Origin of the sequence: Actinomadura parmotrematis (assembly GCF_019458805.1) — a bacterium.
Taxonomy (GTDB): domain Bacteria; phylum Actinomycetota; class Actinomycetes; order Streptosporangiales; family Streptosporangiaceae; genus Spirillospora; species Spirillospora parmotrematis.
The window spans coordinates 114565-169739 of record NZ_JAIBOA010000016.1 but is presented as its reverse complement, the minus strand read 5'-3'; the positions used below and the strand labels follow the sequence as shown (position 1 = coordinate 169739).

Here is a 55175-nt window from a genome sequence, read left to right as displayed (position 1 = left end):
GAGGGCGGGCGCCCCTCGACGACGTCCTCGGCGGTGAGGACGAGCGGGAAGGCCGATCCGGCCGCGGCCCCGACCACGGCGCCGGCGGGTTTCAGCGGGGCCTGGTGGACCGTCAGCAGGCCCATCCGGGCCAGCTCGGCCACCGGCGGCTGCGGGACCTCGGGCGGCCCGTGCCCGCCGTCCACCTCGGGGAGCAGCCCGCGCAGGTCGGCGAGCAGCTCCAGCAGCTCGGCGCGGCGGGCGGCGACCTGCTCGGCGGCGGGCGCCGCGGGCGGCGGGGTGAGGTGGCGGGCGGGGGTGAGGTCGACCTGCTCGTCGAGCAGGTCGATGATGCGGACGGCGCGGGCGCGGCCCGGATCGTCCAGATCGCCCTCGGGATCGCCGGTGAACCGGTGCCACAGCTCCGCGGCCTCGGCGGCGAAGTCGCCCGCGACCTCGGCCATCAGGACCTGGCTCGGCGGCCTCTCGGCCGGATCGGGGCGGCGCAGCACCCACAGCGCGAGCGGCACCGCCATGTTGGGGACGGCCCCGAGCGGCAGCACGATCACGGCCCGCAGCGCCCCGCGGCGCAGGAGCTGCTGGCGGATGCGGCGGCCCGCCCGGCGGTCGGCGACGGCCGGCGGCATGAGCAGCACGGCGAGACCGCCCGGCCGGCAGTGCGCCAGGGCGTGCTGCACCCAGGCGAGCTCGGGTTCGGTGCGCGGCGGCAGGCCGTACTCCCAGCGCGGGTCGGCGGTCAGCTCGTCGTAGCCCCAGTTGCGGTCGTTGTAGGGGGGCGCGGTGACGACGAGATCGGCCTCCAGGTCGGGGAAGGCGTCGGCGCGCAGCGAGTCGCCCGCGCCGATCTCGGCGGCCCCGGTGCGCAGCGCCAGGCGCAGGGCCGTGAGGCTCGCCAGCGCGCCGTCGACCTCCTGGCCGCGCAGGCGGACGGCCGGGTCCTCGTCCAGGGCGGCGAGCAGGAAGGTGCCCGAACCGCAGGCGGGGTCCAGGACGGCGGCGGCGCCGGGCGCCAGCCGCACGGCGAGATGCGCGACGCCCCGCGGCGTCTCGTACATACGGCGCTTGTGCAGGTCCAGGTAGCGCTCGCGCAGGAACTCGAAGGTGGACTCGGGGCCGCGCCCGGCAGCCAGGTCGGCGAGGCCCCGCACGACCGGGACGTGCCGGGCCGCGAGGCGGCCGGGGAAGGCGGCGCCGCCGGGCAGGCCGCCCACCACCGCCAGGACCGCGCCGGGCAGCTCGGCGGCGACCTCGGCGTCGGTGCGGGCGGCGAGGGCGGGCCAGCCGCCGGGCTCGCGGTGCAGGTAGAGCAGGAACGCGCCCGCGAACGCCAGGATGTCGGCGAGCTCGGCCTCGTCGGCGAGCCGGCGCAGGTCCTGCCACAGGTGCTCGTCTGCGGTGTCGGCGCTCAGCTTGCCCTGCGCCCGCAGCCACTCCTGCACCTCGGCGAGGGAGAACGAGGGGCTGGCGGCGGTGCCGCCGACGGGACGCGGGAAGTCGTCGTGGCGCTTGCGCCAGTTGCTGACGGCCGCCCGGCCCACCGCGGCCAGCCGGGCGATGTCGGCGGCGGTGACCGTCGCGTCCTGTGCCACGGGGCCTCCTCGGATCGGGCGCCGCCGGCGGCGACGCTCTCCGTTCACGGTACCGCCTTGAGCGGCGACGACCTAGGAGAGGTGGGTTGACCGGATTCACGGGTGATCACGCAGCGTGAGTCGAGGGGGGCCGAACAGCGGAAACGGCTAGCCGGATCGCGACATGGCGTATCAACCTGCATAGATGGCACACCACATGATTTATCGGTCGATTGCATTCACATCAGTTGTCTGCTTTGATTGTTCACAGACCGAACCGCCGCCCTGCCGTGAACCAGGCGGTTTGTGAACACACCCCCCCCCCGAATCAGGAGCACCCTTGTGAACACCGGCCCGAACCACGGACCGCACGACGGACCGGCCCCCACCCCGCCCCCGTACGCACCCGGGCCGCCCCTGCCGCCCGGCCCGCCGTACCCGATGCCGAACCCGCCGCCCGCCAAGGGGAACGCCCTGCTCAAGGGCTGCCTCATCGCCGTCGCCGGCGTGGTCGGGCTGATGGTCCTGCTCGTGGCCTGCGGCGCGCTGATCGGCTCGTCAGGCGAGGACACGGCGGCGAAGAAGCCGGCCGCGCAGCAGCCCGGCGCCACCCACCGGCAGAGCCACGAGGCCGCCCCGAAGACGCCGGCGTCCCGCTCCACGGCGCCCCGCACGCCCGCCAACGGCATCGGCCGCGAGTACCGCGACGGCAAGTTCGCCTTCACCGTCACCAAGGTGAAGAAGGGCGTGCGCCGCGTCGGCGATCAGTACTTCGGCCGGACCGCGCAAGGCCAGTACGTCCTGCTCTACGTGCGGGTGGAGAACATCGGCGACGACGCCCGCTCCTTCTCCGACGGCAACCAGGACCTCTTCGACACCAAGGACCGCAAGTTCAGCGCCGGCACCGAGGCGCAGATCGCCCTCGGCGACCAGGCCAAGGCGTTCCTGGAGGACGTCAACCCAGGCAACACGGTGAACGGCGTCCTCATCTACGACGTGCCGAAGGGCGTGAAGCTGCACGCCGTCGAGCTGCACGACTCGATGTTCTCCGGCGGCGTCACCGTCCCTCTCGGCGACCGCTGACCGCCGGTAAACCGGCGGTCGCCCACCGGCGTCGAATGATCAACGCCCTCTCTCCGGCCGCGCCCGGAGGACGTCGAAGGGAGCAGCCAGGTGCCCGACCGGGCCGCCATCATCGCCGCCGAGCAGCGCGCGGTCGACCACGCCTACGAGTGCTACGAGCGCCCGCTGCGCGAGAACCGCGCGCAGCGGGCCCGCCGCGACGAGCGCACCGACGCCCACGCCGGAACCGCCTTCATCCCCACCCTCCCGCCCGAGCTGCGCACCGAGGACGCCCTCGCGGGCGCCTCCCTCGTCATGCATCGCATCGACGCGCTGGACGAGGGCCGCGTCCGCACCTGCTACATCGGGCGCGCCTCGGTGTTCGACGACGAGCACGACCTGGTGGTGGCCAACTGGCAGACCCGCCAGGCCACCCGGTGGCTGCTCGCCCGCCCCGAGGACCCCGGTGAGGTCATGCTGCGCCGCGACCTGACCTGCAAGGGCCCCAAAGTGCGGGGATACCGGGACGTCCTGGTGCGGCCGCTGCGGAACGGCGTGCCGGCCGCGACGGCGCCGCCGCCGACCCGCGACACCGTGCGGGAGCTGCGCGACCTGCTGCTGGACGAGCTCGGGCGGGCGCGCGACGGCCGCATGCGCGACATCGTCGAGACGATCCAGCGCGAGCAGCTCGCACTCGTCGCCGACGAGCGCGCGGGCCTGCTGGTGGTGCAGGGCGGACCCGGCACCGGCAAGACCGCCGTCGGCCTGCACCGGGTGTCCTGGCTGCTGTTCAACAAGCTGTTCAAGCCGGGCGAGGTCCTCGTCGTCGGGCCGCACCGCGGCTTCCTGGAGCACGTGCGCGGCGTCCTCCCGCAGCTCGGCACCCACGACGTGCGCATGGTCGCGCTGGACCTGCTCTGGGAGCGGCCCGGCGCCGGCACGGCGGCCGACGCGGCCCGGACCGGGCGGCGCACCGCGGTGGACGGCGCCAAGGGCACCGACGCGCCCGCCGCCCGCGCCGTGAAGGCCGACCTGCGCATGGCGGCGGTGCTGCGCAACGCCCTCGACGCGCAGAGCGGGCGCGGCGTGCTCGCCCGCCGCGCGGCGCACGGCGGCTTCGTCGCCGCCTTCGAGGGCACCCACCTGTCGGCCTCCCTCGACGAGCTCAAGGCGCTGGCCGACGCCCACCGGGACGCGCCCACCTACGAGGCGCGGCGGGCGCGGTTCGCCGACGCGCTCGTGGAACTGCTCGTGGAGCGGTACGGGCTCCAGCACCAGGGACGGCAGGACAGGACGCTGCCCGAGCGGATCGCTCGGCACGCCCACGTAACGCGGCTCGTCGGCCGGCTATGGCCGAAGCTCACCGCCGAGCGGGTGCTGCGCGACCTGCTCACCGATCCCGTCCTGCTGCACAAGGCCGCGCAGGGCATCCTGGACGGCGCCGAGCAGGCCGCGATCCTGCGGGGGCGGGCCGCCCGCCTGGAGCAGGAGCCCTGGACACTCGCCGACCTCGTCTGCCTGGAGGAGCTGCGCGTCCTCATCTCCGGCGAGGGCCCTCGCCGCTACCCGCACCTGGTGGTCGACGAGGCGCAGGACCTCACCCCCATGCAGGCCCGCTCCCTCGCCCGGCGCTGCCCGACCGGCTCGATGACTGTGCTCGGCGACCTCGCCCAGGCGACCGGCCCGCACCGCTACGCCGGCTGGGACGAGCTCGCCGCGCTGCTCGGCCCCGGCGCCGAGCGCCACCTCGCCGAACTCGACGTCGGTTACCGCGTGCCGCAGCAGGTGATGGAGTTCGCCGAACCGCTGGCCCGGCGCCTCGCCCCCGGCACCGCCTTCCCCCGTTCGGTCCGGCCGGTCGACGGCGCCCTGTCGCTGGTGCCCGTCGACGGCGCCGAGGTGGACGCCGCCGCGCTGGACGCCGCCCGAGCGGTGCGCGCCGCGGCCGACGGCGCGGACCGCTCCGTCGCGCTGATCGTTCCCGACCGGCGGCGGTCCGCGCTGCGGACGGGCGCGCCGGCGGGCGTCCACGTGCTCACCGCCGCACAGGCCAAGGGACTGGAGTTCGACCACGTCGTGCTCGCCGAGCCCGCCGAGATCGCCGCGCAGGAGCCCGCCGGGGCCGGCGGGCTGTACGTCGCGCTGACGCGCTGCACCCAGTCCCTGACCGTCGTGCACGGCGCCCCGATCCCCGTCGGGCCGGACGAGGACGGCGAGCGGACCGAACGATCGCAGGAAGAGGACATGACCGACACCAGCACGGACCGGCCCGGTACGGGCGGGGCCGCCGGCGCGCCGGCGGAGGGCTTCGACCGCTTCGTCGCGGCGCTGGAGGGCAGCGTCCGCGACGAGCGGCGGTGCAACATCCACGAGCACCTGCGGCACCGCCTGCTCAGCGACCTGTTCAGCGCCGGGCTCGCCCCCACCTCCACCCCCGTCGTCGACGCCGTCTGCGACGGCCCCGCCGGCACGGTGCTGTACGAGGTGCTCGGCGAGGACCGGCGCGCCTACCTCGACCTGCGCGAGGCGGTGCTGCGCCTCATGGAGGCCGCGCACGCCGAGGGCGAGACCGCCGACCACCGCTTCGTCGTGCTGCCCGGCGAACCGGTCGAGGACTGGGCGGCCGAGACGCTGGACGAGGCGTTCGGCGTCAACGTCCTCTGGCTGGAGGACGGGCACTGGCGCGGCAACCGCGTCCCCCTCGCTCTCGGCCGCGCCGCGCCCGGCGACCGCCGCTGAGCGGGCGGCGGAGAGCCGGCGCCGACCGCTCAGCGGCGGGCGGCGGGGCGGGTGCGGGTCTTGCGGAGGGAGGTGAGGGCGGCGGTGGCGAGGCCCTTGGCTGAGGCGGCGAGGAAGGTGGGCCAGTCGAAGTAGTCCCGCCAGAGGGTGATCTTGCCGTCGCGCAGCTCGAAGGTGCCGCAGACCCAGAACTCGGCGCGCCAGGCGCCCTTTTCCAGGACGTCGGTGCGCTCGGTGAGGACGGTGCCGGAGGCGGTGGCGGCGATGTTGTGGAGGCGGGCCTCGAAGCCGGTGCCATAGCGGGCCATGCCGCGCATCTGGCGCTCGAACGCCTTGATGCCGCGGGCGGGCGGCAGCGGGACGTTCTGGTAGACGATGTCCGGGGAGCAGAGCGCCAGGGCGCGGTCGACGTCGAGGTCCTCCAGGGCGGACAGGAACGCGGTGACGGTCTCGATCTCGGTCATGCGGGCCTCCGGGGCGCGTGAGCGGTGATCCGCTCCTACCCTGGCAGGCCCGCCCGCTCCCGTCACCGCCGCCCGGGGCCGTAGCGGGGCGGGAACCAGACGCGGGCGGTGGCGCGGGCCTCCTTAAGGACGACCGGCAGCGGGCTGTAGGCGGCGCGGTTGACCAGGCCGCTGCGGACGGTCTCGGTGTAGAACTCGTCGGACACCGCGACGCCGAGGTCCGCCGGGGACGCGGCGATCGCCTCCTTGAAGGCCGGGGCCTCCAGGAGGCGGAAGAGGTCGACCAGGGCGCGGCCGGCCAGGCCGTGCTGGTCGCGCTGCACGAGGCCGGCGTGGACGGCCACGCGGAGGCGCAGGCGCGCGGCGTCGCCGGCGAGGGCGTTGAGGGCGCGCAGGCTCGCGGTCAGGTGGTGGGCGAGCGGGTCGAGCAGCAGGGCCGCCGGCCAGGCGGCGGGCGCGACGACGAGCGCGCCGTCGCCCCGGTCCTCGTGGTGGCAGTCGGCCAGGATCAGGCCCGTCATGGCCAGGGCTTCGGCCAGCGCCGTGTACATGGCGCGGCGCAGGTGCAGGGCGATCCGGTCGTCGCGGTGGCGGGCGCCGAAGCCGACGATGTCGGTGGCGAGGAGGGTGTGGCGCGCCCAGGGGCCGTAGGGGCCGGGGTCCAGGCGCGCGGGGGCGGGGCCGGCGGGCGGGCGGGGGCGGGGGTCGTCGCCGTCGGTGCCGCCGGGGGCGGCGCGGTCGTCGATCATCGGGGGTTCCTCGGTGGTCGGATGCGGGCGGTGCCGCGGGGCGGTCAGGTGGAGGCCGGTCCCGCCAGGACCGGGTCGGCCCAGAAGTCCAGCAGCTCGTCCTCGGTCATGGCCGAGGAGCTCTTGGCGGGCAGCGGCCTGCCGGTGTGCAGCGCCCAGTGCGCCATGAGCAGGTGCACCAGGTGCTCGTCGCCGTCGCGGGGCGCCTGCCGCGCTCGCTGCGACGAAAGTCGACGGATCGTGTCAAATGTGGCAATCGACATGGAAGAGTGACTCCCGTGGACCGATGATGCGGACGGGACCAGTAAGGCAGCCCCCGGCCGGCGGCGTCCGGCATAACGGGCCATCGGAACGGATCGGAACATCCCGGAACGCCGTGCCCGGCCGGAGCCCGCACGCGCGGGCGGCGGGCGGCATTTCCGGCGGTCGAATTGGAACCCCATTCCAGCCGTTCCCCCCTGCGTCCCGTGACGCTGCCGCACGGCTCCGGGCAGAGCGCTGACCTGGGGCGGAACAAAACAGAACACCGCGAATTCCACATTTCGCCCCCCGGGTGGATCTCCCGGGTGAGAGCGTTCCTCCGTGAACGGACAACCGTTCGCCCGCCGCGGCGGAGAATGGAGACAGGCGACGCTATGACCATCGAGCCTTCGGACGGCACGCCGCTGGGCGCGATCATGGACGAGCTGGGGGACCTGCGCGTGCGGTGCGGCCGGCCCGGCCTCCGAGATATGGTCCGGGCCTCCGAACGGGTGCTGAAACAGCCGGTCGCGCGGCAGGTGCAGTTGCAACCCCTCTCGCTCACCGGGCTCAGCGACCGGCTGGCCGGCCGGCGCGCCTCCTGGCCCTCCCTGCCCTGGGTGCTCAGCTTCGTCGCCGCCTGCCACGAGCACCGCGCCCGCCAGGGCCTCGGCCCGCCGCCCGACCACGCGGTCCTGACCGAGTGGGCGGACCGCTACACCGCCCACCTCGCCGCCGACGCGTCCCGGGGCAGGGGTGCGCCGGGACGCGTCGGCGGCGGCGCGGCCGAGGACGCGGCCGCCGACGAGGAGCCCGCCCCCGGCGGCGACCGCGCCGCGCACCGCGGCCCGCCGCTGGTGGGGTCCGCGCCGGCGGCCGCCTACGCGGTGGCGACGACGGGGCCGCAGGCGCTGCCCGGCGGCGCGGCGGGCGCGCCACCGCCCGCGTCCGAGTCCGGCGGGGACGCCGACGGCGGCGAAGGCGGCGACGGCCTCGGCGCGCTGCACGCGGGCGTCCTCTGGGAGGACGACAAGATCGCCGGCTGGCTGGAGCCGCTGACGGCGCAGCGCTACCGCACCATGTTCGGTTCGCACGGGGTGGACCTGCTGGGCGCCGCCGAGCAGGGCGACCACGACGCGGCGGGCCGCCTCGGGCTGCTCCTGCTGTGCCACGACCGGCCCAGCGAGGCCGGGGCGTGGCTGGAGAAGGCCGCCGCCGGCCGGGACCTGGTCGCCCAGATGCTGCTGGACGCCCCGCCCGGCCAGCGCCGCGAGCTCGCCGCGACGATCGGCTACAAGCTGGCGCTCCCCGGGTACTCGCGCATCGCCCACCGGTACCGGTCCGGGCGGTACGGCGTCATCGGCGCCGAGAGCTACTACCGGGCCGCCGCCCGCGTCGGGCACGCCCCGGCCATGTACGGGCTCGCGCTCATGCTGCTGGCCCGCGGCCGCGTCGGCGAGGCCCGCATGCACCTGGTGGAGGCGGCCGTGCTCGGCCACCCCGAGGCCCGCGTCCTGTTCGTCGTGGTCGACCGCTCCTACGACCCGCTGGACCCCGACGGCGAACGCTGAGCCGTCCGGTCGGAACGTGCGGGAGAATCCGGGCATGCGCGTCGGGATTCTGGGGCCGGTCGAGGTCTGGGGCGGGGACGGGGCCATCAGCGTGGGCGGGCCCCGGGTGCGGGCGCTGCTGGCGCTGCTGGCGCTGGACGCCGGGCGGCTGGTGACCAACGAGCGGCTGATCGACGGGCTGTACGGGGAGGAGCCGCCCGCGGGCGCCGCCAACGCGTTGCAGTCGCAGGTGTCGCGGCTGCGGCGGGGGCTCGGGGACGCGTCGCTGGTGGAGGGGCAGGCGGCCGGGTACCGGCTGGTCCTGGACCGCGACGCGGTGGACGCGCACCGGTTCGAGCGGCTGGCGCAGGAGGGGCGGCGCGCCCTGGATGCCGGGCAGGCGCGGCGGGCCGGGGAGCTGTTCGAGGAAGCGCTCGGGTTGTGGCGGGGGGCGGCGCTGGCCGACGTCCCGTTCGCCGAGGGGCAGGCGCGGCGGTTGGAGGAGTTGCGGGTCGCGGTCGTGGAGGACTGGGCCGAGGCGTCCCTGGACCGGCCGGGCGAGGTCGTGGCGCGGTTGCAGGGGCTGGTCGCCGAGCATCCGCTGCGCGAGCGGGCGCGGGGGCTGCTGATGCGGGCGCTGTGCGCGGCCGGACGGCAGGCCGAGGCGCTGGAGGTGTTCGAGGACGCGCGGCGGGTGCTGGCCGACGAGCTCGGCGCCGACCCGTCGGCCGAGCTCGCCGAGGTGCACCTGGCGATCCTGCGGGGCGACGTCGGCGCGCCGAAGGCGGCCGCCGAGAACCGGCTGCCGGCGCCGCTGACCAGCTTCGTCGGGCGCGAGGACGAGCTGCGGCGGCTCGGCGCGATGCTCGGCGAGAGCCGGCTGGTGACGCTGCTCGGGCCCGGCGGGACCGGCAAGACGCGCCTGGCGGTCGAGGCCGCGGCGCGCGAGGCCGGCGAGGTCCGCATGGCCGAGCTCGCCGCCGTCCGGGACGCGGCGGACGTGGCGCGGGCCGTCGCGGACGCGGTCGGGCTGCGCGACACGTCGGTGCGGCACGGGCCGGGCGACGCCGGGCCCGGCGTCGAGGAACGGCTCGTCACGGCCCTGGAGGGCCGGGCGCTGCTGCTGGTGGTGGACAACTGCGAGCACGTGATCGAGGCCGTCGCGCGGCTGGTGCGGCGGCTGCTGACCGGCTGCCCCCGGCTGCGGATCCTCGCCACCAGCCGCGAGGCGCTCGGCATCACCGGCGAGGCGCTGCGGCCGCTGCCGCCGCTCGCGCTGCCCCCCGAGGGGGCGGTGGAGCCTGGCGAGCTGCTCGCCTCCCCCGCCGTCCGCCTGTTCGCCGACCGGGCGGCGGCGGTCCGTCCCGGGTTCGCCGTGGACGCCGCCGTCGCCGCCGACGTGCGGCGCATCTGCGCGGCGCTGGACGGGCTGCCGCTGGCGATCGAGCTGGCCGCCGCGCGCCTGCGGTCGCTGCCGGTCGGGCAGGTCGCGGCGCGGCTGGACGACCGGTTCCGGCTGCTGTCGCGCGGCGACCGCACCGCCCTGCCGCGCCACCGGACGCTCCGCGCCGTCGTCGAGTGGAGCTGGGACCTGCTGGACGAGGACGAGCGCGCCCTCGCCCGGCGCCTCACCGTCTTCGCCGGCGGGTTCACGCTGGAGGCGGCCGAGCGGGTGTGCGGCGCCGACGACCTCGTCCTGGAGCTCGCCGACAAGTCGCTGCTGCACACCGACGGCGTCCGCTTCCGGATGCTGGAGACGATCCGCGCGTTCTGCGCCGAGCGGCTGGAGGAGTCCGGGGAGCTCGCCGCCCTAGAGCGGCGGCACGCGGAGCACTTCCTGGAGGTCGCCGCGGACGCCGACCCGCGGCTGCGCGCCGGGGACCAGCTCGACGCGCTGGCGCTCCTCGCCGCCGACCACGCCGACCTGCACACCGCGCTGCGCCGCGCGATCGGGTTCGACGCCGCGCTCGCGCTGCGCCTCGTCGCCGTCCTGTCCTGGTACTGGTGGCTGCGCGGGCGCACCGAGGGCGCCGAGCTGTCGGTCCGGCTGATGGAGGCCGTCGACCTCGACCCGCCGGAGGGGCTGGAGGAGGAGTACGTCATGTGCGTCGCCAACGCGCTGTCGGGCCGGTCCCCCGGCGCCCGCGCGGCCGCCTGGCTCGACCGCGCCACCGAGCTCGGCAACAACCTCGGGCGGCGGCTGCGCCACCCGTCGGCGATGGTGCTGTGGGCGCTCGCCGCCGGTCCCGAGCGCACCGACCCCGAGGCGTTCATGGAGCAGATCGGGCAGGACCCCTGGTCGCAGGCGGTGATGGAGATGAGCTACGGGTTCCTCGCCCAGTTCCGCGGCGACCTGGACGCCGCCGCGGCCGCGTGCGAGACCGCCCTCACCGGGTTCCGCGCGCTCGGCGACCGCTGGGGCATCGCCAACTCCCTGGACCCGCTCGCGCAGGTCGCCGACTGGCGCGGCGAGCACGAGCGCGCCCTCCGCCTGCTCGACGAGGCGCTCGCGCTCGCCACCGAGCTCGGCGCGCAGGAGGACCAGGCCGACCTGCGCAGCCGCCGCGCCGAGGTCCTCGTCCGGGCGGGCGAGCTCGAGGCCGCCCGCGCCGAGTACGCGACGGCCATCGCGCACGCCCGCCGCGCCGGCGCCCCCGACAAGATCTCCGGCGGGCACGTCGGGCTCGCCACCATCGCCCGGCTGGAGGGCGACCTCGCGACGGCGCGGCGGCTCTACGCGACCGCGCTCGCCGACGCCGACACCGAGCGGTTCCTCGCCGAGTCGATGCGGGCGGCCGCGCTCACCGGCCTCGGCTGGGTCGCCGCCGCCGAGGGCGACCGGGCCGAGGCCCGGCGCCGCTACCGCGAGGCCCTCGCGACGTCCCGCGACCACCCGGTGTTCGAGCACCGTTCGGCCGCCGCGATCGGCCTAGCCGCCGACGCGCTGCTGGACGGCGCCGCCGAGCGCGCCGCGCTGCTGCTCGGCGGCGCCGTCCAGCTCCGCGGCACCCCGATGGGCCGCGACCCCGACACCGCCCGGGTGACCGCCGAGGTGCGCGCGGCGCTCGGGGACGCGGCGTTCGAGGAGGCGCGGGCGCGCGGCGCGGCCCTGCCGGTCGGCGCGGTGCTGGCGCTGCTGCACGAGGACTGACGGCCGCGGGTGCGGCGCCGTCAGCGAACGGTGCGGGGACGGTCAGCGGGCCCGGCGAACCTTCCGGCATGAGCTACTCACCGGCCCGCAAATGGGGCACCTTCGCCGTCTGCGGCCTCGCCGCGATCGTCCCCAACATCGACCTCACCGCGCTGAACCAGGCGATCCCGCACCTGGCCGCCGACCTGCACCCGACGTCCACCCAGATCCTGTGGACGTCCGACGCCTACGGCTTCGCGCTCGCCGCGCTGCTCATCACCATGGGCGGCCTCGGCGACCGGATCGGGCACCGGCGGCTGCTGCTGACCGGCGCCGCGCTGTTCGCCGCCGCGTCCGCCGCCACCGCCTACGCCGGCACCGCCGAGCTGCTCATCGCCGCCCGCGCCGTCCTCGGCGTCGCGGGCGCGACGCTGATGCCGTCGGCGCTGTCGCTCATCCGGCGGGTGTTCACCACGCCGAAGGAGCGGACGGCGGCCGTCGGGCTGTTCATGGGCCTCGGCGGGCTCGCCGTCGGGCTCGGGCCGGTCCTCAGCGGCGCGCTGCTGGACCACTTCTGGTGGGGCTCGGTGTTCCTGATCAACGTGCCGATCATGGCGGTGGCCGTGGTCGCGGGCGCCCTGGTGCTGCCCGAGTCGCGCAGCCCCGCCCCCGGGCGGCTGGACCCGGTGAGCGTGCCGCTGTCGGCGGCGGGCGTCGTCGGCACCGTCTACGCGATCAAGGAGGCCGCCGCGCACGGCCTGGACGAGGCGCGGGTCTGGGCGGCGGCGGCCGCCGGCGTCGCCTGCCTCGCGCTGTTCGTGTGGCGGCAGCGCCGCGCCGCGTCCCCGCTGATCGACCTCGCGCTGTTCCGGTCGGCGGCCTTCACCGGCTCGATCGTCACCAACATGTTCGCGATGTTCGCCCTCGTCGCCCAGTCGCTGATCTTCTCGCTGTTCTTCCAGCTCGCCCTCGGCTGGTCGCCGCTCATCGCGGGTCTCGCCGGGCTGCCCGGCGCCCTCGGCGCGATGGCGGGCGGCGCCGCGCTCGCCCCGCCGCTCATCGGCGCGCTCGGGCGGGCCCGCACCGTCGCGGTCGGGATGGTGCTGTCGGCGGCGGCGTTCGCGTCCTACGCGCTGATCGGGCTGGACACCGCCTACGGGCTGATGGTGCCGTCGATGGTGGTGTCGGGGATCGGCATGGGGCTGGCGATGACCGTCACCGGCGACACCGTCCTCGCCTCGGTGCCGAAGCAGCGCTCGGGCGCCGCGTCGGCGATCTCCGAGACCGCCACCGAGCTCGGCGGCGCCCTTGGCACCGCGATCCTCGGCAGCGTCCTCACCGCCGTCTACCGCACCACGATCGACCTGCCGGCCGGCCTGCCCGCCTCCGCCGCCGCGGCCGCCCGCGACTCCCTCGCCGCCGCCCTCCAGGCCGCCGCTGCCCTGCCCGCGCGGCTGTCGGCCGAGGTCGCGCACGCCGCCCGCCTCGCCTTCGTCGACGGCATGCACGCCGCCCTCTACTGCAGCGCCGCCTGCGCCCTCCTGGTCGCCGCCGTCGCCGCCGCCACCCTCCGCTCCGTCCCCAAACTCCTCCCCGACACCGACACCGACACCGACGACGTCCCCGCGACCGAGCCCGCCGCCCGCTGACACAACACGCGCGAAAGCCCGCCCCGGCGGGCTTTCCGGCGTGTCTATGCTCCCTGAATGGGACTCGCTGACATCACCAGAGACGCCGTTCTGCAGGCCATCGCCGAATGCGACCGGGAGGGACGGGACGCGTTCCGGAAGACCTACGGTTTTCACCACTCGCGCGACTACGTGCTGGTGCATGAGGGCGTCCTGTACGACACCAAGCCGATCGCCGGAGTCGCGCACAAGTACGCCGCGGGACGTCCGCTCAAGGCATCGGAGTTCTCCGGCGGCGCCAAGCACGCCGCCGGGCGGCTGGCCAAGCTCGGCTTCGAGGTGACGCTCGCCCCCGGCGACCCCGCCGCGCGGCTGGCCGAGCAGATCGAGCGGCTCCGCGTCCAGTCCACCGAGGACGGCCCGGCCCGCCACCAGCCGATCGTCCTGCTGTGGGCGTTCGGCCGGGCCAGGCGCCGCCTGCCCCGTCTGGTGCGCTGGTCGCACGCCAGGGCCGAGTTGCGCGAGCTGATGGAGAAGTACGGGCAGCCCTCGTCGCGGCCCCGTCCCGACTACCCGTTCCTGGCCCTGCACCGCACGCCGCTCTGGGAGGTGACGGGCCACGGCTTCGAGGAGGTGCCGGTGGCCCACGGGGACGCCGTCGGGCTCCGCTGGCTCGACGAGCACGACCCGCTCTGCGGCCTCACCGGCTGGGTCCACGAGGCCGTCGCCGGGTCCGCGCAGGTGCGGGACCGGGCGGTCACCGCCGTCCTCGCCCGCTTCTTCGCGGGGGCGGACACCGGCGCGCTGCTCCGCGACGTGGGCTTGGAGGAGGGGCCGGCGGGGGACGGCGGCTCCGACCGGTCCCGGGAGGAGTACCGGCGGCTCGTCGAGAAGGTTGAGGAGGGCGAGCGCGCGGGGCGCGACAGGCGGACGGTGAAGCGGTCCGCCGGGGAGCGGCCCGTCCGGTCGCCGGAGGCGCGGGCGGCGGTGCTGGAGCGGTGCGGGGGGCGGTGCGAGAACCCGCGGTGCGCCGGGCAGCCCGAGGACGTCAACGAGAAGGGCGAGCCGATCCTGGAGGTCGACCACGTGGACGACCGGGCGAAGTGGGGACGCGACCATCCCGCCGCGATGGTGGCGCTCTGCCCGAACTGCCACGCCGTCAAGACGCACGGCCGCACCAAGGAGGAGCTGCGGGAGGTCCTGCGGGCGGAGGCGCGGGAGCGGCACGGGGCGTGGCTGCCGCTGGAGCCGGGCCTCTGGCTGTCCACCGAGGCGGTCTGAGGGGGTGGGGTGGTAAAAGTGATATCACTTTGCTAGCTTGGGGGTGAGCCTGGGAGGGGTCATGGGGAATCCGGATGTGGAGAGGACGGCGCGGGTGGAGATGCCGCGGCCGTCGGTGAGCGAGCGGGCCGGGCGGGACGTCGGCGGGTGGGGGATGCTGGGGTTGGCGTTCGCGCTGGTCGTGGCGGCCGCCGCGATCGTCGCGGCGGGGATCGTGGCCGGTGGGGGCGCGGCCGTCGCGGGGTGGGTCGCCGGGGTGCTGGTCGGGGTCGCGGGGCTGGTCGTCGCGGCGGGGCTGACGGCGGTGGCGCCCGGGGAGGCGCGGGTGCTGCAGGTGCTCGGGCGCTACACCGGGACGGTCCGCAACGACGGGCTGCGGTGGGTGAACCCGATCAGCGACCGGCGGAAGGTGTCGACGCGGATCCGCAACCACGAGACCGGTGTCGCGAAGGTCAACGACCTGGACGGCAACCCCATCGAGATCTCCGCCGTCGTGGTCTGGCAGGTCGAGGACACCGCGCGGGCGACGTTCGAGGTGGACGACTTCGTGGAGTTCGTCGCCTTCCAGACCGAGGCGGCCGTCCGGCACATCGCGGGCGCGTTCCCCTACGACGCCAGCGACCGGACGTCGCTGCGCGACAACGCCGACGAGATCACCGGGCAGCTGTCGGCGGAGCTGGCGCTGCGGGTCGCGGCGGCCGGGGTGCGGATCGTCGAGTCGCGGATCACCCGGCTGGCGTACGCGCCGGAGATCGCGCAGGCCATGCTGCGCCGCCAGCAGGCCGGCGCTGTGGTGGCGGCGCGGCAGCGGATCGTCGACGGCGCCGTCGGGATGGTGCAGGCCGCGCTCGCCAAGCTCGACGAGGAGCACGTGGTGGAGCTGGACGAGGAGCGCCGGGCGTCCATGGTCAGCAACCTGCTCGTGGTGCTGTGCGCCGACCGGGACGCCCAGCCCGTCGTCAACACCGGCACGCTCTACCAGTGACCCGTGGCCGAGCGTAAGAAGATCCTGCTGCGGCTCGACCCCGCCGTGCACGACGCGCTGGCCCGCTGGGCGGCCGACGAGCTGCGCAGCACCAACGCCCAGATCGAGTACCTGCTGCGCAGGGCGCTCGCCGACGCCGGGCGGATGCCCGGGACGGCCGGGCGGATGAGGCGGCCGGGCCGGCCGCGCAAGGACGACGAGACCCCCGAGGAGGGGTGATGGTGAGCACGCCCGAGACGCTGCCGGCGCGGATGTACCTGCTGGCCTACGACCTGAAGCGGGGGCGGATCGTCCGCTCCAACCTCGGCCTGGTGCTGCGCGCCGCCGCGCTCACCGAGCTGTACCTGGACGGGCGGCTGGCCGAGGACGGGCGGCGTCCCATGCCCGGCACGCCCGGCGACGACCCCTACGGGGTGCTCGCGCAGATCGCGGCGAGCCGTCCGCGCGGGTGGCAGCACTGGATCCGCAAGGACCGGGGCGCCATCGTCGCCGCCGTCCGCGACGAGCTGGCGCGCGACGGGTACGTCCGCGTCGAGCGGGGCCGCCGGTTCGGGCTGCTGCCCTGCACGCGGGTGACGGTGAAGGACCCGCGCGTGGTGAAGGGCCTGTGGGGCGGCGCGCGGTCGGCGCTGCGCGGGCGGCCCGTCGCGCACGTCAACAGCTACGACGCGGCGGCGGTCGCGCTCGCGGCGGCGGGCGGCATGCGCACGGTGCTGACGCGCCGCGAGCGGCGGCAGCACAAGGCGCGGATCGAGGAGCTGACGGCGCGCAGCGGCCCGGCGGCGCCCGCGCTGCGCAAGGCGATCGCGGCGCAGGAGGCCGCCGCGGCGAGCTGATCCGGCGGCGCGGGCGCCCGTCCAGCGCGGCGGCCTACAAGATCGGCGCCCGGGTCTTTGTCCGCCGCGCGAGGGGCGCGCGGGCGGGCGGGCTCCTAGGTTCGCGTCATGGACGCCGAACGCCTGATCTACCCGCTGATGAAGCACGTGCTGCTCGGCCCGGCGATGCGCGCCGCGTTCCGCCCGGCGGTGAGCGGCCGGGACGGCGTCCCGGCGCGCGGCCCGGTCATCCTGGCCGCCAACCACCTGGCGTTCGTGGACTCGTTCGTGCTGCCGCTCGTCGTGCCGCGCCAGGTGTTCTTCCTCGGCAAGCACGAGTACTTCACCCAGCCCGGGACGGCCGGCCGGGCGAAGGCGGCGTTCTTCCGGGGCGTCGGCGCCATCGCCGTCGACCGGTCGGGGGGACGCGCCGCGCAGGCGGCCCTGGACGCCTCGGCGGCGGTGCTGGAGCGCGGCGGGGTGTTCGCCCTGCACCCCGAGGGGACGCGGTCGCCCGACGGGCGGCTCTACCGGGGCCACACCGGCGTCGCCCGGCTCGCGCTGCGCACCGGGGCGACCGTCGTGCCCGTCGGGATCGTCGGCACCGACCGCGTCCAGCCGCCCGGCCGGGCGGTGCCGCGCCCCGGCCGGATCGAGGTCCGGTTCGGGCGGCCGCTCGCGTTCACCGCCGCCAGCGGGCGCAGCGCGGGCACCGGCCGCGAGGCCCGCGAGATCACCGACGAGGTGATGGCCGCGATCCGCGCGCTCACCGGACAGGAGTACGTGGACGCCTACGCGCCCCGCCGCGACGTGTAACACCGGCTAAGTGGGTATGGCGGTTACCGACCCCCCGGTGAAAGGAACCGCCGTGCCCGCAGGACTGCTCATCGGCATCGCCTCGGCCCTCTGCTTCGGCCTGTCCGGCCCGCTCGCCCGGCTGCTCATCGACGACGGCCTGTCCCCCATGCAGGTGGTGTGGCTGCGGCTCGGCGGCGCCGCCGTCGTGCTGCTGGCCGTCGCCCGGCCGAGCCTGCGGGTGCCGCGCGGGCGGCGCGGGTACGTCGTCCTCTACACGCTGCTCGGGTTCGCGCTCGTCCAGGCGTGCTACTACGCCGCCGTGGCGCGGCTGCCGGTCGGGCTCGCGTCGCTGCTGGAGTACGCCGCGCCGGTGCTGGTCGCGGTGTGGGTGCGGCTCGTGCGCGGGGTGCGGCTCCCCCGCGCCGCGCTCGGCGGGATGGCGCTGACGATGGCGGGCCTGGTCTGCGTCACGCGGGTGTGGGACGGCCTCAGCTCCGACGCGCTCGGCCTGCTGTTCGGCCTCGGCACCGCCGCCGGCGCCGCCGCCTACTTCCTGCTCGCCCAGGACTCCGGCGACGGGATCGCGCCGCTCACCGCCCTGGCCTGGGGCCTCATCGGCTCGACGGCGGTGCTGACGCCGCTCGCGCGCCCCTGGGATCTGCCCTGGGACGCCCTCGACGGCCGCGACCTGCTCGCGCTCGGCCTGCTCGTCGGCGTGGCGACGCTGCTCGCCTACATCACGGGCATGGCGGCGGTGCGGCGGCTGACGTCGGCGGTCGGCGCGGCCGTCGCGTCGCTGGAGGCGGTCACCGCCGCGCTGCTGGCCTGGGCGGTCCTCGGCCAGGCCCTCACGCCCGTGCAGATCGGCGGCGGGCTCGTCGTCCTGCTCGGCGCGCTGCTGGTGCAGCAGGCCGTCGCCCGCGCCCAGCCGCGCCGGGCGGACGAGCCGCGCGAGGCCGCCGATCGGGACGTGACGCACGTCACGTACGGCGCGGGTCACGAATGAGCGGGACGGCGCACCGCGTGCTGGTGCTGGGCGCGGGGTACGCGGGCATGGCGGCGGCGGTCCAGCTCGCCGCCCGCACGCGGCGGAACGAGGGCGTGCGGGTCACCCTCGTCAACGCCGAGGAGCGCTTCACCGAGCGGATGCGGCTGCACATGGCCGCGACCGGGCAGGAGCTCGCGGGCTTCGACATCGCCGGGATGCTGGAGGGGACGGGCGCGGGAAAACCGGTCGTGACGGGGCGTCCCGGGCCGCTAGCGTGCCGGCCGTGGGACAGCTGATCAACGTGGTCGACGTCGAGGCGACCTGCTGGGACGGCGCGGCGCCGCCCGGCCAGGCCAGCGAGATCATCGAGATCGGGCTGTGCGTGGTGGACGCCGGGACGCGCGAGCGCGCCGAGCGGCACCGCATCCTGGTGCGGCCCCGCCGGTCGGCGGTGAGCGCGTTCTGCACCGAGCTGACCGGGCTCACCCAGGAGGAGGTCGACACCGGGGTCTCCTTCGAGCAGGCGTGCGGGCTGCTGGAGCGCGAGCACGCGGCGGGCGTCCGGCCGTGGGCGAGCTGGGGCGACTACGACCGCAGGCAGTTCGAGCGGCAGTGCCGCGGCGTCCGCTACCCGTTCGGGCGGGTCCACGTGAACGTCAAGGCGGCCTACTCGGCGGCGCACGGCATGAAGCGGCGGCTCGGCATGGCGGGCGCGCTGGAGCACGCCGGCCTGCCCCTGGAAGGGCGCCACCACAGCGGCGCCGACGACGCCTGGAACATCGGCGCGCTCGCCCTCCTCCTCATGGACCGGGGCGCGTGGCCCGCCTGACCGGGGTTTGGCCGCCGTCTCCAGGGGATCTGTAGGACGACGGAGCACCTGAGAACGGAGGACCGGTGGAGCTGAACCTGGATCTGCGGCTGCCGCGCGACGAGACGAGCGTGCCCGCGGTGCGCCGGCTGCTGGACGCGGCGCTCCGCACGCTCGGTGTGGAGGCGGAGATCCGCGACGACATCCAGCTCATGCTGACCGAGGCGTGCTCCAACGTCATCCGGCACGCGCAGGCGGGCGACGACTACACCGTGCGCGCCACCATCGTGGACGAGCGCTGCCTGATCAAGGTGATCGACTCCGGCGAGGGGTTCGAGCCCGCGGGCGGCGCGGCGGGCGGGGACGAGGTGGACCTGGCCGCCGAGTCCGGCCGCGGCGTCATGATCATGAAGGCGCTGGCCGACGACGTGCGCTTCGCCACCTTCCCCGAGCAGGGCGCGCTCGTCGCGCTGGTCAAGCACCTGCGCTACGGCGCGGACACCCTCGGCGCGCAGCTGTCCGAGCACAGCGGGGACGGGGCGGACGAGGACGCCGCCGGCCGCGCGCGGCCCCTCGGCGGCGCGCAGCCCGAGCTGGAGGAGTTCACCGGCCGGCTGTTCGACCTGGCCCGCGACGGGCAGGACGAGCGGCTCGCGATGTACGTGGACTCCGGGGTGCCCGCCAACCTGACCAACGAGATGGGCGACACGCTGCTCATGCTCGCCGCCTACCACGGCCACCCGGCGACCGTCCGGCTGCTCGCCGAGCGGGGCGCCGACCTCGAACGCGAGAACGACCGGGGCCAGCGCCCCCTCGCGGGCGCGGTGTTCAAGAAGGAGCCGGAGGTGGTGCGGGCGCTGCTCGACCTCGGCGCCGACCCCTTCGCCGGGCACCCCTCGGCGCACGAGACGGCCCGCTCGATCGGCCACGACGAGTTCCTCGCCTGGTTCGGCGACCCCCCGGTCACGGAGAGTTGAGATGCGGCGTGTTGCGCACTTTCGATCTTCGAAGTGCGCGACACGCCGCATCTCGACGAGGGGTGACCGGGGGGTCAGGGGCGGGGCCGGGGGCGCAGGGTGAGGAGGGCGAGGACGACGCCGGCGGCGGCGAACGCGGCGGCCGTCGCGTAGACGGCGGCGCCGGGCGCGGCGCCGTGCACGGTGACGAGGACCGCCGTCCCGACGGACGCGCCGGTCCACAGCATGGTCTGGGCGATGCCCGAGGCGGCGCCGGCGTCCTCGACCGGCGCCCGCCCGAGGATCGCGGCGTTCAGCGGCATGATGGTGAGCCCGCCGCCCACGCCGAGCAGCACGAACGGGACGAGCAGCGTCGCGGCGTAGCCGCCGTCCGGCGAGGTGGCGGCGAGGATCGCGAGCGCGGCGGTGATCGCGGCGAGCCCGGTCGCCACCAGCGTGCGGACGCCGAAGCGGGGCAGCAGGCGCGGCACGAGGCGCACCGTGACGAACTGCAGGCCGACCGTCGGGACGAACGCGAAGCCCGCGCGCAGCGGCCCGTAGCCGAGGTCGTGCTGGATGCGCTGGGTGAGGAAGAAGAACGACCCGAACATCGCCGCGACGGCGAGGAGCTGGGCGGCGTAGGCGCCGGCGCGCTCGCGGTCGGCGAGCAGCCGGAGCGGCATCAGCGGGCGCGGCGCGCGGGCCTCGACGGCGACGAACACCGCGAGCAGCACCGCGCCGCCCGCCAGGGACGCGAGGACGCGGGCGTCGCCCCATCCGTCGCCGGACGCGCGGATCAGCCCGTAGACCACGGCGGTCATGCCAGCGGTGGCGGCGAGCGCGCCCGCCGCGTCGAAGGGGCCGGGGTTGGGCGGCAGGTGCGGCAGGGCGCGCGGCAGGGCGAGGAGCAGGGCGGCGCCGATCGGCACGTTGACGAAGAACACCCAGTGCCAGGACGCGGCCTCGGTGAGCGCGCCGCCGACGACCATCCCGAGCGCTCCCCCGGCGCCGATGACGGCGGAGAAGACGCTGAGCGCGCGCACCCGGGCGGCGCCCTCGAAGGAGGCGGCGATGAGCGCCATCGCGCTCGGCGCGGCGACGGCGGCCGCGACGCCCTGGAGGCTGCGGGCGAGCAGCAGCGCCCAGCCCGCCGTGGCGAGGCCGCCGAGCAGGGACGCGGCGGTGAACAGCGCGACGCCCGCGCCGAACACCCGGCGGCGGCCGAGGACGTCGCCGGTCCGGCCGCCGAGCAGCAGCAGGCCGCCGAAGGCGAGCATGTAGGAGTTCTGCACCCAGGCCAGGCCGCCGGTGCCGAGGTGCAGGCCGGCGCGGATGTCGGGCAGGGCGATGGTGACGACCGAGGTGTCCAGGCCGATCATAAGCTGGGCGCCGACGATGACGGCGAGGGCGAGTGCGGGACGGGCGAGGGCCGGCGGCGCGGCGGGAGGGGCTTCCCGCCGGCTGGCCGGACCGCTCGGAGCTGTCGTCAAGACGAGCCTCCACGGGCATTGATTTAAGGAACGGCAAGGTTCACTATGGTGGCAAGGTATCACCGATCCGAGCGAGAAGGAACGGTATCGTTCACTATTTCCGGGACGGCCGGGGCGGCCCGGTGACCCCCGGGACGCGGCGCCGGGGCGCCGAGCTGGAGGCGGCCATCTACGACGCGGCGCTCCGGCTCGTCGCCGCGCACGGCTACCGGGAGCTGACGATGGAAGGTGTCGCCGCGGCCGCCCGCACCGGCAAGGCCGCGCTCTACCGGCGCTGGCCGTCCAAGGCCGAGCTGGTCGGGGACGCGCTGCTGCACGCGCTGCCCGACCCGCCGGCGCCGACCGCCGGCGGCGACCTGCGCGCCGGCCTGCTGGAGCTGCTCACCTGCTACCGCGACACCATGGCCGCGTGCCGGGGGGCGACGTTCCAGATCCTCAAGGACGAGGAGAGCGGACTAGTGCACGACATCGTTCACGACCGGCTGATCAAGCCGATCAAGGAGGGCATGTACCGGGTGCTGCGCGAGGGCGCCGAGCGCGGGACGGTGCGGCCGGGCGCCGACACCGGCCAGATGGGCGACATCGGCCCGGCGGCCGTCAACTACCGGATGCTGACCGCCGGGCACCTGATGTCGGACGAGGAGCTGCGCTACCTGGTGGACGAGGTGCTGCTGCCCGCCGTCAGCCCGCGACCGTCGGCCTGAGAGAGCGCGTCGCCCGCGGGCGCCGCGCCGCCGTCCTGGATGAGGCGGAGCGCCGGGAAGGGGATCTCGATCCCCTCGTCCTGGAAGCGGCGGTGCAGCCGCTTGACGAGCTCGTGCTTCAGGCGGAACTGGTCGCCGAACTCGCTGGTGCGCAGGATGATGGTGAACCCGATGCCCGAGTCGGCGAAGGTGTGGAACCGCACCAGCGTCTCGGCGTCCTTCACCCCGCCCTCGACCTCGGCCATGACCTCCTGGCCGACCTCGATCACGACCTCCTCGACGCGCTCCAGGTCGCTGCCGTAGCCGACGTGCGCCTGGATCAGCAGCGACATGTCCTGCGCGGGCCGGTGGTAGTTGGTGAGGATCGTGTCGGAGAACCGCTGGTTCGGGATGACCTCGATGTTGTCGGCCAGCGTCCGGATCGAGGTGTTGCGCCAGTTGATGTCGACGACGTAGCCCTCCTGGCCGGTGGACAGGCGGATGTAGTCGCCCGGCTCGATCGTCTTGGACGCGAGGACGTGCACGCCGGCGAACAGGTTGGCGAGGGTGTCCTGGAGCGCGAGGGCGACGGCGAGGCCGCCGACGCCGAGGGCGCCGAGCAGCGGCGTGATCGACACCCCGAGGCTCTGCAGCATGATCAGGACGCCGATGCCGAGCACCACCACGCGGGTGATGTTGGCGAAGATGGTGACGCTGCCCGCCATCCCCTGGCGCACCGAGGCGACCCCGGTGACGATCCCGGAGATGAGCCGGGCGAGGGCGAGCGAGACGACCAGCACGGTGATCGCGGTGAGCACCTTGCCGGTGTAGTCCAGCGTCTTCGGCGGCAGCTTGAGGATCTCGGCGCCGAGCCAGAGCCCGGCCAGCAGCGCGACCGGCAGCGCCAGGTCCTGGAGCAGGCGGGCGATGAGGTCGTCCCACGTCCAGCGGGTGTCACCGGCGCGGCGGGTGAGCCGGCCGCCGAGGAGCCGGAGCGCGATCGCCACCACGAGCGCGACCGCCACGACGACGGCCGCGGCGATCACCCGGCTCCACTCCAGCGTGTGCGGCATGGCGGGAATCTCCTCCTTGCAGGGACGGTGGTCCAACGCGCCGATGGTAGTGAAGTGCGGCACTTGCGGGGGCGCGACCGCAAGGTACCGGGACGCGCTGGCTACGATCGGGCGAATGGTGGGAACGCAACTGCTGCGCCGGCTGGGGGTCTCCGCGCTCGGGCTGAAGAACGGCCCCCATCGCGTGCGCGTGACCCGCGACCTGCGCGTCCCCGTCGAGGACGGCGTCGACCTGCTGGCCGACCACTACGCGCCCGAGGGCGTCGACCGGCCGCCGACGATCCTGGTCCGCTCGCCCTACGGGCGGCGCGGCCCGTTCGGGCTGATGTGCGGGCAGGCGTTCGCCTCGCACGGCTTCCAGGCCGTGGTCCAGAGCGTGCGCGGCGGCTTCGGGTCCGGCGGGGTGTTCATGCCGCTGGACGAGCGGGACGACGGTCTCGCCACAGTTGCCTGGCTGAAGAGTCAGCCTTGGTTCGGCGAGACGTTCGCGATGCACGGGCCGAGCTACCTCGGCTACGTGCAGTGGGCCGTCGCCGCCGAGGCCGGGCCGGAGCTCAAGGCCCTGTCGATGCAGGTGACGGCGTCGCAGTTCCGCGACGCCATCAACGTCGGCGGCACCTTCGCGCTGGAGGCGACCCTGACGTGGGTGGACCTCACCGCGCGGATGAAGCACCCGCTGTCGGGCCTCACCACCGGGTACATGTCGCCGCGCCGCGCCCGGCGGGCCGCGCTGTCGGGCCGCCCGCTCGGCGAGCTGGACCTGCTGGCGACCGGCGAGCAGCAGCGGTTCTTCCAGGACCTGCTGGTCAACGGCCCCGACACCCCGTTCTGGGACCGCCGCGACTTCAGCCCCGCCGTCGCGAAGGTGACCGCGCCGGTGAACATGACGGGCGGCTGGTACGACATCTTCCTGCCCTGGCAGCTCAAGGACTACGCCGCGCTGCGCGCCGCCGGGCACCGCCCCTACCTGACGATCGGGCCGTGGTTCCACGCCGACCAGCAGATGATGCGCCGCTCGGTCCGCGAGGCGATCGGCTGGTTCCGCGCGCACCTGCTGGACGACCCGTCGGACCTGCGCGAGCAGCCCGTCCGGGTGTTCGTGACGGGCGCCGGCGAGTGGCGCGAGTTCCCCGACTGGCCGGTGCCGGGCCTGCGCCCGCAGCAGTGGCGCCTCCAGCCGGACGGGGGCCTGTCGCCCGAGGAGCCGCCGGAGTCCGAGCCCACCGCCTACCGCTACGACCCGGCGCACCCGACGCCGTTCCTCGGCGGCCCGGCGCTGCTCGGCGACAACCGCCCGGTCGCCGACCAGCGCCGCCTGGAGGCGCGCCGCGACGTCCTGACGTTCACGTCCGCGCCGCTGGAGCGCGACGTCGAGGTGATCGGGCCGGTGGCTGCCGAGCTGTTCGCGCGCTCCACCCGCGAGCACACCGACTTCGTCGTGCGGCTCTGCGACGTGGACCCCGGCGGCGTCTCGCTGAACCTGTGCGAGGGCATGCGGCGGCTCGTCCCGGCGGACGGCGGCGAGGACGCGCCGGACGATGCGCCGGACCCTGACGGGGTGCGGCGCGTGGCGGTGGAGCTCTGGCCCGCCGGGCACCGGTTCGCCGCCGGGCACCGCATCCGCGTGCAGGTCGCCTCGGGCGCCTACCCGCGAGTGGCCCGCAACGCCGGCACCGGGGAGCCGATCGGGACGGCGGCCCGGCTCGTCGCGGCCGGCCAGGAGGTGTTCCACACCCCGGGCCGGGCCTCGTCGATCACTCTGCCGGTGCTGCCGGCCTCCCGGGGCTGAGCCGGCGGACGGCCTCCAGCGCCTTGTCGGCGTGCACGCTCATCCGCACCTCGCTCTTGACGACCTCGGCGATCCGGCGGTCGGTGCCGATCACGAAGGTCTGCCGCTTGGTCGGCACGAGCGTGAGGCCGCGCTTCACCCCGAACCGGGACCGCACGGTCCCCTCGGGGTCGCTGAGCAGCGGGTAGCCGAGGGTGTGCTTGCCGGCGAACTCCTGCTGCTTCTCGACGCTGTCGCCGCTGATGCCGACGGGCTGCCCGCCGGCGGCGGCGAACTCGGCGGCGGTGTCGCGGAAGTGGCACGCCTCGGCGGTGCAGCCGGGCGACAGGGCCGCAGGGTAGAAGAACAGCACCACGGGGCCGTTCTCCAGGAGGCTGGTCAGCGAACGGGTCGTGCCCGTCTCGTCGGGGAGCTCGAAGTCCTCGACGACATCACCGATCTTCATGGGGGCGAAACTACCCCAAGGAGGTCCGCTATCCGCCGGTGCGTCCAGTTCCGGCGCGCGCCGGGGCGGGCCGCCAGGTAGGCGGCGGCGCGGTCCGCGTCCCAGCCGTGCGCCTCTGCGAGGCCGCGGCCGAGCATCGTCAGGTAGGGCGCGGACGGCGCGTTCAACGGCGCCTCGGCCGCCGGGTGCGGGGCGGTGAAGGTGAGCATGGGACGGCCGTCCCGCTCCCCCACTTTCAGGAGCGTCTCGTAGCGGCCGGGGCCGAGGCGCTGCCGCCCGGTCGCGAGGACCTCGGACAGGTCGCGGTCCGTGCCGGGATCGTGCGCATCCACTCGCCTGCGCATCTCCTGCGCCATGACGTCGCAGAACTGCGCGGCGGTGAGCAGGTAGGCGCGGGCGGGCGCGCGCCCGGGCAGGCCGGGGTCGTAGAACGCCATGCCGCCGCCCCAGGTGAGGGAGGTGTGCGCGAAGTAGATGCCGCCGGGCAGCAGGACGGCCCGGTCGTCGCGCGCGGGCGCGGCGTCGCGGCAGCCGGGGTAGCGCCACGCGCCGCCGGGCGGCGTCCCGCCCGCCAGGTAGCAGGCGAACCGCTCCCGGTACAGGTTGCTGCCGTAGGCGACGTACCAGAGCAGGCCGGGGGTCACCGCTTCGTCGGGTCGGCGACGCGGGCGAGGAACAGCGGCTCGCCGGTCGTGCGGTCGCGGACGAGCAGCAGGTAGGGCCGGTCGAAGGCGACCCGGACCTTCCCGCGCGGCGGCGCGACCGCGCCGGCCACGTCGACGCCGACGGCGGTCGCGGCGGCGCCCTCGGTGCCGTCCTCGTCGACCTTCAGCGCGGCGGCGTGCCGGACGAACTGGAGGGCGCCCGCCTTCGGGGAGATGCCGGTGAAGTCGGCGCCGTCGCCGAACGCGACGCCCATCCCGAGCTCCTTCAGCAGCGACTCGGCGTCCAGGGTCGCCGACAGGTCGGCCTTGGGGAGGGCGAGCTCGACGGACGTCGGGCGCAGCCCGGCGGTGACGCGCGCGAGCGTCGCGGCGTCGGGGAGCGCGCACTCCTTCGCGCCGGCGGCGGGCAGCAGCGCGGTCATGCTCGCGCGGCCGCCCCGGTAGGGCAGGTCGACGGCCGTCCAGCCGCCCGCGCGGGCGTAGGCGAAGAGGCCGGTCGCGGCCATCGTGGTCGCCTGGACGGTCCCGGTCGCCGCGGCGAAGGGCTTCGGGAGGGTGGACTCCGCCTCGAACGGCGCCGCCCAGCGGGCCTTCAGATGGACGGCGTCGGTGAGGATCCAGCCGGTGGAGGAGGTGACGGAGTCCGGCGGCAGCAGGTCGCGGATGCGGCCCGCGGTGTCGTCCGCGATCCGGTCGTTGACGGTGCGGCGCGCGGCGTCGGGCGCTCCGCTGATGTCGAGCTTGCGCAGCCCGGCGTCGTAGCCGGTGGCCAGGTCGTTCAGGTAGCCGGCGTTGGTGGGCACGTGCTCGTCGGCCCAGATCCGGTCGGTGACGCGGAGCGCGACGTCCTTGCCGTTCAGGGCGCGCAGCGCGGCGGTGCGGGCGTGCAGGCCCGGCAGCAGGTCGCCGGACGGCAGGTGCAGGGTGCGGTCCATCGCCCGCGCGGTCGCGCCGCGGGCGCCGAGGCGCACCATGCCGAGGCCGGAGGCCAGGCTGCTCGGCGACAGCACCGCGTTGGCGTGCGAGCCCTTCGCGCACACCGCGCCGAGCATCGCGAGCCCGAAGGCGGTGTCGGCGCGCGCCAGCGGGCGCGGATCGGCGCGCGGGACGGGTTTCGCGGTGCCGCGCACCTCCTGCGCGGCGGCGGCCGGCGCACCGCACGAGGCGATGACCGGGAGCAGGACGGCGCAGGTCAGCGCCAGGACGGGGGCAGGGGCGCGCATGAGGTTACGACGCCGCCCCTGGCGACAGGGTTCCCTTCCCCGGGCGTCTTTTTTGCGATTTCCGGGAAGCGGGGGTTTGCTTTCGGGCGCCACCGGACATTACAGTGATCGAGCAAGGTGTCTAAGACGCAGATACCTCCAGGTTACCCCTGCCTTGAACCTCGGAGGATCGTCATGCGTCGCACCCTCTCCATCGCGCTCGTCTCCCTCGCCTCCCTCGACGACGACAGCGTCCACGCGATCCACGTCCGCGAGCTCGCCCGCTCCCTGGCCCGCCCGGCCGACGGCGAAGAGCACACCGTGCACGTCTACGGCCGCCGCCAGAACACCACCGCCCGCGGCCGCACCCGCATCGCCCCCGGCGCCACCCTGCACATGCTGGAGGCCGGCCCCGCCGACCGCCTCCGCGAGGAGGACCAGCTCGCCGTCCTCGGCGAGTTCACCGACGCCCTCCGCCGCCGCTGGAGCGGCGCGCACCGCCCCGACGTCGTCCACGCCCACGGCTGGATCGGCGGCCTCGCCGCCTGCGCCGTCGCCCGCGAGCTCGGCATCCCGTTCGTGCAGAGCTACCACGGCCTCGCCGCCGGCGAGCGCCGCCTCGGCCGCGAGGTGCACCCGGCCCGCATGCGGCTGGAGACCGCCGTCGGCCGCGGCGCCGACGCCGTCATCGCCGCGCACACCGGCGAGGCCAACGCCCTCGCCCGGATGGGCGTGCCGCGCAACACCATCGCCGTCCGCCCCTACGGCGTCGACGGCGAGCAGTTCACCCAGATCGGCCCGGCGATGCCGCGCAGCGACCGGCCCCGCCTGGTCACCGTCGCCCGCGACCTGGAGGACGGCGGCGTCGCCACCGCGATCCGCGCCCTGGTGCACGTCCCCGAGGCCGAGCTCGCCATCGCCGGCGGCCCGGCCCGCGAGGAGCTGGAGAACGACCCGGCGGTGCACCGCCTCACCCTGCTGGCCAAGGAGCTGCACGTCGCCGACCGGGTCATCTTCCTCGGCCGGGTGCAGCGCAAGGCGCTGCCGAAGCTGTACCGCACCGCGCGCCTCACGCTCTGCCTGGCCCCCGCCCAGCCCGCCCCGATGGTGGCGCTGGAGTCGATGGCCTGCGGCGTGCCGGTGATGTCCACCGCGGTCGGCCACAACGCCGACAGCGTCCTCGACGGCATCACCGGGATGCACGTCCCGGCCGGCCGCCCCGTCCAGATCGGCCGCGCCATCCGGCGGCTGCTCGCCGAGGAGACCACGCTGAGCAGCTGGGCGATCGCCGCCGCCGACCGCGCCCACTCCCGCTACTCCTGGACCCGCGTCGCCAACGAGACGCTGCGGTCCTACGACAAGATCCTCCCCGTCGTGGAGGAGGAGCCGGTCGCGCTGTCCCGCGAGGACGAGGAGGAGCTGCTGGAGGCCCTCGCCAGCTAGCAGTGCACTCGCTCGAGGCCCCGGTCCGCCCGCACGGACCGGGGCCTCTTCATGTCCGGACCGCGTCCGGCGTCAGCCGCGCGGCGGCAGCGGGAGGAAGCCGCTGGTGCGGGCGGCGTAGCCGGCGTAGCCGGGCCGGGTCCGCGCCATGCGGCGCTCCAGCAGCGGCTTGCCCGTGCCCTTGACCAGGAAGAACGACATCAGCAGCGGCGACAGGACGGTCGCGAGGCCGATCCACTGGTCGCAGGCGAGCAGGAACAGGCCCCACCAGACGGTGGCGTCGCCGAAGTAGTTCGGGTGGCGGGTGTAGCGCCAGAGGCCGCGGTCCATGACCTGCCCCTTGTTCGCGGGGTCGGCGGCGAAGCGGGACAGCTGGTGGTCGCCGACGGCCTCGAAGAACAGCCCGACCGCCCACAGCGCGATGCCCGCGTACCCGACCGGGCCGAGGCCGCCCGGCTCGTACATCGCGAGCTGGACGGGCAGCGACACGAACCACATCACCGCGGCCTGCACCAGGTACACCGAGCGCAGCGCGTGCAGGTCCGGGTTCCCCTTGGCCTTGCGCAGCAGCGCCTCGTAGCGCGGGTCCTCGCCCTTGCCGCGGCTGCGGCGCCCGATGTGCCAGGCGAGCCGGAGCCCCCAGGCGGCCGTCAGGACGAGCACGACGAGGCGCCGGGCGCCGTCGCCGTGGCCGGCCGACGCCAGGTGGGACACGGCGGCGATGACGGCGAACCCGGTGCCCCAGGCGACGTCCACGACGACGTGGCGGCGCTGCCGCAGCGCGACCGCGAACGTCACCGCGAACAGCGCGACGACGGCGAGCGCCGCGTACAGCAGGTTCGCCAGGAACGGCCCGGCCGGCACCCCGCTCACGAGGGCCCCTCCCCGGTCCCTTCCCCGGGGACCGGCTTCCCCTGGAGGAGCGCCTCGCGAGCGAGGGGCAGGCCGCTCGCGCCTGCCCCGTCGGGGCGGACCATGAGGATCTGGTCCACTCCCATCCTGCCCTGCTCGAAGGCCGATGCGCCGCCGACCAGGTAAAGCCTCCAGACGCGGGCCGCCTCCTCCCCCACCAGGGCCGCGATCTCGTCCCGGCGGGAGTCGAACGTGGCGCTCCAGTCGGCGACGGTCCGCACGTAGTGTTCGCGCAGCGCGTGCACGTCCACGACCTCCAAGCCTGCCTGCTCCAGCAGCGCGACGGTGTCGCCCACGGGACGCATGTGCATGTCGGGAGCGATATACCTTTCGATGAACGCGCCGCCGCCCGGGGCGTGGGCCCCGCGCGACATCTGCTGGACGAGCACGCGTCCGCGCGGGCGCACGAGGCGGTGCAGCGCGGACGCGAACACCGGGTAGTTGCCCTCGCCGACGTGCTCGCCCATCTCGATCGAGGAGACCGCATCGTAGGGGCCGTCGTCAACGGCGCGGTAGTCCTGGACGCGGATCTCCACGGGGAGCCCGGCGGCCCGCTCGCGAGCCAGCGCCGCCTGCTCGCGCGAGAGCGTCACGCCGGTGACGCGGGCGCCGTACTCGCGGGCGGCGTGGACGGCGAGCGCGCCCCAGCCGCAGCCGACGTCCAGGAACCGCATGCCGGGACGCAGCGCGAGCTTGCGGCAGACCAGGTCGAGCTTGGCGGCCTGGGCCTCCTCCAGGCCGGCGTCCGGGCGCGTGTAGTAGGCGCAGGAGTAGGCCATCCGGGAGTCCAGGAGGAGGGCGTAGAAGTCGTTGGAGAAGTCGTAGTGGTGGGCGATCGCGGCGCGGTCGCGGGCGGGGGTGTGCAGCCGTCCCTTGAGGCGGGCCTCGCTGCGGGGCGCGGGGAGGGGGCGGCCGACCGCGCGGACGGCGAGCAGGGCGCGCAGGGCGTGCGCGGCGGTCGCCGGGGACGGGCGGGCACCGCTCCCCATCAGCCGGATGCGCCGGAAGCCCTCGGCGAGGTCGCCTTCGACGTCGATCTCGCCGGTGACGTAGGCGCGGGCGAGGCCGAGCTCGCCGGGGTTCCACAGCAGGCGGCGCAGCGCGTCCCGGGTGCGCAGGACGAGGACGGGCCCGTCCAGAGGTCCGAGGGTGCTGCCGTCCCAGGCGCGGACGCCGATCGGCGGCGGGCCGCCGAACACGCCGCGCAGGACGGGGGCGAGCAGCCGGCAGACGCCGCCGGGGGCGGGGGCGGGGGCGGCGGGCCGTTCGACGGTCGCGGTCATGCGGGTCCCTCCACGGGAGTCATCAGGTACTGGCGGACGTCGAGGTAGCCGCAGCGGAAACCGGCCTCGGAGTAGGCGAGGTAGAGCTCCCACATGCGGCGGAAGGTCGCGTCGAAGCCGAGCGCCTCGACCTCGGGGGCGGCGGCGAGGAACCGCTCGCGCCAGCGGCGGAGCGTCTCGGCGTAGTGGACGCCGAAGTCGGCGCGGCCGGTGACGCGGAGGCCGGCGGCCGTGGCGTGCCCGGCGATCGCCTCGTGGGAGGGGATGAGGCCGCCGGGGAAGATGTACTTCTGCACCCAGGTGTGGGTGTCGCGGCTGGCGAGCATCCGGTCGTGCGGCATCGTGATGGCCTGGAGGCCCGCGCGCCCGCCGGGGGCGAGCAGGCGCCGCAGCGTCGCGAAGTACTCGGGCCAGTGCCGGGCGCCGACGGCCTCGATCATCTCGACGCTGAGGACGGCGTCGTGGACGCCGGTGGCCGCCCGGTAGTCCAGCAGGTCGACGCGGACGCGGTCGGCCAGCCCCGCCGAGGCCGCGCGCCGCAGCGCGAGGTCGCGCTGCTCGGCCGACAGCGTGAGCGTCCGCACGCGGGCGCCGCGCCGCCCGGCGCGCAGGGCGAGCTCCCCCCAGCCGGTGCCGATCTCCAGCAGCCGGGTGCCGGGGCCGACGCCGGTCAGGTCCAGCAGCCGGTCGATCTTGCGGTGCTGCGCGGCGGCGAGACCGCCGGTGAGGGCGCCCGCCGGGTCCTGCTCGAACAGGGCCGCGGAGTAGGTCATGGTCGGGTCGAGGAACAGCGCGAACAGGTCGTTGGACAGGTCGTAGTGGCGGGCGACGTTGCGGCGGGCGCTCGCCGGGTCGCCGGCGGCGCCCGGCGGCTGGGGCCGCACCGCGAGGCGGCGGAGGCGCTGCAGCGGCGGTGGGACGAGCGTCGCCATCCGGGCGGCGAAGGCGGTGAGCAGGCCCGGCAGGTCGTCGGTCTCCCAGTCGCGGGCCATGTAGGACTCGCCGAAGCCGATGAGGCCGGACGCCCCGACGCGCGCGTGGAACGCCTCGGGGCGGGCGATCCGCATGGTCGGCACCGGGCCGCGCGGCAGGTCGCCGGGCCCGTGCAGGATCCGGACGGGCAGGTCGCGCACGGCGCGGTCGAACAGGCGCCGGGCGACGGCCGCGCGGACGCCGGCGCGCGGCACGGCGGTGATGTCGGGCCAGCGCCGGCGCCGGTCGTCGGCGAGCATGGTCATGGTCGTTCTCCCCCTGCTTCGGATGCGGTCGGCTGCGGGACGTCGGGGCGGGCGCGCGGCCGCGGGTACGGGCGCAGGCCGCGGGCGTAGAGCTTGACGCCCTGGTAGTGGATGCGGGCGAGGCCGGCGAGCGGCGCCGCCGGGTGCCGGGCGGCGGCGGCCAGCAGGGACGCGGCGGTCGCGGGGCGGCGGCGGCCGCGCAGCGTCGCCACGAACGGCCGGGCGCCGTCCCGGTGGAGGGCGATGGTGAGGGCGAGGGTGTCGCCGGGGACCGGCAGGCTCATCCGGTACTCGCCCTCCATCGGCTGGAACGGCGAGACGTAGAAGCGCTTGCCCGTCTCCGCGCGGCCCCGCCCGTCGGGGTGCAGCAGGTAGCGGTGGCGCTCGCCGTAGGTGTTGTGGACCTCGGCGACGACGCAGGCGAGGCCGCCGTCCGGGCGGAAGCACCAGGAGACGGTCAGCGGGTCGAAGACGTGGCCGAGGACGCGGGCGTGGCCGAGCCTGAGGACGGGCCCGCCGCCGGTGTCCTCGCCGTGCGCGGCGAGGAAGCCCTCCAGGTCCGCCGTCGTCGCGGCGGGCGGCGCGAAGCGGGCGAGGGGCCGCAGCGGGCGGGGCAGGTCCGGGGGGCGGCGCGGGTCGATGAGCCACAGGTAGGTGCCGTAGGTGAAGGCGTTGCCGACCGGGCCGGGACGGACGTGCGTCAGCTCGCACTCGTACAGCGCGCCTTCCGCCGGCACGGTCACCAGACACCGCCCAGGTGGCGGGCGGCGTCGGCGCCCGAGCGGCAGCCGTCCTCGTGGAACCCCCACCCGTGGTAGGCGCCGGCGTAGGCCAGGACGCCGTCGCTGAGCTCGGGCAGCCGGGCCTGCGCGGCGACCGACTCGGGCGTGTAGACGGGGTGCTCGTAGACCATTTCGGCGATGACGTGCTCGGCGGGCACCTTCCGGTTGAGGGTGACCAGGTGCGGCACGTCGGTGGCGAGGCGCTGGAGGCGGTTCATGTCGTAGGTGACGCGCACGCCCCCGGCGTCCGCGCCGCACCCGTCCATGGCGTAGTTCCAGGACGCCCGCGCGCGCCGCGCCCGCGGCAGCACCGAGGCGTCGCGGTGCAGGACGGTCGGGTTGCGCGAGTAGGTGAACGCGCCGAGCACCTCGCGTTCGGCGCGGGTCGCGTCGGGGCGGAGCCGGAGCGCCTGGTCGGGGTGGGTGGCGATGACGGCGGCGCCGAACGCGTGCGTCGTGCCGTCGTCGTCGGTGACCTCCACGCCGCCGGTGACGCGCCGTACCGCGCGGACGGGCGTCGCGGTGTGCACGGCGGTGAGGGACTTGGCGACGCGCTCGACGTAGGTGCGCGAGCCGCCCGTCACCGTCTTCCACTGCGGGGACCCGGTGACCGACAGCATCCCGTGGTGGGCGAGGAAGGCGAACAGGTAGCGGGCCGGGTAGAGCCCGGCGGTGGCGGGCGCGCACGACCAGACGGCGGCGACGAGCGGCGTCATGAAGTGGGCGCGGAAGTAGGGGGTGAAGCCGCCCGCGTCCAGGAAGGCGTCCAGGGTGCGGGTGTCGCCGGGGTCGGCGAGCAGGGCGCGGGCGCGCCGGTGGAAGCGCGGGACCTCGGCGAGCATCCGCAGATAGCGGCCGCGCGCCAGCGAGCGGACTTGGGCGAACAGCCCGGACGCGCCGAGCGCCCCGGCGTACTCCAGGCCGCACCCGGCGCACGCCACCGACATGCTCATCTCCGAGTCCCGCGTGGTGACGCCGAGTTCGGCGAACAGCCGCAGCAGGTGCGGGTAGGTGCGCTCGTTGTGCACGATGAAGCCGCTGTCGACGGGCCCGGCGGGCAGGTCGTGGGTGTGGGCGTGGCCGCCCAGGCGCGCGTCCGCCTCGAACAGGGTGACGTCGGTCGTGCGCTGCAGGACGTGGGCGGCGGTGAGCCCGGCCACCCCGCCTCCGATGACCGCCGTCCGCCGCCGCGGGTCGCTTCCGGGCACCTGGTCCTCCCTCGGGCCGCCGTCCGTCCTTCCCCCGGTGTTCGGAGCCGCCCGGGGGGTCGGATTGGTGGAATTCGGGGTGTGGCGCGGGTCACCGTCCCCGCGCCGCGAACCCGCAGGCCCGGGGCCTGCCGGGATAAGGTGCACCATGACCGGAACCGCGCTCATCGGACGATCCGCCGAGTTCGGCGTCCTCACCGGGGCGCTGGAGGGCGCCGCCGCGGGCGACGCCCGGGTGGTGCTGGTGAGCGGCGACGCCGGCGTCGGCAAGTCCCACCTGGTGGGGGCGGTCCGCGCGGCCGCGTCCCGGACGCCCGCGCCGGACGGCTGCACCGTCCTCGTCGGGCAGTGCGCCGAGCTCGGCGAGAGCATGCCCTACCTGCCGCTCGCCGACGCCCTGTGGACGGGCGTGCGCGCCGATCCGCGGGTCGCCGAGGCGGTGCGGGCGCGGCCGGTGCTGGCGCGGCTGCTGCCCGACGGCGACGGCGGCCCCGGCGCGGCGTCCGAGCTCGGCCAGCAGCAGCTGTTCGGCGCGGTGCTCGGCCTGCTCGGCGAGCTCGGCGCCGAGCGGCCCGTCCTGCTGGTGCTGGAGGACCTGCACTGGGCCGACCGCTCCACCCGCCACCTGCTGACCTTCCTCAGCCGGGTGCTGGAGCGCGAGCGGGTCTGCCTGGTCGGCACCTACCGGTCCGACGACCTGCACCGGCGGCACCCGCTGCGGCCCGTCGTCGCCGAGCTGGTGCGGCTGCCGAACGTCGCGGCGGTGGAGCTGCGGCCGTTCGGGCCCGCCGAGACCGCCGCCTACCTGGCCGCGCTCGCCGGCGGCGGCGCGGCGCCGTCCAGCGACGTGGTGGAGCGGGTGCACCGGCGCTCGGAGGGCAACCCGTTCTACGCGGGCGAGCTGTTCTCGGCGGCCCGCGACGGCCGCGAGCTGCCCGCCGGGCTCGCCGACCTGCTGCTCGCGCGCGTGGACGGCCTGTCGGAGGACGCGCGCCGGGTCGTGCGGGTCGCGGCCGTCGCCGGGCGCCGCGTGGACGACGAGCTGGTGCGGCGCGTGTCGGGCCTCGCCGAGGGCGCCGCCGGGGAGGCGCTGCGCGAGGTCGTGTCGGACCAGGTGCTGGTGCCCGACGGCGACGGCTACGCGTTCCGGCACGCGCTGCTCGGCGAGGCCGTCTACACCGACCTGCTGCCCGGCGAGCGCACCCGCCTGCACGCGGCGTTCGCGGCGCTGCTCAAGGAGGCGTTCAACGGCGAGGTCTCGGGGCGCGCCGCGGCCGCCCTCGCCCACCACAGCCTGGCCTCCCACGACCTGCGGACGGCGCTCGCCGCGTCGGTGCGGGCGGGCCGCGAGGCCGACCAGGTCGGCGCGCCCGACGAGGCCCACGACCACTACGACCAGGCGCTGGAGCTGTGGGACGCGGTGCCCGGCGCGGCGGAGGCGGCGGACGCCGAGCGGATCGAGGTGGAGCTGGCGGCGGTCCGGGCGGCGGCGCGGGCGGGCGACACCCGGCGCGCGGTCGCGCGGCTGCGGCGGCTCGTGGAGGTCGCCGACCCGGCGGACGCGCGGCTCGGGTCGCGGCTGCGCGAGCGCCTCGCCTACCACCTGAGCGACCTGGACGCCGAGGAGGAGCGCGAGTCCGTCGAGGTCGCCCGCGCGGCGGTGGAGATGCTGCCGGCCGAGCCGCCGACCGTCGAGCGCGCCGAGGCGCTCGCCACCTACACCCGGTCGCTGCTGGCGATCGAGGGCTACCCGGCGGTGCTGGAGCCCGCCGAGCGCACGATCGCCGCCGCCCGCGCGGCGGGCGCGGTGTCGGCCGAGGCGAGCGCGCTGATCACCCTGGCCATCCACCACGAGCACGTCGGCGACCCGTCGCTGGTGCAGGGCATGTTCGAGCGGGCCCGCGAGCTCGCCGCCGGCGTCGGCGACGTCCTGGTGGTGGCGCGGGCGGCGTTCCACCGGGCGCGCTGGCCGTTCGACAACGGCGACCTGGACGCCGCGTCGGCGGCGGTCGCCGAGGACATGGCGTACGCGACGCGCTACGGCCTCGGGTTCAGCCCCTACGGGATCGTGCTGCGGACGCTGCAGCTCCTCATCGAGTACACGCGCGGCGACTGGGAGCGGGCGGCCGAGATCGCCGCCGGGTTCGGCGTGCGGGCGACCCGCTCGGTGGAGGCGCAGGTCTCCTCGTTCGCGCTGTTCCTGGACGTGGCGCGCGGCGACGGCGCGACCGTCCGCGAGCGGCTCCGCTGGATGGAGCCGCTGCTGCCGATGGACACCCTCAACACCTACATCTCCCAGAGCCTGGCCGCCGAGCACGCCCTCTGGCAGGGCGACGCGGCGGACGGGGCGCGCCTCGCGGCGCGGGCGCTGGCGGCGCTGGAGCCGCACGAGGTGGCCGTCCTCCGCCTGGCCGCGACGGCCCTGTGGGCGCAGGCCGACCTGGCGGCGCGGGCCCGCGCCGCCCACGACGACGCCGCCGAGGAACGCGCCGTCCGGGCGGCGGACGCGCTGCTGGACGCCGCCCGGACCGCCGCGACGACCAACATCGGCGGGCACGCGCGCGAGCGGCTCGGGCTGGAGGCGGTGGCCTGGCTGAGGCGCGCCGAGGCCGAGCACGCGCGGGCGCGCGGCACCGACGAGCCCGCCCAGTGGGAGGCGGTCGTGGAGGCGTTCACCTACGGCGCGGACGGGTTCGTCTACGAGGTGGCGCGGTCGCGCTGGCGGCTGGCGGAGTCGCTCGCCGAGCGCGGTCTCCGCGAGGAGGCCGCCGCGGTGTGGGAGCCGGCGGTGGCGGCGGCCGAGCGGCTCGGCGCCGCTCCCCTGCTCGCCGCCCTGCGCGACCTCGGGACGCGCGCCCGCCTCGGCGGGGACGGGCCGGCGCCGGGCGGCGGGCCGTTCGCGGCGCTGACGGCGCGCGAGCGCGAGGTGCTGAAGCTGGTCGCCGACGGGCACGGCAACAAGGAGATCGCGGCGGCGCTGTTCATCTCGCCGAAGACCGCGAGCGTCCACGTGTCCAACATCCTCGCCAAGCTGGCCGTCGCCAGCCGCACCCAGGCCGCCGCCCTGGCCCACAAGCACGGCCTCTAGCCGGGCAAAGAACGCGCCGGGGGCGGGGTGTTGCGGGGGTAGGGCGCGGGGTGCGCTGGTAGCCGTTGGTGCGGGATGGAGAAACGGCTAGGGGCGGCGGTCGGGTACGCGCTGCTGGCGGCGATGGTCGCCGGGCAGGTCGCGTCGGGGCTGCAAGCGCGACCGGTAGCGCTGACCAGCGTCGTCGTGGTGCTGCTCGCGGGCTGCGCGGCGGCGTTCGCCGCGTCGGCGTACGGGCGGCGGGGCGCGGTCGCGTTCGCGTGCGCCGTCGCGGTCGGGTACGCCGCCGAGTGGATCGGCGTGCGGACGGGGCTGCCGTTCGGCGCCTACCACTACACCGGCGTGCTGCGCCCGCAGATCGGCGGCGTCCCCGTGATCGTCGCGCTGGCCTGGGGCGGGATGGGGCTGGCCGCCCACGCCGTGGGCGCGGCGGCGGCGAGGGGCGTGCCGCGGCTCGTCTGCGGGGCGCTGGCGCTGACCGCCTGGGATCTGTTCCTGGACCCGCAGATGCTGCGCCTGGACCTGTGGCGGTGGCACGAGCCCGGCCCGTACCGGGGCGTGCCGCTCGGCAACTTCGCCGGCTGGCTGCTGGTGTCGCTGCTGCTCATGGCGCTGATCGACCGGCTGGCCGGGGCGCGCCGCCCGCCCGCGGGCCTGCTCGTCCTGTACGCGGTCATGGCCGTGATGGAGACGGTCGGGTTCGCCGCCGTGTTCCGCCCGCCCGACCCGCTCGTCGCCGCCCTCGGAGGGGGAACCATGGGACTGCTCGCCGTACTGGCCTGGACGCGCCGATGGCCGAGGTGATCGTGGCCGGCGGCGGCGTCGGCGGCATGACCGCCGCGCTGCTGCTGGCCCGCGACGGCCACGCCGTGGAGCTGTTCGAGCGGCTGCCGCGCCTCGGCGGCAAGCTCGCCGAGCACCGCCGCGACGGGTTCGCGTTCTCGCTCGGCCCGTCGCTGCTGACGCTGCCGCACCTGTTCCGCGACCTCGGCGTCGCCCGCGCGGCGATCGAGCCCGCCGAGCTCTGCCGCTACCGCTTCCCCGACGGGTCGCAGCTGCGCGCCCGCCGCGACCCGGCGCGCATGGCCGCCGAGGTCGAGCGGCTCGCGCCCGGCGAGGGCGCGGCCTGGCGCCGCTTCCACGGCTGGGCCGAGCGCTGCTGGGACGCCGCCGGGCGCACCTTCTTCGCCGGGCCGCTCGGCTCCGCGCCGCGCCAGGCCCGCCCGTCCGACCTGCTCGCGACCGCCCCCGGCCGCACCCTGGACGGCCTCGCCCGCCGCCACTTCCGCGACCCGCGCCTGCACCGGTACGTCAACCGGTACGCCACCTACGCCGGGTCGGACCCCTACCGCGCGCCCGCGTCGCTCGGCTGCGTCCCGGCGATCGAGCACGGGCAGGGCGGCTGGTACCTGCCGGGCGGCCTGCCCGTCCTCGCCGCCGACCTCGCCGCCCTGCTCGACGAGGCGGGCGTCCGCGTCCACCTCGGGACGGGCGTGCGGCGCCTCACCGACGCCGGCGGCGCGGTGACCGGCGCCGTCCTGGACTCCGGCGAGCGCGTCCGCGCGGACGCCGTCGTCGCCAACACCGACGCCGCCGAGCTGTACGGGCGGCTGCTGCCCGACCGGCGGCGCCTCCGCCGCGTCGCCGCGCTCGGCCCGTCCTCGTCGGTGATGCTGGTCCTCGCCGCCGTGGAGGGCCGCACCGCCGGCCTCGCGCACCACACGATCGTGTTCTCCGGCGACTACCGGCGCGAGTTCGGCGACATCTTCCAGCGGCGCCGCCCCCCGCTGGACCCGACCGTCTACATCGGCTGCTCGGCCGTGGACGACCCGACGCAGGCGCCGCCCGGCTGCGAGAACCAGGTGCTGCTGGTCAACGTGCCCGCCCGCGACCCCGCGCGCTGGCCGCTGACGCCCGAGAGCTACCGCGACGTGATCCTGGAGCGGCTCGCCGAGCGCGGCCACGACCTGTCCGGGCGGCTCCGCTCGGTGGACCTGTTCACCCCCGCCGACCTGCGCGACCGCTACCGGGCGTGGGGCGGCGCGATCTACGGGACGGCCTACCGGGGCGCCCTGTCGCCGTTCCGGCGGCCCGGCAACCGGGGTCCGCGCCGCGGCCTGTACCTGGTGGGCGGGTCCGCGCACCCCGGCGGCGGGCTGCCGCTGGTGGCGATGGGCGGGCGGATGGTCGCCCGCATGGTCGGCGAGGACTTCCCCCGGTGAGGGCCCTCACCCTCGCCCAGGCGGCGGCGGCGGGCGTCGCGGGCGCCCGGCTCGCGCGGGGGCGGCTCCGGCTGCCGCCGCTCGCGCCGGCGGACGGCGGCCCGCGCGTCTCGGTCGTCATCCCCGCCCGCGACGAGCGGCACCGCATCGGGCCGTGCCTGCGCGGCGTCCTCGCCGACCCCGCCGCCGCCGAGGTGATCGTCGTGGACGACCGGTCGGGCGACGGCACCGCCGCGTTCGCCGCCTCGCTCGGCGCGCGGGTGCTGCCGGGCGCGCCGCTGCCGGACGGCTGGGTCGGCAAGCAGTGGGCGCTGCACCAGGGCGTCGCGGCGGCGTCCGGCGACATCGTCGTCACGCTCGACGCCGACACCCGGCCCCGGCCGGGCCTGCTCGGGGCGCTCGCCGCGCGCCTGGACGAGCACGAGCTCGTGACGGCCGGGCCCCGGTTCATCTGCGACGGCGCCGCCGAGCAGGCCCTGCACGCCTCGTTCCTCGCCGCCCTGGTGTACCGGCTCGGGCCGGTCGGGTCGGCCGTCCCTCCCCCGCCGCACCGGGTGCTCGCCAACGGGCAGTGCACGGCGTTCCGGCGGGCGGCGATGATCTCCGCCGGCGGGTTCGCGCGGGTGCGCGGCCACATGACCGACGACGTCGCGCTCGGCCGGCTCCTCGCCGCCGACGGCTGGCGGGTCGCCTTCCTGGACGCCGGGGGCCTCCTGGAGGTCGACATGCACGCCTCGGCGGCCGAGGTGTGGCGCGAGTGGGGGCGCTCCCTGCCGCTCGCCGACGTCAGCGCGCCGCGCGACCGCGCGCTGGACCTCGCCGTCGTCTGGCTGGCGATGGTGCTGCCGCAGGCGCGCGCCCTGGCGGGCCGCCCGACGCGCCTGGACCTCGGGCTGCTCGCCATGCGGCTGGCGCTGCTCGCGCCGCTGCGCGGCAGCTACACCCGGCCGGGTCCGGGGGTGTGGCTGTCGCCGCTGCTGGACGCCGCGTCCGCCGTCCGGCTCACGCAGGCGACGCTGCGTCCCGTCCGGACGTGGCGGGGCCGCACCTACCCGGCGCCCGTCACGCCCGCCGCTCGGCCACCGCGGCCTGGCCGAACCGCAGGCCGATGAGGCACATCAGCGCGCCCGTGGCCGCCACCAGCGCCAGCGGCGCGAACAGCGCTTGCAGCACCGGCAGCGCGAACACCGCCACCCGCGTCCCCACCGCGAACGAGCGGGCCCGCGACACCGCCACCAGCAGCACGAGGCCGAGCGCGAAGGCGGGCGGGCACAGCACCGCGAAGCCGCCCGCGAACGTCAGGATGGACCGGCCGCCCCGGAACCCGGCGAACACCGGCCAGGCGTGCCCGACCATCGCCGCCGCGACCGCCGCGTACGCCGGGACCGCGCTCGCCTCCGCCACCGCGCCGAGGGCGGTGACGTGCGCGCCGCCCGCGAGCAGCCCGACCAGCCCGGCGAGCGCGCCCTTGGCCATGTCGCCGGCGAACACCGGCACCGCCGCGCGCGCGCCGAGGCGCTCCTTGACGTTCCAGAACCCGGGGTTGCGGTCGCCGGTCTCGCGCGGGTCGAACCCGTGCGCACGGCAGGCCAGCACCGCGACCGGCACCGACCCGAGAAGGTAGCCGGCGATGACGGCCACGAACGTCGCGAGCATCGTTTCCTTCCATCTGGTGAGGTACCCGCGCCGCCGCGCGGCGCGGTACATGGCGTTCGACCGGCCGGTGCTGCGCGCCACGGCCGGGCTGGGCTTCTGGCGGCTGCTCGGCACCGGGCGCGGCGCGTCCGCGGCGCCCGGCGCCGATCCGCGCCGCTGGGCGCTGCTCGCGGTGTGGCGGGACGAGGCCGACCTGGACGCCTTCCTCGACGCCTCGCCGATCGCACGCCGCTGGCGGCGCGAGGCGGACGAGGCGTGGCACGGCCGGTTCGCGCCGCTGTCCGCGCGCGGCACCTGGGGCGGCGTCGACCCGTTCGCCGGGGCCTCCGGCGCCGGGACGGCGGCCGGGCCGCTGGCGGTGCTGACGCGCGCGGCGATCCGGCCGTCGCGGCTGGCGGAGTTCCACCGGGCGGTCCCGGCGGTGGACCGGGCGCTCGCCGCCGCCGACGGCCGCCTGGCCTCGGTCGGCGTCGGCGAGTGGCCGCTCGTCCGGCAGGCGACGTTCTCGCTGTGGCGCGACGCCGCCGCCGTCACCGCCTTCGCCCACCGGGGCGAGGCGCACCGGCGGGTGATCGGCGCGGTGCGCGAGCGCGGCTGGTACGGCGAGGAGCTGTTCGCCCGGCTGGCGCCGCTCGGCAGCGCGGGCGCCTGGGACGGCGCCGACCCGCTGGCGGGCTCCGGGCTCAGCCATCCCCGTCCCCGGTAGCGGGCGTCCCGGCCAGGTCGCGGGCGACGACGCAGGCGCGCGCGATGGTCGCCGCGTCCGACGAGCCGTGCGCGACGACGACCGTCCCGGCGAGGCCGAGCAGGGCGGCGCCGCCATGCGTCTCGGGGCAGTAGCGGCGGGCGACCTCGCGCAGCCGGGCGGGGTGCGCGCCGCCCGCCCGCGCGACCATCGCGAGGACGGTGCGGACGGTGCCCTCGACGTTCTTCAGCACCACGTTGCCGGTGAACCCGTCGGTGACCAGCACGTCCACCGCGCCGGTCAGGACGTCGTGGCCCTCGACGCCGCCGGCGAACCGCAGGCCCGCCGCCGGCGCGGCCGCCGCGATCAGCTCGGCGGCCTCGCGGGCCAGCCGGTTGCCCTTGCCGGGCTCGGACCCGATCGACAGCAGCCCGACGCGCGGCGCGGCGACGCCGAGGACCCGGCGGGCGTAGCCGGCGCCGAGCCCGGCGAACTGGGCGAGCATCGGCGGCGCCGGGTCGGCGGTGGCGCCCGCGTCGACCAGCACGGTCGCGCCGCCGTCCAGCGTCGGGAGCGCGACGGCGAGGGCGGGCCGCAGCACGCCGGGCGCCCGCCCGAGGCCGCGCACCGCGCACGCCACGACCGCGCCCGTCGAGCCCGCCGACACCAGGCCCGACCCGGCCGCGCCCGCCAGCGCGGCGCAGCCGACGGCGAGGCTGGAGCGCCGCCAGGCGAGCGCGCCCGCACCGCGCTCGGCCATCGGGACGGCCTGCTCGGCGTGCAGGATCTCGATCTCGGCCTCGGCGCCGTGCCGCCGCAGCCGGGCGCCGATCTCGTCGCCGTGCCCGACCAGCGTCACCGCGACGCCGTGGTCGCGGTGGGCGCGCACGGCGCCGTGCACGGTCGCGTCGGGGCCGTGGTCGCCGCCCATCGCGTCGACCAGGACCGGGGCCGCCTGGACCGCCGCCATCTCAGGCGGGCTCCGCGACGGCGCGGCGCTCGCCGCGGCCGGCGGTGGCGGCGGCCGCGAGCTGCCGCACGAAGATCGTCGCCCGGTCGCGGCGCGGCACCCGCGCCCGGCCGGCCAGCACGTCGTGCCCGGCCGCCTCGATCCGGTCCAGGATGCCGCCGTAGAGCTGGTGGGCGGCGCGGATGCAGGGCCGCGACGACGGGGCGAGCAGCGCGACGCCGGGCGCCGCCAGCCGGTAGTGCTCGCGGGCGCGCTCGGCCTCGAACGCGATCAGGGCGCGCAGCGCGGGCCCCGTCCGCGGCGCGCGCAGGTCGGCGTCGCGGACCCCGAACCGGTCCATGTCCTCGGCGGGCAGGTAGACGCGGCCGCGCTCCAGGTCCTCGGCGACGTCGCGCAGGAAGTTGGTGAGCTGGAACGCCAGGCCGAGCTGGCGGGCGGGTTCGCGGGCGGCGTCGCGGGCGCCCGGGACGGTCTCCAGGACCGGCAGCATCATCGTGCCGATCGCCGCCGCCGAGCCCGCCATGTAGCCGAGCAGGTCGTCGTAGGTGCCGTAGCGCGTGACGGTGAGGTCGGCGCGCATCGCGTCCATGAACAGGTGCACGTCGGCGTGGTCGATGCCGAAGGCGCCGACGGTGTGCACGAAGGCGGGCAGGACCGGGTCGCGGTGGGGCTTGCCGGCGAGGGCGGCGGTGAGGCGGCCCGACAGGGCGTCCAGGGCGGCGGCGCGGTCGCCGTCCAGCTCGGCCGAGTCGACGATCTCGTCGGCGTAGCGGGCGAAGCCGTACAGGGCGTGCACGTGCCGCCGCTTCCAGGCGGGCAGCAGCAGCGTCGCCAGGTAGTAGGAGCGGCCGAACCGGGCGTGCAGGCGGCGGCAGCGTTCGTAGCTGGCGGTCAGGGTCATCGGGAGCCCTCCAACGGGCGTTCGGCCAGGATGCGTTCGGCGGCGAGCCGCCCGGAGATCAGCACCGGCGGCACGCCGACGCCCGGGGCGGTGAACATGCCCGCCAGGTGCAGGCCGGGGACGCGGCGCGGCGCGCCCGACGGCCGGAACCAGGCGGTCTGGGTGAAGCGGTGGTCGAGCGCGAACGGGGTGCCGGCGGCGTGCCCGAGGCGCTGCCAGGCGGGCGGGTCGAGGACGAGGCCGGGCGCGCCGGACAGGTCGCCGTACCCGTGGTCCTGCATCCGTTGCAGCAGCCGTTCCCGCAGGCGCGGGCCGGTGCGCGCCCAGTCGGTCGGGCCGTGCAGGTTGGGCGCGGGCTCCAGGACGCTGAGGGTGGCGTGCCCGGCGGGCGCGGCGCCGGCGTCGGACGCGGGGTAGGTGACGAGCAGGTTCGGGTCGGGCTGCGGGCGGCCCGCGGCGAGCGCGTCGAACGCCGCGTCCCACCGGCGGCCGAGGTGCAGGGTGTGGTGGGCCTGGCCGGGCAGCGTCCGGTCGAGGCCGAAATGCATGACCAGGCAGGACGGCGAGTGCTTGGGGCGGCGGGTGCGCCAGTCGGCGACGCCCGGCGGCAGCAGGCCCGCGAGCGCCGACGGCAGGTCGCAGGCCACCACGACCTGCCGGGCCGCGATCCGCTCGCCGCCCTCCAACCGCACGCCGGTGACGCCGCCGGAGTCGGCCTCCACCCGCACGGCACGGGTGCCGTACCGCAGTTGCGCGCCGGCCTTCTCGGCGACGCCCGCGAGCGCGCGCGGGATCGCGTGCATGCCGCCCTCGCGCGGGAAGTAGACGCCGCCGACGGTGTCCATGTGCGCGATGACGGCGTAGATGCCGAGCGCGCGGCGCGGCGGCAGGCCGACGTAGAGGGCCTGGAAGGTGTGCGCCTTGATCAGCCGGTCGTCGGTGAGGTGCGCGGCGGCCAGCCGGTCCAGCCGCCGGAACCCGCCGAGGGCGGCCAGCCGGAGCAGCGCCGCAGGGCGGGCCAGCGACCGCAGCCGCGTCACGTCGGCGTCGATGAACACCGGCCACTCGGCGTCGAACATCTCCCCGAGGAGGCGCCGGAACCTGCGGTAGCGGTCGGCCTCGGCGGGGCCGCAGAGCGCGGCGACCCGCTCGGTCATGGCGTCGGCGCCCGCGACGACGTCCAGGTGCGACCCGTCGTCGTAGGCGAGGCGGTAGTAGGGGTCCAGGCGCTGGAGCGGGAGCCAGGCGTCCATGTCCTCGCCGGCGGCGCCGAACACGTCGGCGAGGACGCCCGGCATCGTCAGCACCGAGGGTCCGGTGTCGAAGCGGTACGGGCCGGCGGTGGCGGTCCCGCAGCAGCCGCCGGGCTCGCCGCGGGCCTCGACGACCTGGACGTCGCGGCCGGCGGCGGCGAGGCGCACGGCGGCGGCCAGGCCGGCGAGGCCCGCCCCGATGACGACGACGGGTCCGTTCTTCATGCGTGCGGCTCCTGGGGTTCGGCGGGCGGTCGGGGTCAGGCGAGGGCGCGGACGGCCGTCCCGAACGCCAGCGGCAGCCGCCGCGCCAGCGGGACGATCAGCCGGGCGGTGGCGGGGCGGCGCCGGGCGCCGAGCAGCGCGCCGGTCAGCAGGCGGTGGCGGCGGGTCAGGGACCGCCAGGCCGCCTCGTAGTCGCCGGGCCGGTCCGCCGCCAGGCAGCGCACCAGCTCCCCGGCGGCGCGGACGGCCAGGGACACGCCCTCGCCGGTGAGGGCGTCGACGTACCCGGCGGCGTCGCCGACGAGCAGGACGCGGCCGGCGACGCGGCGGCGGGCGCGGCGGCGCAGCGGCCCGGCGCCGCGCACGCGCGACGCGGCGGGGCCGGCGAGGCGGGCGCGCAGCTCGGGGAACGCGGCCAGGTGGTCGGCGTAGGGGCGGCGGGCGCCGCTCAGCAGCGCGACGCCGACGAGGTCGGGGCCGACCGGCGTCACGTACGCTTCGGCGTCGCCCGCCCAGTGGACCTCGACCAGGTCGGTCCAGGGCGGCGTCCGGAAGTGGCGGCGCAGGCCGTAGCGGCGCGGCGGCGGGACGGGCGCGTCCAGGCCGAGCGCGGCGCGCAGCGGCGAGTGCAGGCCGTCGGCGGCGACGAGCCAGCGCGCCCGGTGCCCGGCGGCCTCGACGTGGCCGGCGCGCTGGACGACGCCGGTGACGCGGCCCTGCACGACCGGAACGCCGAGCTCGGCGGCGCGCGCCCAGAGCGCTTCGTGCAGGGCGGTGCGGCGGACGCCGCGGCCGGGCTCGGCGAACCGGGCCGTCGCGGGCGGCCCGGCGGCGTCCAGGTAGCGGATGCCGCGCAGCGGGTGGCCGGGCGGGTCGACGCCGAGGGCGTGCAGGGCGGCGAGGCCGGCCGGCATGAGGCCCTCGCCGCACGCCTTGTCGATCGGGGCCGGGCGCGGCTCGACGACGAGCGCCGTCAAGCCGCGCTCGGCGGCGTGCACGGCGGTGGCGAGGCCGGCCGGGCCCGCGCCCGCGATCAGGACGTCGAGCACGACAGCGCGGCCTCCTCGCAGCGGATGCGGACCGCCATCAGCGCGGCGTTCAGGACGGTGAAGGCGAGCGCGGTGACCCAGGCGGTGTGCACCAGCGGCAGCGCGATCCCCTCGACGGCCACCGCCGCGTAGTTGGGATGGCGCAGCCACCGGTACGGGCCGCGCGTCACCGGCGCGAGGCCCGGGATCACCACCACGCGGGTGCTCCAGCGGTGCCCGAGCGCGGCGATGCACCACCAGCGCAGCCCCTGCGCGGCGACGGCGAGCGCGAGCATCGGCCAGCCGAGCGCCGGCACGAACGGGCGGTGCGCCGCCTCCACCAGGCACGCCGCCAGCAGCCCGGTGTGCAGGGCGACCATCGCCGGGTAGTGGCCGTCGCCGGTGACGCGCGCGCCGCGCGCTAGGCTCCAGCGCAGGTTGCGGCGGGCGACGGCCAGCTCGGCGAGGCGTTCGGCCGCGACGGCGGCCACCAGCAGCGCGTACCACACCATGTCCGGTCGCCCCCTACCAGCGCAGCAGGACGAGTTCGGAGCAGAAGCCCGGACCGAGCGCCATGAGCAGGCCGGGGGTGCCGGGCTCGGGGCCGAGCGCGATGGTGTCGCGCAGCACGTGCAGGACCGACGAGGACGACATGTTGCCGTGCTCGGCCAGCGACCGCCGCGTCACCGCCAGCGCCTCCTCGGCGAGGTCGAGGGCGTCGACGACGGCGTCCATGACGCGCGGGCCGCCCGGATGGCACACCCACGCCGCCACGTCCCGCACCGTGAGGCCGTGGTCGGCGAGGAAGGCGCGCACGTCGGCGGCCAGGTGGGTGCGCACCGCGTCGGGGATGCCGGGGTCCAGGACGACGCGGAAGCCCCCGTCCCCGACCTGCCAGCCCATGTAGTGGGACGTGCCCGGATACAGGTGGCTGCGGGTCGCGACGACCGACGGGCCGGGCGCCGCGTGCGCCGCTCCCCGCATGACGACGGCGGTGGCGCCGTCGCCGAACAGGGCGCCCGCGACGAGGTTGGCGATCGAGGCGTCGTCGCGCTGGAGCGTCAGCGAGCAGAGCTCGACCGACAGCAGGGCGGCGGTGTGCTCGGGCCAGCCGCGCAGGTAGTCGTGCACGCGGGCGAGGCCGGCGGCGCCGCCGACGCAGCCGAGGCCGAACAGCGGCAGGCGCTTCACGTCGGGGCGCAGCCCGGCCCGCTCGGCGAGGCGGGCGTCCACCGACGGCGCGGCGACGCCGGTGACGGTCGTCAGCATCAGCATGTCGAGCTCGTCCGGGGCGGCCCCGGCGGCGGCGAGGGCCGTCGCGACGGCCTCGGCGCCGAGCGCGGTCGCCGTGCCGATGAAGGCGTCGTTGGCGGCGCCGAAGCCGCCGAGCGTGGCGTAGTCCTCCAGGGGCAGCGCCAGGTTGCGGAAGCGGACGCCGGCGGAGGCGTGCAGGCGGTCCAGCAGGCCGCGCGGCGCGCCGGCGGGCAGGCAGGCGTCCGCCAGGGCGTCGGCGATGGCGTGCTGCGGATAGCGGTGGGGCGGCAGCGCCCCGCCGACCCCCGCGATGCTCGTCATGCGCTGCTCGTCATGCGCTGGTGTCCCCTCCCGCCGCTGCACGTCGCCTTCGCATCCTCCCCGGCCCGCTCCCGCGGTCGGCCAAGTCCGGGCCAAGATGCGGGCAACGTTGCGCCGGACGCCGCCAGACCCTCCTTACGATCGGCGGTATGGCCCTATTCGCCCTGCTGGGCGCCTGCCATCCGGGACCGGCCGCGGCGGTGACCGCCCTCGGCCTGGCCCACGCCGCCGCGAGCGGGCGGCGCCCCCGCGAGTGCGCGCTCGTCGGCGCGGCGGTGCTGGCGGGGCAGCTCTCGGTCGGCTGGTGCAACGACGCGGTGGACGCCCGGCGCGACGTCGCCGCCGGCCGCCGCGACAAGCCGGTGGTGCGCGGCGCGGTGTCCGCCGGAACGGTCCGGGCGGCGGCGGCCACCGCCCTGGCCGCCTGCGTCCCGCTGTCCCTGGCCGCTGGGCGCGGGGGCGCGCTGCACCTGACCGGCGTCGCGGCCGCCTGGGCCTACGACCTCGGCGTGAAGTCCACGCCGTTCTCCTGGGTGCCCTATGCCGTCGGCTTCGGCGGCCTGCCGGTCTTCACCGGCCGCGCCGGGCCGCGCACCGCGACGGCGGCGGCGCTGCTCGGGGTCGGCGCGCACCTGGCCGACGTCCTGCCCGACCTCGACGGCGACCGCGCCACGGGCGTCCGGGGCCTCCCGCACCGCTGGGGCGCGCGCCGCACCCGCGCCGCGATCCCGCTCCCCCTCATCGCCGCTGCCGCTCTCCTGCGCCCCGAGCGCGCCATGGCCGTCACGGCCGTCACCACCGCCGCCGCCCTGGCCGGCGGCCGCGTCCCCAAAGCCCCCTTCGCCGCCGCCGTCCTCACCGCCGCCCTCCTGATCACCCCGCGCCGCTGACCCCTTGGTCACCCGCGGTTGAGATGCGGCGTGTTGGCCTCTTTCGATCTCCGTAGAGCCCAACACGCCGCATCTCAACCCGAGGTGACCAGGGGGTCAGGGGTCGGGGGGCGGGTCGGGGGCGAGGAGGCGGGCGATGGTGGCGGTCATGGTCAGGTCGAAGGTGCCGGCGAAGGCGCGCAGGTGCGCGGCGAAGGGCGCGTCGCCGGGCTCGGTGCGCAGCCACCAGCGGACGAGGTCGAGGGCCGCCGCGTCGTAGGTGGCGGTGTTCAGCAGCGCCGTCCCGAGGTTGGCGGCGAGCAGCGCCTCGACGGCGCCCCGGTCGGCGCCCGAGGAGCGCAGCCACTGCATCGCAGCCTCCTCCACGCCGGCGATCCAGGTCCGCACGGCCGTCTCCAGCAGCGGCGACGGCTCGGCCACGCGCAGGACGCGGAAGGTGGAGGCGCAGAGCCGGTCGCGGACGCCCTGCGCGATCGCCTGGATCTCCCGGGACGCCATCGGCGAGTTCCAGGTGACCATGCCGACGAAGGTCGTCGCGTTGGTCTGGATGTAGTCGAAGAAGCGGCCGAGCCGCACGCAGAGCGCCAGCGACGGCGGCCCGTCGGGGGCGTCGTCCACGTACTCCATGAGCAGGTCGCCGGCGGTGGCGAAGGCCGCGGTGACGAGGTCGTGGCGCGTCTCGAAGTAGCGGTACAGGGAGGTGCGGGAGATGCCCGCCGAGGCGGCGATGTCGCTGAGCGAGGCGTCGTGGTCGACGCTGAAGGTGGCGATGGCGGCGGCGACGATCTCCTCGCGGCGGCGGCCGGACGGCAGCCGCCGGTAGCCGCGGGCGGGGCCCGGCGCCTGTCGTTCGTCCACGCCGGGCATCCTACGGGCCGGGCCGGTCAGCCGTGCGCGGCGACGGTGGCGGCGGCCGCGGCGCGGCGCCGGGGCGCGGCGAGGCGGGCGCGCAGGATCATCTCCAGCTCCAGGCAGGACCGCGGGTCCTGCAGCGCGTCGCCGAACAGCTCCTCCAGGCGGCGCAGCCGGTAGCGGACGGTCTGCGGGTGGACGCGCAGGATCGCGGCGGCCTCCGAGGCGGTGAAGCGGCACTCCAGGAGGGCGAGCAGCGTCTCCATGAGGCGCTCGCGGTGGCCGGGGGCGACCCGGCCCAGCGGGGCGAGGCGGGTCGCGGCCGCGTGGTCGATGAGCTCCTCGGCCTGGAAGATGACCAGGCTGGCCAGGTGGTCGGCGCCGCTGACGACCTCGTCGTCGGGCAGCACGCCGCGCTCGGCGAGCGCGAGCGTCTCGCGCGCCCAGCGGAGCGAGGACGCGGCGCGGTGCGCGGGCACCGCGGGCCCGACGGCGACGATCCAGTCGGCGAGCAGCGGCCGCAGCAGGCCGGCCCGGCCGGGGCCGCCGGGGTCGGGGACGAGCAGCACCGGCGCGGGCCCCGACAGGTCGGCGAGCACGCCCTGCGGGAGCATCGGGCGGCGCGGGTCGCGGCCCGGCCGGGGGCGGAGCGCGGCGGCGGCGAGGCGGCGCGGCACCCGCCAGCCGGCGCGGTCCGCGAGCGCGGCGAGCTCGGCGGGGTCGGGGCCGCCGGCCAGGAGCCGCGCGACGAGGTCGGCGCGGTGCTCCTCCTCGCCGGGGCCGCTCTCCCGGCGGCCCCGCGCGACGGCGGCGGACGCGGCGTCCAGGAAGCCGAACTGGGCCTCGCTGAGCAGGCGCAGCACCGGCTCGGGCACCGGGTCGGCGGGCCGGGCGGCGGCGAGCGCGTCCACCATCTGCCAGAGGGCGCGCGCCGAGCGGAGCAGCAGCCGGTTGAGCTGCTCCAGGGCGCGCCGGTCGTGGGCGAGGCGGCCGCCGAGGCCGGCGTAGTGGGCGGCGATCGGGGCCCAGGCGGCCGGTCCGGAGTCCTCGATCAGGTCGCAGAAGTGGCCGAGCGCGTCGACCATCGTGGCGCGCCCGACGCCGGGCCGCCAGGCGTCCCCGCCCTCGGGCAGGCCCGCCATGACGTCGTCGACGGCGCGGTCCACGAGGGGGCGCAGCGTCCGGGCCAGGCCGCCGGGGATCGCGTCGAACGCGGGAACGTCCAGCTCGGGCACCGCCATCGTCACCACTCCCTCGGGCATCGGCTCTTGCGGTACATCGTGTAACACAAGATGCCACAGGCGCCGCGGGGCGTCCCTGCGCCAAAGTGAGTGCCTTTTCCGCGAAAAGGCGCGTCTGCTAAGCATGAGAAGCGGATCCGCGCGTGAAAGGGCAGGCCGGACGGCGGCCCGCGTGTGCTTTTCTGCGTGCCGTTACGGTACATCGTGCAACGTTCAACCGGACTATGAGTCAGGCGAGGAAGTCGAACGCGGGATCGGCGCCGGGATCGGCGGCGCGATAGGCCGTCCAGGCGAGGGCGAGGTCCTGCCAGGGCAGGCCGACGGGCGCGTAGACGGTCGTCTCGGTGCCGTGGACGCGGCCGGGCGCCTCGCCGCGCAGGACGTCGCCGAGCGTCCCGGCGGCGTGCTCGACGCCGAGCCCGGCGGCGCCGAGGACGCCCGTGTCGACGGCGAGGGCGAGGTCGTCCACCACGACGCGGGAGGTGACGACGAGGTCGGCGGCCAGCTCGGACTTGCCGGGCTCGTCGGCGCCGAGCGCGGTGACGTGCGCGCCGGGCGCGAGGTCGCCGGCGTGCAGCAGGGGGCTGCGCGACCAGGTCGCGACGATGACGACGTCGGCGCCGCGGACGGCGGTGGCGGGGTCGGCGGCGGTCGCGGTGGGGACGCCGAGCGCGGCGCCGTGGCGCTCGGCGAACGCGGCGGCGCGGGCCGGGTCGAGGTCGCAGACGGTGAGCGCGGCGGGCGGGCGGAGCGCGGCGAGGCCGCGCAGCACGAGCTCGGCCTGCGCGCCCGCGCCGATGACGGCGACGGTCGCGGCGTCCGGGCGGGCGAGGGCGGCGGTGCCGAGCGCGGCGGCGAGGCCGGTGCGCCAGGCGGTGACGGTGGCCGAGTCCAGCAGGGCGAGCAGCGCGCCGGACGCCAGGTCGTGCAGGTGGACGACGCCGCGCAGGGCGGGCCGGGCGGCGGGGAACTTGGCGTTGACCTTGACGGTGTAGGCGGGGACGCCGTCGATCAGGCCGGGGATGAGGGCGGTGGCGGTGCCCGGCCCGGGCAGCGGCGCCACCACCCGGCGGGCGCCGGCCGCGCCGGGGACGGCGGTGAAGCCGGCGCGCAGGGCGTCCAGGCAGGCGGCGGGGTCGAGGAGGGCGAGCAGGCGGGAGCGGTTCAGCAGGAGCGTCACCGCCCCATCCTCCCGCCCCGCGGTCGCGGGACGATCTCGGCGGCGGGCGTCAGCGGGGGCGGTGGCCGCCGGTGGTGAGGCGGTCCCAGTCGGTCAGCCAGTTGCGGCCCTCGTCGTCGATGAACGAGCCGGGCGGCGCGGTGACGCCGTGCTCGTGCAGCCACTGGCCGGGGCGGCGCATGCCGGGGCGGGTGCGGCCGTCGCTCGGCATGAGCTGCGGCTGGATGGGGGCGGGCATGGCGGGCGGGGCGTCGCCCTCGTCGTCGAGCTGCGCCTGGTCCTTCTCCTCGGCCATGCCGATGGGGCCCTGCCGGCGGGCGTTGAAGAACTGGTTTACCGCCGGGTGGGTGCTGGACAGCACCATCTCGCGGGGCCCGAACATGACCAGGCCGCGCCGGAACAGCAGGCCGAGGTTGTCGGGCAGGACGCGGGCGGTGCCGATGTCGTGGGTGACGATGAGGAACGTCGCGCCGAGGTCGGTGTTGAGATCGACGAACAGCTGGTTGAGGTAGGCGGTGCGGACCGGGTCCAGGCCCGAGTCCGGCTCGTCGGCCAGGATGATCTCGGGGTCGAGGACGAGGGCGCGGGCGAGGCCGGCGCGCTTCTTCATCCCGCCGGAGATCTCGCCGGGGAGCTTGTCCTCGGCGCCGGTGAGGCCGACCATCTCCATCTTCTCCAGCACGATCCGCTTGATCTCCGCCTCGCCCTTGCGGGTGTGCTCGCGCAGCGGGAAGGCGATGTTGTCGTAGATGTTCATCGAGCCGAACAGGGCGCCGTCCTGGAACAGCACGCCGAACTGGCGGCGCAGGTCGTACAGCTCGTTCTCGCGGAGGCGCGGGACGTCGCGGCCGCCGACGTAGACGTGGCCGCGGTCGGGGCGGAGCAGCCCGACGAGGTTCTTCAGGAAGACCGACTTGCCGGTGCCCGACGGGCCGAGCAGCGCGGAGATCTCCCCGGCCGGGATGGTGAAGCTCACGTCCTCCCAGATCGTCTGCCGGCCGAACGCCTTCTTCAGCCCGTCCACCCGGATCTCGATGCCCATGGCGACTCCCGGGGCGGGCGCCGGCGGCGGGGTGGTCCGCGGCCTGTCCTTCCGGCCCCCCGCCTGCCGCCACGGTACGACGGGGATGATCCGCCGCCCAGGCCCGGATCCGGCCGGGACGTCCCGAGGGTCCCTTTTCGGGCGGACCGGAGCCGCGGCCGGGTCAGCGGGCGGGGACCTCCAGGGCCCGGTGGACCTCCGCCAGCACCGCGGCCTGCTGCGGCACCAGGTAGAAGTGGTCGCCGGGCAGGACGCGCAGCGCGAACCGGCCGTCGGTGACCTCCGCCCAGCGGCGCGCCTGTCCCTCGTCCACGTGCGGGTCGGCGTCGCCGATGATCGCGGTGACGGGGACGGCGAGGCGCGTCCCGGAGCGGTGCGCGTAGTCCTCGATGAGCGTGAAGTCGTTGCGCACGTAGGGCATGACGAGCTCGCGCAGCTCGGGGTCGCGCAGCACCTCGGCGTCGGTGCCGCCGAGCTCGGTCATCTCCGCGACGATCCCGTCGTCGTCGAGGTCGGAGACGCGGTCGGTGCCGCGGTCGTGGGGGGCGCGGGCGCCGGAGGCGAACAGGTGGACGGGCGGGGCGCCGCGCTCCTGGAGCAGGCGCGCCACCTCGTAGGCGAGGACGGCGCCCATGCTGTGGCCGAGCAGCGCCGCGGGCCGGTCGAGCAGCGGCGCCATCGCGCCGGCGATGAGGCGGGCGAGCTGGTGCGCGTCGGTGATCAGCGGGTCGCGCATCCGGTCGGCGCGGCCGGGGTACTGCACGGTGTGCAGCTCCACGGCGGGGCTGAGGGCGGCGCCCCAGGACCGGTAGAACACCGCCGAGCCGCCGGCGTGCGGCAGCACGAACAGCCGCAGCGACGACCACGGCCGCGTCTCCACGCAGCGGAACCAGCCCTTGCTCATCGGATCGCCTCGCTCACGGGATCTAGCTCGCTCATCGGATCGGCGCCCCGTCCCGGCCGGGCCGCCGCGACGGCGGGGCGCGGGTCGTGCGGCAGCGGCCAGGGCGCGAGCCGGGGGTCGGGGACGGACTTAGCCTTGACGGTCTCGCTCGCCACCCGGAAGCCGCGCCGCTCGTAGTTGGCGAGCGCGTTCGGGTGGTCCAGGGTGCTGGTGCGCAGCCACACCCGGCCGGTCGGGCCGGTGCCCGGCGCCCACAGGTCGCCGCGCGCCCAGGCGCGGCGCACGCACTGCTCGACGAGGTACCCGCCGCAGCCCTGCCCGACGAACGCCGGGGTGAGCCCGACCAGGTGGATCTCGGTGTCGCCGCCGGGCTGGGCCTCCAGCTCGAAGTAGCCGGCGAGGGTGCCCTCGGCCATGACGAGCCAGGTGCCGAGCTCGGGCCGCGCCACCCAGGCGTCCCAGTCGGCGTGGGACCAGCCGAACCGGTCGGTCCAGCAGACCCGGGCGCCGACGGCGGCGTAGAGGGCGCGGCTCACGTCGGGCGAGGGGACGCGGGCGCGGCTGAAGGTCATCTCCAGGTCCGGCCGCGGCGCGGGCCGCAGGTCGGCGGGGTCGCGCATCTCCATCGCCCACTCGGTGACGGCGGGCACCTCCACCGGGGGCGACGCGGGGGGCGACGCGGGGGCCACCCGGTCAGCCACCCATGGCCTCGATGAGGCTCTTCGGGCGCAGGTCGGTCCAGTTCGCCTCGATGTGGTCGACGCACGCCTGCCGGGTGTCCTCGGTCTTGGCGACGGTCCAGCCGGCCGGGACCTCGGCGAACGACGGCCACAGCGAGTGCTGGCCCTCGTCGTTCACCAGGACGAGGTAGCGGCCGTCGGGGTCCTCGAAGGGGTTGGCCATCGGGGGGTTCCTTTCCGGTGCGGCGGTGACGCCGGGGGTGTCGGTTACGCCGGTCGTGTCAGGTTATCGGCGGTCGGTGGTGAGTTCGTCGAGGCGGGCGGCGAGCACCGCGCCCATCTCCGACGCGGGGCCGGGCTCCATCAGGTGGTGGTGCTCGACGTCGAGGGGGTGGTCCTCGATCGTGCCGTCCACCAGGCCCGACCAGGTGCCGTGCGCGGTCGGGGAGCCGGCGTCGCGGCCCTGGAGGGCGGTGAAGAACACCACGTCGCCGCGGAACGGCCGGGGCCGGTACTCCTCGGACTGGCGCACGCCGTTCTCGTAGTTGCGGTAGACGTTCACCAGGTCGTTCTCGTCCAGGGTGGCGAGGGCGTCGCCGCGCTCGGCGAGCACGCCCATGATCTGGTCGAGGTCGGGGTTGCCGGCCGGGTCGAGCATGGTGGCGTCGACGCCGATGCCGAGCAGCAGCTCGGGCAGGATCTGGCGGCGCTCGGAGTCCAGGTCGAGCCCGTGGTAGGAGTCGATCATGGCGAGGAGGTCGACCTGCTCGCCGGCCTCCTGGAGGCGGACGGCGATCTCGTAGGCGACG

The 55175-nt window shown here is 76.5% G+C and carries 52 protein-coding genes (2 of these 52 only partly in view); 23 read left to right on the top strand and 29 right to left on the bottom strand.

All coding sequences use genetic code 11. The annotated features are described in order from the left end of the window. Nucleotides 1-1589 carry the 5' portion of an N-6 DNA methylase gene (locus tag K1Y72_RS24315; protein WP_220168748.1) on the bottom strand. It extends 442 nt beyond the left edge of the window, so 1589 of the gene's 2031 nt are visible here — the first part of the coding sequence; the start codon lies at nt 1587-1589; the stop codon falls past the left edge of the window. A gap of 420 nt (nt 1590-2009) precedes the next feature. On the opposite strand from K1Y72_RS24315, the gene K1Y72_RS24310 reads away from it, so the two are divergent. Both K1Y72_RS24310 and K1Y72_RS24305 read left to right on the top strand, forming a co-directional pair. Then, nucleotides 2010-2651 carry a DUF4352 domain-containing protein gene (locus K1Y72_RS24310; RefSeq protein ID WP_220168747.1) on the top strand — a complete coding sequence of 214 codons (642 nt, stop codon included), beginning with the start codon at nt 2010-2012 and terminating at the stop codon, nt 2649-2651. Nucleotides 2652-2741: 90 nt separating this feature from the next. Then, nucleotides 2742-5369, top strand: coding sequence for a HelD family protein (locus K1Y72_RS24305; RefSeq protein WP_220168746.1), 2628 nt, complete (start codon nt 2742-2744; stop codon nt 5367-5369). A gap of 29 nt (nt 5370-5398) precedes the next feature. Here K1Y72_RS24305 and K1Y72_RS24300 read toward each other — a convergent pair whose 3' ends face one another. The 3 genes from K1Y72_RS24300 to K1Y72_RS24290 all read right to left on the bottom strand — a co-directional run bounded on the left by K1Y72_RS24300 (nt 5399) and on the right by K1Y72_RS24290 (nt 6845). After that, nucleotides 5399-5833 (bottom strand): limonene-1,2-epoxide hydrolase family protein, encoded by a 435-nt coding sequence (locus tag K1Y72_RS24300; RefSeq protein ID WP_220168745.1) that lies wholly within the window; start codon nt 5831-5833, stop codon nt 5399-5401. A 62-nt stretch (nt 5834-5895) separates the two neighbouring features. After that, on the bottom strand, nt 5896-6582 hold the full coding sequence (locus tag K1Y72_RS24295; RefSeq protein ID WP_220168744.1) for a hypothetical protein: 687 nt from the start codon (nt 6580-6582) through the stop codon (nt 5896-5898). A gap of 44 nt (nt 6583-6626) precedes the next feature. Beyond that, entirely contained in the window at nt 6627-6845 is a 219-nt protein-coding gene (locus K1Y72_RS24290) for a hypothetical protein (protein WP_220168743.1), read from the bottom strand. A gap of 372 nt (nt 6846-7217) precedes the next feature. Here K1Y72_RS24290 and K1Y72_RS24285 point away from each other — a divergent pair, with 372 nt between their 5' ends. From K1Y72_RS24285 to K1Y72_RS37315, 12 genes are all read left to right on the top strand, one after another. After that, complete coding sequence (locus K1Y72_RS24285; RefSeq protein ID WP_220168742.1) at nt 7218-8393, top strand: SEL1-like repeat protein; 1176 nt, start codon at nt 7218-7220, stop codon at nt 8391-8393. Between the two features lie 34 nt (nt 8394-8427). Further along, nucleotides 8428-11523 (top strand): AfsR/SARP family transcriptional regulator, encoded by a 3096-nt coding sequence (locus tag K1Y72_RS24280; protein WP_220168741.1) that lies wholly within the window; start codon nt 8428-8430, stop codon nt 11521-11523. A gap of 68 nt (nt 11524-11591) precedes the next feature. Further along, nucleotides 11592-13151 carry an MFS transporter gene (locus K1Y72_RS24275; RefSeq protein ID WP_220168740.1) on the top strand — a complete coding sequence of 520 codons (1560 nt, stop codon included), beginning with the start codon at nt 11592-11594 and terminating at the stop codon, nt 13149-13151. 57 nt (nt 13152-13208) lie between these two features. Further along, nucleotides 13209-14411, top strand: a complete 1203-nt coding sequence (locus K1Y72_RS24270) for an HNH endonuclease signature motif containing protein (protein WP_220168739.1) — start codon at nt 13209-13211, stop codon at nt 14409-14411. 61 nt (nt 14412-14472) lie between these two features. Beyond that, complete coding sequence (locus K1Y72_RS24265; RefSeq protein ID WP_372452979.1) at nt 14473-15396, top strand: SPFH domain-containing protein; 924 nt, start codon at nt 14473-14475, stop codon at nt 15394-15396. Between the two features lie 3 nt (nt 15397-15399). Further along, nucleotides 15400-15615 carry a type II toxin-antitoxin system antitoxin gene (locus K1Y72_RS24260; RefSeq protein ID WP_220168738.1) on the top strand — a complete coding sequence of 72 codons (216 nt, stop codon included), beginning with the start codon at nt 15400-15402 and terminating at the stop codon, nt 15613-15615. Continuing rightward, a complete protein-coding gene (locus tag K1Y72_RS24255; RefSeq protein ID WP_220168737.1) occupies nt 15615-16232 on the top strand; it encodes a GOLPH3/VPS74 family protein in 618 nt (205 codons plus the stop codon). Before K1Y72_RS24260 ends, K1Y72_RS24255 begins: the two co-directional genes overlap by 1 nt. Nucleotides 16233-16340: 108 nt before the next feature. Further along, nucleotides 16341-17027, top strand: a complete 687-nt coding sequence (locus tag K1Y72_RS24250) for a lysophospholipid acyltransferase family protein (protein ID WP_220168736.1) — start codon at nt 16341-16343, stop codon at nt 17025-17027. A 52-nt stretch (nt 17028-17079) separates the two neighbouring features. Then, the gene (locus tag K1Y72_RS24245) at nt 17080-18015 is read left to right on the top strand and encodes an EamA family transporter (RefSeq protein WP_308287207.1); all 936 of its coding nucleotides are present in this window, start codon (nt 17080-17082) and stop codon (nt 18013-18015) included. Next, nucleotides 18012-18293: an FAD-binding protein gene (locus K1Y72_RS24240; protein ID WP_220168734.1), complete on the top strand. Its 282-nt coding sequence runs from the start codon at nt 18012-18014 to the stop codon at nt 18291-18293. Before K1Y72_RS24245 ends, K1Y72_RS24240 begins: the two co-directional genes overlap by 4 nt. Next, a complete protein-coding gene (locus tag K1Y72_RS24235; protein WP_308287206.1) occupies nt 18281-18826 on the top strand; it encodes a 3'-5' exonuclease in 546 nt (181 codons plus the stop codon). The genes K1Y72_RS24240 and K1Y72_RS24235 overlap by 13 nt, the downstream gene beginning before the upstream one ends. A gap of 65 nt (nt 18827-18891) precedes the next feature. Beyond that, nucleotides 18892-19782: an ATP-binding protein gene (locus K1Y72_RS37315; RefSeq protein WP_220168733.1), complete on the top strand. Its 891-nt coding sequence runs from the start codon at nt 18892-18894 to the stop codon at nt 19780-19782. A 74-nt stretch (nt 19783-19856) separates the two neighbouring features. Here K1Y72_RS37315 and K1Y72_RS24225 read toward each other — a convergent pair whose 3' ends face one another. Next, nucleotides 19857-21251 carry an MFS transporter gene (locus K1Y72_RS24225; protein WP_258573514.1) on the bottom strand — a complete coding sequence of 465 codons (1395 nt, stop codon included), beginning with the start codon at nt 21249-21251 and terminating at the stop codon, nt 19857-19859. A 122-nt stretch (nt 21252-21373) separates the two neighbouring features. On the opposite strand from K1Y72_RS24225, the gene K1Y72_RS24220 reads away from it, so the two are divergent. Further along, nucleotides 21374-21955, top strand: a complete 582-nt coding sequence (locus tag K1Y72_RS24220) for a TetR/AcrR family transcriptional regulator (RefSeq protein WP_220168731.1) — start codon at nt 21374-21376, stop codon at nt 21953-21955. Here K1Y72_RS24220 and K1Y72_RS24215 read toward each other — a convergent pair. Next, complete coding sequence (locus K1Y72_RS24215) at nt 21901-23007, bottom strand: mechanosensitive ion channel family protein (protein WP_220168730.1); 1107 nt, start codon at nt 23005-23007, stop codon at nt 21901-21903. The two genes, K1Y72_RS24220 and K1Y72_RS24215, sit on opposite strands and share 55 nt — an antisense overlap. A gap of 115 nt (nt 23008-23122) precedes the next feature. Here K1Y72_RS24215 and K1Y72_RS24210 point away from each other — a divergent pair, with 115 nt between their 5' ends. Further along, nucleotides 23123-24796, top strand: coding sequence for a CocE/NonD family hydrolase (locus K1Y72_RS24210; protein WP_220168729.1), 1674 nt, complete (start codon nt 23123-23125; stop codon nt 24794-24796). Here the strand turns inward: K1Y72_RS24210 and K1Y72_RS24205 are convergent. Genes K1Y72_RS24205 through K1Y72_RS24195 form a run of 3 tightly spaced genes read right to left on the bottom strand, consistent with a single transcriptional unit; the run spans nt 24762 to nt 27129 of the window. After that, nucleotides 24762-25241: a peroxiredoxin gene (locus K1Y72_RS24205; RefSeq protein WP_220168728.1), complete on the bottom strand. Its 480-nt coding sequence runs from the start codon at nt 25239-25241 to the stop codon at nt 24762-24764. The two genes, K1Y72_RS24210 and K1Y72_RS24205, sit on opposite strands and share 35 nt — an antisense overlap. Next, nucleotides 25238-25885, bottom strand: coding sequence for a histone deacetylase (locus tag K1Y72_RS24200; RefSeq protein ID WP_220168727.1), 648 nt, complete (start codon nt 25883-25885; stop codon nt 25238-25240). The genes K1Y72_RS24205 and K1Y72_RS24200 overlap by 4 nt, the downstream gene beginning before the upstream one ends. Next, nucleotides 25882-27129, bottom strand: a complete 1248-nt coding sequence (locus K1Y72_RS24195; protein WP_220168726.1) for a serpin family protein — start codon at nt 27127-27129, stop codon at nt 25882-25884. The genes K1Y72_RS24200 and K1Y72_RS24195 overlap by 4 nt, the downstream gene beginning before the upstream one ends. Before the next feature lie 174 nt (nt 27130-27303). Here K1Y72_RS24195 and K1Y72_RS24190 point away from each other — a divergent pair, with 174 nt between their 5' ends. Further along, entirely contained in the window at nt 27304-28551 is a 1248-nt protein-coding gene (locus K1Y72_RS24190; RefSeq protein WP_220168725.1) for a glycosyltransferase, read from the top strand. Between the two features lie 72 nt (nt 28552-28623). On the opposite strand, the gene K1Y72_RS24185 is transcribed toward K1Y72_RS24190, so the two are convergent. From K1Y72_RS24185 to K1Y72_RS24165, 5 genes are read right to left on the bottom strand one after another with little or no spacing between them, the layout of a single operon-like run. After that, entirely contained in the window at nt 28624-29415 is a 792-nt protein-coding gene (locus K1Y72_RS24185; RefSeq protein ID WP_372452981.1) for a DUF1295 domain-containing protein, read from the bottom strand. A 5-nt stretch (nt 29416-29420) separates the two neighbouring features. Then, the gene (locus K1Y72_RS24180; RefSeq protein WP_220168723.1) at nt 29421-30746 is read right to left on the bottom strand and encodes a class I SAM-dependent methyltransferase; all 1326 of its coding nucleotides are present in this window, start codon (nt 30744-30746) and stop codon (nt 29421-29423) included. Then, nucleotides 30743-31984 (bottom strand): SAM-dependent methyltransferase, encoded by a 1242-nt coding sequence (locus K1Y72_RS24175; RefSeq protein ID WP_220168722.1) that lies wholly within the window; start codon nt 31982-31984, stop codon nt 30743-30745. The genes K1Y72_RS24180 and K1Y72_RS24175 overlap by 4 nt, the downstream gene beginning before the upstream one ends. After that, nucleotides 31981-32727, bottom strand: a complete 747-nt coding sequence (locus tag K1Y72_RS24170; RefSeq protein WP_220168721.1) for a DUF1365 domain-containing protein — start codon at nt 32725-32727, stop codon at nt 31981-31983. Before K1Y72_RS24170 ends, K1Y72_RS24175 begins: the two co-directional genes overlap by 4 nt. Further along, complete coding sequence (locus tag K1Y72_RS24165; RefSeq protein WP_308287205.1) at nt 32724-33974, bottom strand: NAD(P)/FAD-dependent oxidoreductase; 1251 nt, start codon at nt 33972-33974, stop codon at nt 32724-32726. Before K1Y72_RS24165 ends, K1Y72_RS24170 begins: the two co-directional genes overlap by 4 nt. Before the next feature lie 148 nt (nt 33975-34122). Here K1Y72_RS24165 and K1Y72_RS37310 point away from each other — a divergent pair, with 148 nt between their 5' ends. From K1Y72_RS37310 to K1Y72_RS24145, 4 genes are all read left to right on the top strand, one after another. Continuing rightward, complete coding sequence (locus K1Y72_RS37310) at nt 34123-37062, top strand: helix-turn-helix transcriptional regulator (protein WP_220168720.1); 2940 nt, start codon at nt 34123-34125, stop codon at nt 37060-37062. Between the two features lie 75 nt (nt 37063-37137). Beyond that, nucleotides 37138-37866 carry a carotenoid biosynthesis protein gene (locus K1Y72_RS24155; RefSeq protein ID WP_220168719.1) on the top strand — a complete coding sequence of 243 codons (729 nt, stop codon included), beginning with the start codon at nt 37138-37140 and terminating at the stop codon, nt 37864-37866. Next, nucleotides 37854-39284 carry a phytoene desaturase family protein gene (locus K1Y72_RS24150; protein ID WP_258573510.1) on the top strand — a complete coding sequence of 477 codons (1431 nt, stop codon included), beginning with the start codon at nt 37854-37856 and terminating at the stop codon, nt 39282-39284. Before K1Y72_RS24155 ends, K1Y72_RS24150 begins: the two co-directional genes overlap by 13 nt. Further along, nucleotides 39281-40396: a glycosyltransferase family 2 protein gene (locus K1Y72_RS24145; RefSeq protein ID WP_220168718.1), complete on the top strand. Its 1116-nt coding sequence runs from the start codon at nt 39281-39283 to the stop codon at nt 40394-40396. Before K1Y72_RS24150 ends, K1Y72_RS24145 begins: the two co-directional genes overlap by 4 nt. Here the strand turns inward: K1Y72_RS24145 and K1Y72_RS24140 are convergent. Next, nucleotides 40347-40940, bottom strand: a complete 594-nt coding sequence (locus K1Y72_RS24140) for a glycerol-3-phosphate acyltransferase (protein WP_220168717.1) — start codon at nt 40938-40940, stop codon at nt 40347-40349. The genes K1Y72_RS24145 and K1Y72_RS24140 overlap by 50 nt on opposite strands. Between K1Y72_RS24140 and K1Y72_RS24135 the strand changes: the two genes are divergently transcribed. Then, the gene (locus K1Y72_RS24135) at nt 40915-41646 is read left to right on the top strand and encodes a spheroidene monooxygenase (protein ID WP_258573508.1); all 732 of its coding nucleotides are present in this window, start codon (nt 40915-40917) and stop codon (nt 41644-41646) included. The genes K1Y72_RS24140 and K1Y72_RS24135 overlap by 26 nt on opposite strands. On the opposite strand, the gene K1Y72_RS24130 is transcribed toward K1Y72_RS24135, so the two are convergent. From K1Y72_RS24130 to K1Y72_RS24105, 6 genes are read right to left on the bottom strand one after another with little or no spacing between them, the layout of a single operon-like run. After that, nucleotides 41624-42595, bottom strand: a complete 972-nt coding sequence (locus K1Y72_RS24130) for a phosphate acyltransferase PlsX (RefSeq protein ID WP_220168716.1) — start codon at nt 42593-42595, stop codon at nt 41624-41626. The two genes, K1Y72_RS24135 and K1Y72_RS24130, sit on opposite strands and share 23 nt — an antisense overlap. 1 nt (nt 42596) lies before the next feature. Beyond that, on the bottom strand, nt 42597-43496 hold the full coding sequence (locus K1Y72_RS24125) for a phytoene/squalene synthase family protein (protein ID WP_220168715.1): 900 nt from the start codon (nt 43494-43496) through the stop codon (nt 42597-42599). Next, nucleotides 43493-44974, bottom strand: coding sequence for a phytoene desaturase family protein (locus K1Y72_RS24120; protein ID WP_220168714.1), 1482 nt, complete (start codon nt 44972-44974; stop codon nt 43493-43495). The genes K1Y72_RS24125 and K1Y72_RS24120 overlap by 4 nt, the downstream gene beginning before the upstream one ends. Before the next feature lie 35 nt (nt 44975-45009). Continuing rightward, nucleotides 45010-46023 carry an NAD(P)/FAD-dependent oxidoreductase gene (locus tag K1Y72_RS24115; protein ID WP_220168713.1) on the bottom strand — a complete coding sequence of 338 codons (1014 nt, stop codon included), beginning with the start codon at nt 46021-46023 and terminating at the stop codon, nt 45010-45012. Beyond that, nucleotides 46008-46514: an isoprenylcysteine carboxyl methyltransferase family protein gene (locus tag K1Y72_RS24110; RefSeq protein ID WP_220168712.1), complete on the bottom strand. Its 507-nt coding sequence runs from the start codon at nt 46512-46514 to the stop codon at nt 46008-46010. The genes K1Y72_RS24115 and K1Y72_RS24110 overlap by 16 nt, the downstream gene beginning before the upstream one ends. A gap of 13 nt (nt 46515-46527) precedes the next feature. After that, entirely contained in the window at nt 46528-47577 is a 1050-nt protein-coding gene (locus K1Y72_RS24105) for a type III polyketide synthase (RefSeq protein ID WP_220168711.1), read from the bottom strand. A 149-nt stretch (nt 47578-47726) separates the two neighbouring features. Here K1Y72_RS24105 and K1Y72_RS24100 point away from each other — a divergent pair, with 149 nt between their 5' ends. After that, nucleotides 47727-48467, top strand: coding sequence for a UbiA family prenyltransferase (locus K1Y72_RS24100; RefSeq protein WP_220168710.1), 741 nt, complete (start codon nt 47727-47729; stop codon nt 48465-48467). A gap of 96 nt (nt 48468-48563) precedes the next feature. On the opposite strand, the gene K1Y72_RS24095 is transcribed toward K1Y72_RS24100, so the two are convergent. The 8 genes from K1Y72_RS24095 to K1Y72_RS24060 all read right to left on the bottom strand — a co-directional run. Then, on the bottom strand, nt 48564-49325 hold the full coding sequence (locus K1Y72_RS24095) for a TetR/AcrR family transcriptional regulator (RefSeq protein ID WP_220168709.1): 762 nt from the start codon (nt 49323-49325) through the stop codon (nt 48564-48566). 26 nt (nt 49326-49351) lie between these two features. Beyond that, nucleotides 49352-50581, bottom strand: a complete 1230-nt coding sequence (locus tag K1Y72_RS24090) for a PucR family transcriptional regulator (protein WP_258573502.1) — start codon at nt 50579-50581, stop codon at nt 49352-49354. A gap of 208 nt (nt 50582-50789) precedes the next feature. After that, nucleotides 50790-51740 (bottom strand): ornithine cyclodeaminase family protein, encoded by a 951-nt coding sequence (locus tag K1Y72_RS24085; RefSeq protein WP_220168708.1) that lies wholly within the window; start codon nt 51738-51740, stop codon nt 50790-50792. Between the two features lie 49 nt (nt 51741-51789). Next, complete coding sequence (locus K1Y72_RS24080; RefSeq protein ID WP_220168707.1) at nt 51790-52782, bottom strand: ABC transporter ATP-binding protein; 993 nt, start codon at nt 52780-52782, stop codon at nt 51790-51792. A gap of 163 nt (nt 52783-52945) precedes the next feature. Further along, nucleotides 52946-53686 carry a thioesterase II family protein gene (locus K1Y72_RS24075; RefSeq protein ID WP_220168706.1) on the bottom strand — a complete coding sequence of 247 codons (741 nt, stop codon included), beginning with the start codon at nt 53684-53686 and terminating at the stop codon, nt 52946-52948. Continuing rightward, nucleotides 53683-54387, bottom strand: a complete 705-nt coding sequence (locus K1Y72_RS24070; RefSeq protein ID WP_308287204.1) for a GNAT family N-acetyltransferase — start codon at nt 54385-54387, stop codon at nt 53683-53685. Before K1Y72_RS24070 ends, K1Y72_RS24075 begins: the two co-directional genes overlap by 4 nt. Next, nucleotides 54380-54589, bottom strand: coding sequence for an MbtH family protein (locus K1Y72_RS24065; RefSeq protein ID WP_220168705.1), 210 nt, complete (start codon nt 54587-54589; stop codon nt 54380-54382). Before K1Y72_RS24065 ends, K1Y72_RS24070 begins: the two co-directional genes overlap by 8 nt. A gap of 63 nt (nt 54590-54652) precedes the next feature. Then, nucleotides 54653-55175, bottom strand: the final stretch of a protein-coding gene (locus K1Y72_RS24060) for a non-ribosomal peptide synthetase (protein ID WP_220168704.1). The gene runs 3401 nt beyond the window's last position; the window shows 523 of its 3924 coding nt (coding positions 3402-3924); its start codon lies beyond the right edge, outside the window — the gene reads right to left on this strand; its stop codon occupies nt 54653-54655.

Bases quoted from the DNA above. Each gene is read 5' to 3' on its own strand.
- K1Y72_RS24290 (WP_220168743.1), bottom strand. From the start codon at position 6,845: ATGTCGATTGCCACATTTGACACGATCCGTCGACTTTCGTCGCAGCGA.
- K1Y72_RS24105 (WP_220168711.1), bottom strand. From the start codon at position 47,577: ATGACGAGCATCGCGGGGGTCGGCGGGGCGCTGCCGCCCCACCGCTAT.
- K1Y72_RS24250 (WP_220168736.1), top strand. From the start codon at position 16,341: ATGGACGCCGAACGCCTGATCTACCCGCTGATGAAGCACGTGCTGCTC.
- K1Y72_RS24135 (WP_258573508.1), top strand. From the start codon at position 40,915: ATGACGGCCACGAACGTCGCGAGCATCGTTTCCTTCCATCTGGTGAGG.
- K1Y72_RS24090 (WP_258573502.1), bottom strand. From the start codon at position 50,581: ATGCCCGAGGGAGTGGTGACGATGGCGGTGCCCGAGCTGGACGTTCCC.
- K1Y72_RS24080 (WP_220168707.1), bottom strand. From the start codon at position 52,782: ATGGGCATCGAGATCCGGGTGGACGGGCTGAAGAAGGCGTTCGGCCGG.
- K1Y72_RS24075 (WP_220168706.1), bottom strand. From the start codon at position 53,686: ATGAGCAAGGGCTGGTTCCGCTGCGTGGAGACGCGGCCGTGGTCGTCG.
- K1Y72_RS24210 (WP_220168729.1), top strand. From the start codon at position 23,123: ATGGTGGGAACGCAACTGCTGCGCCGGCTGGGGGTCTCCGCGCTCGGG.
- K1Y72_RS24130 (WP_220168716.1), bottom strand. From the start codon at position 42,595: ATGGCGGCGGTCCAGGCGGCCCCGGTCCTGGTCGACGCGATGGGCGGC.
- K1Y72_RS24065 (WP_220168705.1), bottom strand. From the start codon at position 54,589: ATGGCCAACCCCTTCGAGGACCCCGACGGCCGCTACCTCGTCCTGGTG.
- K1Y72_RS37310 (WP_220168720.1), top strand. From the start codon at position 34,123: ATGACCGGAACCGCGCTCATCGGACGATCCGCCGAGTTCGGCGTCCTC.
- K1Y72_RS24120 (WP_220168714.1), bottom strand. From the start codon at position 44,974: ATGAAGAACGGACCCGTCGTCGTCATCGGGGCGGGCCTCGCCGGCCTG.
- K1Y72_RS24190 (WP_220168725.1), top strand. From the start codon at position 27,304: ATGCGTCGCACCCTCTCCATCGCGCTCGTCTCCCTCGCCTCCCTCGAC.
- K1Y72_RS24125 (WP_220168715.1), bottom strand. From the start codon at position 43,496: ATGACCCTGACCGCCAGCTACGAACGCTGCCGCCGCCTGCACGCCCGG.
- K1Y72_RS24265 (WP_372452979.1), top strand. From the start codon at position 14,473: ATGGGGAATCCGGATGTGGAGAGGACGGCGCGGGTGGAGATGCCGCGG.
- K1Y72_RS24215 (WP_220168730.1), bottom strand. From the start codon at position 23,007: ATGCCGCACACGCTGGAGTGGAGCCGGGTGATCGCCGCGGCCGTCGTC.
- K1Y72_RS24300 (WP_220168745.1), bottom strand. From the start codon at position 5,833: ATGACCGAGATCGAGACCGTCACCGCGTTCCTGTCCGCCCTGGAGGAC.
- K1Y72_RS24205 (WP_220168728.1), bottom strand. From the start codon at position 25,241: ATGAAGATCGGTGATGTCGTCGAGGACTTCGAGCTCCCCGACGAGACG.
- K1Y72_RS24140 (WP_220168717.1), bottom strand. From the start codon at position 40,940: ATGCTCGCGACGTTCGTGGCCGTCATCGCCGGCTACCTTCTCGGGTCG.
- K1Y72_RS24255 (WP_220168737.1), top strand. From the start codon at position 15,615: ATGGTGAGCACGCCCGAGACGCTGCCGGCGCGGATGTACCTGCTGGCC.
- K1Y72_RS24150 (WP_258573510.1), top strand. From the start codon at position 37,854: ATGGCCGAGGTGATCGTGGCCGGCGGCGGCGTCGGCGGCATGACCGCC.
- K1Y72_RS24195 (WP_220168726.1), bottom strand. From the start codon at position 27,129: ATGCGCGCCCCTGCCCCCGTCCTGGCGCTGACCTGCGCCGTCCTGCTC.
- K1Y72_RS24100 (WP_220168710.1), top strand. From the start codon at position 47,727: ATGGCCCTATTCGCCCTGCTGGGCGCCTGCCATCCGGGACCGGCCGCG.
- K1Y72_RS24295 (WP_220168744.1), bottom strand. From the start codon at position 6,582: ATGATCGACGACCGCGCCGCCCCCGGCGGCACCGACGGCGACGACCCC.
- K1Y72_RS24280 (WP_220168741.1), top strand. From the start codon at position 8,428: ATGCGCGTCGGGATTCTGGGGCCGGTCGAGGTCTGGGGCGGGGACGGG.
- K1Y72_RS24180 (WP_220168723.1), bottom strand. From the start codon at position 30,746: ATGACCGCGACCGTCGAACGGCCCGCCGCCCCCGCCCCCGCCCCCGGC.
- K1Y72_RS24275 (WP_220168740.1), top strand. From the start codon at position 11,592: ATGAGCTACTCACCGGCCCGCAAATGGGGCACCTTCGCCGTCTGCGGC.
- K1Y72_RS24285 (WP_220168742.1), top strand. From the start codon at position 7,218: ATGACCATCGAGCCTTCGGACGGCACGCCGCTGGGCGCGATCATGGAC.
- K1Y72_RS24240 (WP_220168734.1), top strand. From the start codon at position 18,012: ATGAGCGGGACGGCGCACCGCGTGCTGGTGCTGGGCGCGGGGTACGCG.
- K1Y72_RS24110 (WP_220168712.1), bottom strand. From the start codon at position 46,514: ATGGTGTGGTACGCGCTGCTGGTGGCCGCCGTCGCGGCCGAACGCCTC.
- K1Y72_RS24175 (WP_220168722.1), bottom strand. From the start codon at position 31,984: ATGACCATGCTCGCCGACGACCGGCGCCGGCGCTGGCCCGACATCACC.
- K1Y72_RS24155 (WP_220168719.1), top strand. From the start codon at position 37,138: ATGGAGAAACGGCTAGGGGCGGCGGTCGGGTACGCGCTGCTGGCGGCG.
- K1Y72_RS24310 (WP_220168747.1), top strand. From the start codon at position 2,010: ATGCCGAACCCGCCGCCCGCCAAGGGGAACGCCCTGCTCAAGGGCTGC.
- K1Y72_RS24270 (WP_220168739.1), top strand. From the start codon at position 13,209: ATGGGACTCGCTGACATCACCAGAGACGCCGTTCTGCAGGCCATCGCC.